Origin of the sequence: Streptomyces sp. NPDC059989, assembly GCF_042736975.1 — a bacterium.
Taxonomy (GTDB): domain Bacteria; phylum Actinomycetota; class Actinomycetes; order Streptomycetales; family Streptomycetaceae; genus Streptomyces.
Genome location: NZ_JBHWUO010000004.1, coordinates 110,823 through 165,319 on the forward strand (window position 1 = coordinate 110,823; position 54,497 = coordinate 165,319).

At 73.4% G+C, this 54,497-nt stretch carries 53 protein-coding genes and 1 tRNA gene (2 of these 54 cut by a window edge); 30 read left to right on the top strand and 24 right to left on the bottom strand.

Going from position 1 to position 54,497, the window contains the following annotated elements; genetic code table 11:
- The 4 genes from ACFWBN_RS05255 to ACFWBN_RS05270 form a co-directional block, all read right to left on the bottom strand.
- A protein-coding gene (locus tag ACFWBN_RS05255) for an OFA family MFS transporter (protein WP_385170817.1) crosses the window boundary here: on the bottom strand, positions 1-60 show its beginning. Its footprint begins 1,323 nt before the window's first position; the window shows 60 of its 1,383 coding nt (coding positions 1-60); its start codon is at positions 58-60; the stop codon falls past the left edge of the window.
- Positions 61-193: 133 nt separating this feature from the next.
- Positions 194-2,338, bottom strand: coding sequence for an acetate--CoA ligase family protein (locus tag ACFWBN_RS05260; protein WP_385170820.1), 2,145 nt, complete (start codon positions 2,336-2,338; stop codon positions 194-196).
- A gap of 1 nt (position 2,339) precedes the next feature.
- Positions 2,340-3,569: a formyl-CoA transferase gene (frc, locus tag ACFWBN_RS05265; RefSeq protein ID WP_385170823.1), complete on the bottom strand. Its 1,230-nt coding sequence runs from the start codon at positions 3,567-3,569 to the stop codon at positions 2,340-2,342.
- Between the two features lie 10 nt (positions 3,570-3,579).
- Positions 3,580-5,253 (bottom strand): thiamine pyrophosphate-binding protein, encoded by a 1,674-nt coding sequence (locus ACFWBN_RS05270; protein WP_385170826.1) that lies wholly within the window; start codon positions 5,251-5,253, stop codon positions 3,580-3,582.
- Between the two features lie 144 nt (positions 5,254-5,397).
- Between ACFWBN_RS05270 and sucC the strand changes: the two genes are divergently transcribed.
- From sucC to ACFWBN_RS05285, 3 genes are all read left to right on the top strand, one after another.
- Complete coding sequence (sucC, locus tag ACFWBN_RS05275; protein WP_385170828.1) at positions 5,398-6,531, top strand: ADP-forming succinate--CoA ligase subunit beta; 1,134 nt, start codon at positions 5,398-5,400, stop codon at positions 6,529-6,531.
- Positions 6,532-6,910: 379 nt separating this feature from the next.
- The gene (gene sucD, locus ACFWBN_RS05280) at positions 6,911-7,801 is read left to right on the top strand and encodes a succinate--CoA ligase subunit alpha (protein WP_385170831.1); all 891 of its coding nucleotides are present in this window, start codon (positions 6,911-6,913) and stop codon (positions 7,799-7,801) included.
- Positions 7,802-7,949: 148 nt separating this feature from the next.
- Positions 7,950-9,491 carry an aldehyde dehydrogenase family protein gene (locus ACFWBN_RS05285; RefSeq protein ID WP_385170833.1) on the top strand — a complete coding sequence of 514 codons (1,542 nt, stop codon included), beginning with the start codon at positions 7,950-7,952 and terminating at the stop codon, positions 9,489-9,491.
- 260 nt (positions 9,492-9,751) lie between these two features.
- On the opposite strand, the gene ACFWBN_RS05290 is transcribed toward ACFWBN_RS05285, so the two are convergent.
- Complete coding sequence (locus tag ACFWBN_RS05290; protein ID WP_385171237.1) at positions 9,752-13,222, bottom strand: M28 family peptidase; 3,471 nt, start codon at positions 13,220-13,222, stop codon at positions 9,752-9,754.
- 180 nt (positions 13,223-13,402) lie between these two features.
- On the opposite strand from ACFWBN_RS05290, the gene ACFWBN_RS05295 reads away from it, so the two are divergent.
- Positions 13,403-14,362, top strand: a complete 960-nt coding sequence (locus ACFWBN_RS05295) for a LysR family transcriptional regulator (RefSeq protein ID WP_385170836.1) — start codon at positions 13,403-13,405, stop codon at positions 14,360-14,362.
- 109 nt (positions 14,363-14,471) lie between these two features.
- Here ACFWBN_RS05295 and ACFWBN_RS05300 read toward each other — a convergent pair whose 3' ends face one another.
- Both ACFWBN_RS05300 and ACFWBN_RS05305 read right to left on the bottom strand, forming a co-directional pair.
- Positions 14,472-15,302: a class I SAM-dependent methyltransferase gene (locus tag ACFWBN_RS05300; protein ID WP_385170839.1), complete on the bottom strand. Its 831-nt coding sequence runs from the start codon at positions 15,300-15,302 to the stop codon at positions 14,472-14,474.
- 100 nt (positions 15,303-15,402) lie between these two features.
- The gene (locus ACFWBN_RS05305) at positions 15,403-15,987 is read right to left on the bottom strand and encodes a GNAT family N-acetyltransferase (protein WP_385170842.1); all 585 of its coding nucleotides are present in this window, start codon (positions 15,985-15,987) and stop codon (positions 15,403-15,405) included.
- Between the two features lie 112 nt (positions 15,988-16,099).
- Here ACFWBN_RS05305 and ACFWBN_RS05310 point away from each other — a divergent pair, with 112 nt between their 5' ends.
- From ACFWBN_RS05310 to ACFWBN_RS05355, 10 genes are read left to right on the top strand one after another with little or no spacing between them, the layout of a single operon-like run.
- The gene (locus ACFWBN_RS05310) at positions 16,100-17,380 is read left to right on the top strand and encodes an ATP-grasp domain-containing protein (protein ID WP_385170845.1); all 1,281 of its coding nucleotides are present in this window, start codon (positions 16,100-16,102) and stop codon (positions 17,378-17,380) included.
- The gene (locus tag ACFWBN_RS05315) at positions 17,377-18,210 is read left to right on the top strand and encodes a Rossmann-like domain-containing protein (protein ID WP_385170847.1); all 834 of its coding nucleotides are present in this window, start codon (positions 17,377-17,379) and stop codon (positions 18,208-18,210) included. The genes ACFWBN_RS05310 and ACFWBN_RS05315 overlap by 4 nt, the downstream gene beginning before the upstream one ends.
- Positions 18,207-19,301 carry a PLP-dependent cysteine synthase family protein gene (locus tag ACFWBN_RS05320; RefSeq protein WP_385170850.1) on the top strand — a complete coding sequence of 365 codons (1,095 nt, stop codon included), beginning with the start codon at positions 18,207-18,209 and terminating at the stop codon, positions 19,299-19,301. The genes ACFWBN_RS05315 and ACFWBN_RS05320 overlap by 4 nt, the downstream gene beginning before the upstream one ends.
- Positions 19,298-20,428: an enolase C-terminal domain-like protein gene (locus ACFWBN_RS05325; protein WP_385170853.1), complete on the top strand. Its 1,131-nt coding sequence runs from the start codon at positions 19,298-19,300 to the stop codon at positions 20,426-20,428. Before ACFWBN_RS05320 ends, ACFWBN_RS05325 begins: the two co-directional genes overlap by 4 nt.
- A complete protein-coding gene (locus ACFWBN_RS05330) occupies positions 20,425-21,717 on the top strand; it encodes an MFS transporter (protein WP_385170856.1) in 1,293 nt (430 codons plus the stop codon). The genes ACFWBN_RS05325 and ACFWBN_RS05330 overlap by 4 nt, the downstream gene beginning before the upstream one ends.
- Complete coding sequence (locus ACFWBN_RS05335; RefSeq protein ID WP_385170859.1) at positions 21,714-22,529, top strand: class I SAM-dependent methyltransferase; 816 nt, start codon at positions 21,714-21,716, stop codon at positions 22,527-22,529. The genes ACFWBN_RS05330 and ACFWBN_RS05335 overlap by 4 nt, the downstream gene beginning before the upstream one ends.
- Positions 22,526-24,094: an ABC transporter substrate-binding protein gene (locus ACFWBN_RS05340; RefSeq protein ID WP_385170862.1), complete on the top strand. Its 1,569-nt coding sequence runs from the start codon at positions 22,526-22,528 to the stop codon at positions 24,092-24,094. Before ACFWBN_RS05335 ends, ACFWBN_RS05340 begins: the two co-directional genes overlap by 4 nt.
- Positions 24,091-25,038 (top strand): ABC transporter permease, encoded by a 948-nt coding sequence (locus ACFWBN_RS05345; protein WP_385170865.1) that lies wholly within the window; start codon positions 24,091-24,093, stop codon positions 25,036-25,038. The genes ACFWBN_RS05340 and ACFWBN_RS05345 overlap by 4 nt, the downstream gene beginning before the upstream one ends.
- On the top strand, positions 25,035-25,850 hold the full coding sequence (locus ACFWBN_RS05350) for an ABC transporter permease (protein WP_385170868.1): 816 nt from the start codon (positions 25,035-25,037) through the stop codon (positions 25,848-25,850). Before ACFWBN_RS05345 ends, ACFWBN_RS05350 begins: the two co-directional genes overlap by 4 nt.
- Positions 25,847-27,298: an ABC transporter ATP-binding protein gene (locus ACFWBN_RS05355; protein ID WP_385170871.1), complete on the top strand. Its 1,452-nt coding sequence runs from the start codon at positions 25,847-25,849 to the stop codon at positions 27,296-27,298. Before ACFWBN_RS05350 ends, ACFWBN_RS05355 begins: the two co-directional genes overlap by 4 nt.
- On the opposite strand, the gene ACFWBN_RS05360 is transcribed toward ACFWBN_RS05355, so the two are convergent.
- The 3 genes from ACFWBN_RS05360 to ACFWBN_RS05370 all read right to left on the bottom strand — a co-directional run bounded on the left by ACFWBN_RS05360 (position 27,282) and on the right by ACFWBN_RS05370 (position 29,670).
- Positions 27,282-27,860: a hypothetical protein gene (locus tag ACFWBN_RS05360; RefSeq protein WP_385170873.1), complete on the bottom strand. Its 579-nt coding sequence runs from the start codon at positions 27,858-27,860 to the stop codon at positions 27,282-27,284. The two genes, ACFWBN_RS05355 and ACFWBN_RS05360, sit on opposite strands and share 17 nt — an antisense overlap.
- 147 nt (positions 27,861-28,007) lie before the next feature.
- A complete protein-coding gene (locus tag ACFWBN_RS05365; protein WP_385170876.1) occupies positions 28,008-28,220 on the bottom strand; it encodes an antitoxin MazE7 in 213 nt (70 codons plus the stop codon).
- A gap of 79 nt (positions 28,221-28,299) precedes the next feature.
- Positions 28,300-29,670, bottom strand: a complete 1,371-nt coding sequence (locus ACFWBN_RS05370; RefSeq protein ID WP_385170878.1) for a tannase/feruloyl esterase family alpha/beta hydrolase — start codon at positions 29,668-29,670, stop codon at positions 28,300-28,302.
- A gap of 256 nt (positions 29,671-29,926) precedes the next feature.
- On the opposite strand from ACFWBN_RS05370, the gene ACFWBN_RS05375 reads away from it, so the two are divergent.
- Together ACFWBN_RS05375 and ACFWBN_RS05380 are read left to right on the top strand one after the other, a co-directional pair.
- A complete protein-coding gene (locus tag ACFWBN_RS05375) occupies positions 29,927-31,162 on the top strand; it encodes a sensor histidine kinase (protein ID WP_385170881.1) in 1,236 nt (411 codons plus the stop codon).
- The gene (locus ACFWBN_RS05380; RefSeq protein WP_385170884.1) at positions 31,159-31,827 is read left to right on the top strand and encodes a response regulator; all 669 of its coding nucleotides are present in this window, start codon (positions 31,159-31,161) and stop codon (positions 31,825-31,827) included. The genes ACFWBN_RS05375 and ACFWBN_RS05380 overlap by 4 nt, the downstream gene beginning before the upstream one ends.
- 33 nt (positions 31,828-31,860) lie before the next feature.
- On the opposite strand, the gene ACFWBN_RS05385 is transcribed toward ACFWBN_RS05380, so the two are convergent.
- The 4 genes from ACFWBN_RS05385 to ACFWBN_RS05400 form a co-directional block, all read right to left on the bottom strand.
- Positions 31,861-33,060 (bottom strand): mannosyltransferase family protein, encoded by a 1,200-nt coding sequence (locus ACFWBN_RS05385; protein ID WP_385170887.1) that lies wholly within the window; start codon positions 33,058-33,060, stop codon positions 31,861-31,863.
- 90 nt (positions 33,061-33,150) lie between these two features.
- Positions 33,151-33,585 carry a hypothetical protein gene (locus ACFWBN_RS05390; protein WP_385170890.1) on the bottom strand — a complete coding sequence of 145 codons (435 nt, stop codon included), beginning with the start codon at positions 33,583-33,585 and terminating at the stop codon, positions 33,151-33,153.
- Complete coding sequence (locus ACFWBN_RS05395; RefSeq protein ID WP_385170893.1) at positions 33,578-34,075, bottom strand: SigE family RNA polymerase sigma factor; 498 nt, start codon at positions 34,073-34,075, stop codon at positions 33,578-33,580. Before ACFWBN_RS05395 ends, ACFWBN_RS05390 begins: the two co-directional genes overlap by 8 nt.
- A gap of 116 nt (positions 34,076-34,191) precedes the next feature.
- Entirely contained in the window at positions 34,192-34,575 is a 384-nt protein-coding gene (locus ACFWBN_RS05400; RefSeq protein WP_385170896.1) for a VOC family protein, read from the bottom strand.
- A gap of 138 nt (positions 34,576-34,713) precedes the next feature.
- Here ACFWBN_RS05400 and ACFWBN_RS05405 point away from each other — a divergent pair, with 138 nt between their 5' ends.
- Genes ACFWBN_RS05405 through ACFWBN_RS05415 form a run of 3 tightly spaced genes read left to right on the top strand, consistent with a single transcriptional unit; the run spans position 34,714 to position 35,916 of the window.
- Entirely contained in the window at positions 34,714-35,088 is a 375-nt protein-coding gene (locus ACFWBN_RS05405; RefSeq protein ID WP_385170898.1) for a glyoxalase superfamily protein, read from the top strand.
- A 4-nt stretch (positions 35,089-35,092) separates the two neighbouring features.
- Complete coding sequence (locus tag ACFWBN_RS05410; RefSeq protein ID WP_385170901.1) at positions 35,093-35,434, top strand: ArsR/SmtB family transcription factor; 342 nt, start codon at positions 35,093-35,095, stop codon at positions 35,432-35,434.
- Positions 35,431-35,916 carry an SRPBCC domain-containing protein gene (locus tag ACFWBN_RS05415; RefSeq protein WP_385170903.1) on the top strand — a complete coding sequence of 162 codons (486 nt, stop codon included), beginning with the start codon at positions 35,431-35,433 and terminating at the stop codon, positions 35,914-35,916. Before ACFWBN_RS05410 ends, ACFWBN_RS05415 begins: the two co-directional genes overlap by 4 nt.
- A 65-nt stretch (positions 35,917-35,981) precedes the next feature.
- On the opposite strand, the gene ACFWBN_RS05420 is transcribed toward ACFWBN_RS05415, so the two are convergent.
- The 3 genes from ACFWBN_RS05420 to ACFWBN_RS05430 all read right to left on the bottom strand — a co-directional run bounded on the left by ACFWBN_RS05420 (position 35,982) and on the right by ACFWBN_RS05430 (position 38,036).
- A tRNA-Met gene (locus ACFWBN_RS05420) sits at positions 35,982-36,055 on the bottom strand.
- Positions 36,056-36,102: 47 nt separating this feature from the next.
- The gene (locus ACFWBN_RS05425) at positions 36,103-36,777 is read right to left on the bottom strand and encodes a response regulator (RefSeq protein ID WP_385170905.1); all 675 of its coding nucleotides are present in this window, start codon (positions 36,775-36,777) and stop codon (positions 36,103-36,105) included.
- Positions 36,774-38,036, bottom strand: a complete 1,263-nt coding sequence (locus ACFWBN_RS05430; RefSeq protein ID WP_385170908.1) for a sensor histidine kinase — start codon at positions 38,034-38,036, stop codon at positions 36,774-36,776. The genes ACFWBN_RS05425 and ACFWBN_RS05430 overlap by 4 nt, the downstream gene beginning before the upstream one ends.
- A gap of 243 nt (positions 38,037-38,279) precedes the next feature.
- Here ACFWBN_RS05430 and ACFWBN_RS05435 point away from each other — a divergent pair, with 243 nt between their 5' ends.
- From ACFWBN_RS05435 to ACFWBN_RS05445, 3 genes are read left to right on the top strand one after another with little or no spacing between them, the layout of a single operon-like run.
- Entirely contained in the window at positions 38,280-39,098 is an 819-nt protein-coding gene (locus tag ACFWBN_RS05435; protein WP_385170911.1) for an ABC transporter ATP-binding protein, read from the top strand.
- Positions 39,095-40,051 (top strand): ABC transporter permease, encoded by a 957-nt coding sequence (locus ACFWBN_RS05440; protein ID WP_385170914.1) that lies wholly within the window; start codon positions 39,095-39,097, stop codon positions 40,049-40,051. The genes ACFWBN_RS05435 and ACFWBN_RS05440 overlap by 4 nt, the downstream gene beginning before the upstream one ends.
- Positions 40,052-40,093: 42 nt before the next feature.
- Positions 40,094-40,624, top strand: a complete 531-nt coding sequence (locus ACFWBN_RS05445; RefSeq protein WP_385170916.1) for a GNAT family N-acetyltransferase — start codon at positions 40,094-40,096, stop codon at positions 40,622-40,624.
- Here the strand turns inward: ACFWBN_RS05445 and ACFWBN_RS05450 are convergent.
- Positions 40,621-41,154, bottom strand: a complete 534-nt coding sequence (locus ACFWBN_RS05450; protein WP_385170919.1) for a DUF4188 domain-containing protein — start codon at positions 41,152-41,154, stop codon at positions 40,621-40,623. The two genes, ACFWBN_RS05445 and ACFWBN_RS05450, sit on opposite strands and share 4 nt — an antisense overlap.
- 94 nt (positions 41,155-41,248) lie before the next feature.
- Here ACFWBN_RS05450 and ACFWBN_RS05455 point away from each other — a divergent pair, with 94 nt between their 5' ends.
- Complete coding sequence (locus ACFWBN_RS05455; protein WP_385170922.1) at positions 41,249-41,899, top strand: MerR family transcriptional regulator; 651 nt, start codon at positions 41,249-41,251, stop codon at positions 41,897-41,899.
- 18 nt (positions 41,900-41,917) lie between these two features.
- Here ACFWBN_RS05455 and ACFWBN_RS05460 read toward each other — a convergent pair whose 3' ends face one another.
- Positions 41,918-42,508, bottom strand: coding sequence for a TetR family transcriptional regulator (locus tag ACFWBN_RS05460; protein ID WP_385170924.1), 591 nt, complete (start codon positions 42,506-42,508; stop codon positions 41,918-41,920).
- Between the two features lie 113 nt (positions 42,509-42,621).
- Here ACFWBN_RS05460 and ACFWBN_RS05465 point away from each other — a divergent pair, with 113 nt between their 5' ends.
- Positions 42,622-42,852, top strand: coding sequence for a hypothetical protein (locus tag ACFWBN_RS05465; protein WP_385170927.1), 231 nt, complete (start codon positions 42,622-42,624; stop codon positions 42,850-42,852).
- Here ACFWBN_RS05465 and ACFWBN_RS05470 read toward each other — a convergent pair.
- Positions 42,844-43,998, bottom strand: a complete 1,155-nt coding sequence (locus ACFWBN_RS05470) for a sulfite oxidase (RefSeq protein ID WP_385170930.1) — start codon at positions 43,996-43,998, stop codon at positions 42,844-42,846. The two genes, ACFWBN_RS05465 and ACFWBN_RS05470, sit on opposite strands and share 9 nt — an antisense overlap.
- Before the next feature lie 20 nt (positions 43,999-44,018).
- Positions 44,019-44,531, bottom strand: coding sequence for a GNAT family N-acetyltransferase (locus tag ACFWBN_RS05475; RefSeq protein WP_385170933.1), 513 nt, complete (start codon positions 44,529-44,531; stop codon positions 44,019-44,021).
- Positions 44,532-44,685: 154 nt separating this feature from the next.
- Here ACFWBN_RS05475 and ACFWBN_RS05480 point away from each other — a divergent pair, with 154 nt between their 5' ends.
- A complete protein-coding gene (locus tag ACFWBN_RS05480; RefSeq protein ID WP_385171240.1) occupies positions 44,686-46,143 on the top strand; it encodes an Ig-like domain-containing protein in 1,458 nt (485 codons plus the stop codon).
- Between the two features lie 48 nt (positions 46,144-46,191).
- Positions 46,192-46,947: a class I SAM-dependent methyltransferase gene (locus ACFWBN_RS05485; RefSeq protein WP_385170936.1), complete on the top strand. Its 756-nt coding sequence runs from the start codon at positions 46,192-46,194 to the stop codon at positions 46,945-46,947.
- Here the strand turns inward: ACFWBN_RS05485 and ACFWBN_RS05490 are convergent.
- Complete coding sequence (locus ACFWBN_RS05490; protein WP_385170939.1) at positions 46,944-47,900, bottom strand: GlxA family transcriptional regulator; 957 nt, start codon at positions 47,898-47,900, stop codon at positions 46,944-46,946. The genes ACFWBN_RS05485 and ACFWBN_RS05490 overlap by 4 nt on opposite strands.
- A gap of 110 nt (positions 47,901-48,010) precedes the next feature.
- Between ACFWBN_RS05490 and ACFWBN_RS05495 the strand changes: the two genes are divergently transcribed.
- From ACFWBN_RS05495 to ACFWBN_RS05510, 4 genes are all read left to right on the top strand, one after another.
- Positions 48,011-48,943, top strand: coding sequence for an NADP-dependent oxidoreductase (locus ACFWBN_RS05495; RefSeq protein WP_385170942.1), 933 nt, complete (start codon positions 48,011-48,013; stop codon positions 48,941-48,943).
- 123 nt (positions 48,944-49,066) lie between these two features.
- Positions 49,067-50,188: a glutamate--cysteine ligase gene (locus ACFWBN_RS05500; RefSeq protein WP_385170945.1), complete on the top strand. Its 1,122-nt coding sequence runs from the start codon at positions 49,067-49,069 to the stop codon at positions 50,186-50,188.
- Positions 50,189-50,223: 35 nt separating this feature from the next.
- Complete coding sequence (locus ACFWBN_RS05505) at positions 50,224-50,541, top strand: hypothetical protein (RefSeq protein ID WP_385170949.1); 318 nt, start codon at positions 50,224-50,226, stop codon at positions 50,539-50,541.
- A 56-nt stretch (positions 50,542-50,597) separates the two neighbouring features.
- A complete protein-coding gene (locus tag ACFWBN_RS05510) occupies positions 50,598-51,170 on the top strand; it encodes a putative glycolipid-binding domain-containing protein (RefSeq protein WP_385170952.1) in 573 nt (190 codons plus the stop codon).
- A 12-nt stretch (positions 51,171-51,182) separates the two neighbouring features.
- Here the strand turns inward: ACFWBN_RS05510 and ACFWBN_RS05515 are convergent, their stop codons facing one another.
- Together ACFWBN_RS05515 and ACFWBN_RS05520 are read right to left on the bottom strand one after the other, a co-directional pair.
- Positions 51,183-52,682: an amidohydrolase family protein gene (locus ACFWBN_RS05515; RefSeq protein ID WP_385170955.1), complete on the bottom strand. Its 1,500-nt coding sequence runs from the start codon at positions 52,680-52,682 to the stop codon at positions 51,183-51,185.
- Between the two features lie 151 nt (positions 52,683-52,833).
- On the bottom strand, positions 52,834-54,497 hold the 3' portion of the coding sequence (locus tag ACFWBN_RS05520; protein WP_385170957.1) for a helix-turn-helix domain-containing protein. It continues 241 nt past the right edge of the window; only the last 1,664 of its 1,905 coding nucleotides appear in the window; its start codon lies beyond the right edge, outside the window — the gene reads right to left on this strand; its stop codon occupies positions 52,834-52,836.

A 54,497-nucleotide genomic window follows, 5' to 3' on the forward strand; every position in this document is an offset into this window, starting at 1 on the left:
GCCCGGGTCCGTCACCTCTCTGTAGGGGACGGTGTGGCCGATCGTGCTCGTCGTCGTCATTGTGCGTCGCACCCCTCGTGTCGAAAGCTCCTGGCCAGCGCCCCCTGTCCAATGCCTCCTCGACCTGGGTCGTGTCGTCGAAGTCCCGCCTGGTCGGCGCGACTTCGACGACACTCCCTGCGGGTGGGTCACGTCATGCGCCACCCCCCAGCAGCCCCGCCGCCCGCGCCCACCGGTACTTCGCCCCGAGCACGTCCACCGGCCGTTCCGTCGTGTACGGGTACGCGACGACCCCGCGCGCGAAGAGGTACGCGCAGGCCTCCTCGACCTCGACGTCACCGGCCAGCGAGGCCACCACGGGCTTCTCGATGCCGCGCTCCCGGAATTCGGCGACCACCCGGGCCACCAGCTCGGCGAAGACCATCGGCGGCGTGACGATCGTGTGCCAGTAGCCCAGGACCAGCGCGTGGATCCGCGGGTCCTCCAGACCCAGCCGGATCGTCGCCTCGTACGTGGACGGCGGCTCGCCCCCGGTGATGTCGACCGGGTTGCCCGCGGCCCCGAAGGGCGGGATGAACGCGCGGAACGCCGCGTCGAGGTCCTCCGGGATCTCCATCAGGCGCAGCCCGTTGTCGGTGATCGCGTCGGAGAGCAGCACCCCGGAGCCGCCGGCCCCGGTGATGACCACGACGTTCTCGCCCTGCGGGGCCGGCAGCACCGGCAGCGCCCGTGCGTACTCCAGCATCTCGTTCAGGCCCGGCGCCCTGATCACACCGGCCTGGCGCAGGATGTCGTCGTAGACGGCGTCGTCGCCGGCCAGCGCCCCCGTGTGGGAGCCCGCGGCCTTGGCCCCGGCGGCCGTGCGGCCCGCCTTCAGCACCACCACCGGCTTCCTCGGGACGGTGGCCCGGGCGGCCTCGACGAAGGCCCGGCCGTCCTTCAGGTCCTCCAGGTGCATCGCGATGCAGTCGGTCCGCGGGTCCTCGCCGAACCAGGTGAGCAGGTCGTCCTCGTCCAGGTCCGACTTGTTGCCGAGCCCGACGATCGCCGAGACCCCGGTGTTCGTGGCGCGGGCGAAGCCCAGGATCGCCATGCCGATGCCGCCCGACTGGGAGGTCAGCGCCACCCCGCCCTTGACGTCGTAGGGGGTGCAGAAGGTGGCGCACAGGTCGTGCCAAGTGGAGTAGTAGCCGTAGATGTTGGGCCCGAGCAGGCGCACCCCGTACCGCTCCGCGATCTCCACCAGCTGTGCCTGCAGCTCGTGTTCGCCGGTCTCGGCGAAGCCGGAGGGGATCAGCACCGCGTTGGGGATGCCCTTGCGGCCCACCTCTTCGAGCGCGGCTGCGACGAACTTCGCGGGGATCGCGAAGACCGCCACATCGGGCTCACCCGGCACGTCCATCACGCTCTTGTACGCCTTACGGCCGAGTATGTCATCGGCCTTGGGGTTCACCGGATGGATCTCACCGGGGAATCCGCCGTCGACCAGGTTCCGCATGACCGAATTGCCGATCTTGCCCTGCTCGTTGGAGGCCCCGATCACCGCGACCGACCGCGGCTGCATCAGCCGCCGCATGGAGGTGAGGATCTCCTCCCGGCCGTACGAGCGCCTCGGCGCGGGCGCGCCTTCGCCCAGCAGGATCCGGATGTCGGCGGCCGGCGCCCCCTGCGGGGTGGCGATGACCGGATTCAGGTCCACCTCGGCGATCTCCGGGAAGTCCGCGACCAGTTGGGAGACCCGGCGGATCTGCTCGGCCAGCGCCCACCGGTCCACGGCCGGGGCGCCGCGCACGCCGCGCAGGATCTCGGCGGCCTTGATCGAGTCGAGCATGCCCGCCGCCTCCTCCGCGGTGACGGGCGCGAGGCGGAAGGTGACGTCCTTGAGGACCTCCACCAGTACCCCGCCGAGGCCGAAGGCCACCACCTTGCCGAAGGTGGGGTCGGTGACGGCCCCGATGATGACCTCCTGGCCCGGCGGCAGCAGCTGCTGCACCTGGACCCCCTCGATCCGGGCGGCCGGATCGTAGGCGCGGGCGTTCTCGACGACGGTGAGGAAGGCCTCGCGGACCGCGGCCGCCCCCTGTACGCCCACGATCACCCCGCCGGCCTCGGTCTTGTGCAGGATGTCCGGGGAGACGATCTTGAGGACCACCCGGCCGCCGAGGCGGTCCGCGCAGGCCACCGCCTCCTCCACGTCCCGGGCCAGCTCCTCGCCCGGGATCGCGATCCCGTAGGCCTCGGCGACCAGCCGGCCCTCGGGAGCGGTCAGCGAGGTCCGGCCGTCGGCCCGTACGGCGTCGATGAGGGCCCGTACTGCTTCCCTGTGGTGAGCGGTCACGTCAGATGACTCCGATCGTCTTGAGCAGGGCCAGTTCCTCGTCGCCGAGGCCGAGTTCGCCGACGTACACCTCGGCGTTGTGCTCCCCGAGCAGCGGCGAGGCCGTGATCTCGGCGGGGGAGTCGGACAGCTTGAGCGGATTGCCGACCGTGGTGAAGGAGCCGCGCTCGGGGTGCTCCACGCGGACGACCATCTCGTTGGCCGCGAGCGAAGGGTCCTCGATGATCTCCTTGGTGGAGAGGATGGGCCCGCAGGGGATGTTGTGGGCGTTCAGCTCCTCCAGCACCCGCCACTTGGGGAGTTGGGCCGTCCACTCCTCGATCAGCTGGAACATCTTGCCGAGCTTGTTCAGCCTGGCCTCCGGCGTGGCCCACTCGGGGTCGGTGGACAGCTCGGGCCGGCCGATCAGGGCGGCCAGGGGCGCCCAGCCGACCGGCTGGACGATCACGTACACGTAGTCGTTGGGGCCGCCCGGCGCGCACTTGACCGCCCAGCCCGGCTGGCCGCCGCCGCTGGCGTTCCCGCTGCGCGGCACCTCGTCCCCGAAGTCCTCGTTGGGGTACTCGGGGAGCGGCCCGTGCGCGAGCCGCTGCTGGTCGCGCAGCTTGACCCGGCACAGGTTGAGGACCGCGTGCTGCATCGCCACGTTCACCCGCTGGCCCCGGCCGGTGTGGGTGCGCTGGAAGAGCGCCGCCAGGATGGCCGCGACCGCGTGCATGCCGGTGCCCGAATCGCCGATCTGCGCGCCCGTCGCCAGCGGCGGCCCGTCCTCGAAGCCCGTGGTGGCCATCGAGCCGCCCATCGCCTGCGCGACCACCTCGTAGGCCTTGAAGTCGGTGTACGGGCCCTCGCCGAAGCCCTTGATGGAGGCGTAGACGATCCGCGGGTTGATCTCGCGGATCCGCTCCCAGGTGAAGCCCATCCGGTCGACCGCGCCCGGGCCGAAGTTCTCGACCATCACGTCGGAGCGGCGGATCAGCTCGGTCAGCAGCTCCTTGCCGCGCGGGGTCTTGGTGTTGAGGGTGATGCTGCGCTTGTTGCAGTTGAGCATCGTGAAGTAGAGCGAGTCGACACCCGGCAGATCGCGCAGCTGCCCCCGGGTGATGTCGCCGCTCGGGGCCTCCACCTTGACCACGTCCGCGCCGAGCCAGGCGAGGATCTGGGTGGCCGAGGGGCCGGACTGGACGTGCGTCATGTCGAGGACGCGCACGCCCTCCAGGGCCTTGCTCATGAGGGGCTCCTCACTTGTACATCGTCTGGTTCATGGTTCCGGGCGCGTACGCGTCGGGATCGACCCATACGTTGATCAGCGAGGGCAGACCCGACTCGCGGGCCCGCCGCAGGGCGGGCGCGATGTCGGCCGGGTCGCGGACCTCCTCGCCGTAACCGCCGAGCATCTGGGCGAACTTGTCGTAGTGGACGTCGCCGAGGGTGTTGCCGACCCGCTCGCGCTCCGGGCCGTACTTCTGGGCCTGGCCGTAACGGATCTGGTTCATCGAGGAGTTGTTGCCGACGATCCCGACGAAGGGCAGGCCGTAGCGGACGAGGGTCTCGAAGTCCCAGCCGGTGAGGGAGAAGGCGCCGTCGCCGAAGAGGGCCACGACCTCCTTGTCGGGTCGTGCCTTCTTCGCGGCGAGGACGAAGGGGATGCCGACGCCGAGGGTGCCGAGCGGGCCCGGGTCCATCCAGTGGCCGGGGGACTTGGGCTGTACGACCTGGCCGGAGAAGGTGACGATGTCGCCGCCGTCGCCGATGTAGATCGAGTCCTCGGTGAGGAAGTCGTTGATCTCGCTGACGAGGCGGTACGGGTGGATCGGCGCGGCGCCGCTGCGCAGCTGGGGCAGCCGCTTGTCGAGGGCGGTCTGCTCGGCGGCGCGCAGCTCCTCCAGCCATGCCTTGCGCTGGACGGCGCCGCCGTTCAGGCGGCCGCTCGCGGCGGCGGTGACGGCGGCGAGCACCACGCCCGGGTCGCCGACGATGCCGAGGTCGATGTCGCGGTTCTTGCCGACGGTGCGGTAGTCGAGGTCGATCTGGACCACGGTGGCGGTGGGGGAGAGGCGCTTGCCGTAGCCCATCCGGAAGTCGAAGGGAGTGCCGACGATGATGATCAGGTCGGCGCCGGCGAAGGCGTAGCGGCGCGAGAGCTGGAAGTGGTGCGGATCGCCGGGCGGCAGGGTGCCGCGGCCGGCCCCGTTCATGTACGCGGGCACGTTCAGGGTGCGGACGAGATCGATGGCGGCGTCGGTGGCCCGGGAGGTCCACACCTGGCTGCCGAGCAGGATCGCGGGCTTCTCGGCGTGCACGAGGAGGTCGGCGAGCCTCTCGACGTCCGCCGGGTCGCCCGCGCTGCGGGTGGAGGCGCGGTAGCGGCCGGCCTCGGGGATCCGGGCCTTGGAGAGCGGGACCCGGGCGTCCAGTACGTCGCGCGGGATCTCCAGGAAGGACGGCCCGGGGGCGCCGTTGTAGCACTCGCGGAACGCCATCGACACCATGTCGGCGGCGCGCGCCGTGTCGGGGACCGTGGCCGCGAACTTGGTGATCGGGGTCATCATGTCGACGTGCGGGAGGTCCTGGAGGGAGCCCATCTTGTGCTGGGTGTGGGCGCCCTGACCACCGATCAGCAGCATCGGTGACTCGGCCCGGAAGGCGTTGGCGACGCCCGTGACGGCGTCGGTGGTGCCGGGACCCGCGGTGACGACGGCGCAGCCGGGCTTGCCGGTGATGCGGGCGTAGCCGTCGGCGGCGTGCGCGGCGACCTGCTCGTGGCGTACGTCGACGACCTCGATGCCCTCGTCCACGCAGCCGTCGTAGATGTCGATGATGTGGCCGCCGCAGAGGGTGTAGATGACCTCCACGCCCTCTGCCTTGAGTGCCTTGGCGACGAGATGACCACCGGAGATGAGTTCCTCGGGCATGGCGAAGTCGCGTCCCTTCGTAGGGGAGTTGGGAGATTGCATACAGTCGACGAATACTGTATGAACCTTGTTATCCACCCATCCGGTGGGCGCTGTCCAGGGGTCGAACGGCAATTTCCGAGTCAGTGTCAGACGGGAGCCGCAATGGATCTGTACGAACACCAGGCGAGGCAACTCTTCGCGGAACACGGGATATCCGTCCCGGACGCCGAGGTCGTGGAGGATCCCAAGGCGGCCCGCGCGGCGGCCGAACGGCTCGGCGGCCGGGTCGTCGTCAAGGCCCAGGTGAAGGTGGGCGGCCGCGGCAAGGCGGGCGGAGTGGTCCTGGCGGCGAACCCGGCCGCGACCGAGATCACCGCCCGGCAGATCCTCGGCATGAACATCAAGGGCCACACCGTGCACGCGCTGATGATCGCCCAACCCGTCGACATCCAGGCCGAGTTCTACGTCTCCTACGTCCTCGACCGGGCGGCCGGGCGGTTCCTCGCCATCGCCTCGGCCGAGGGCGGCATGGCCATCGAGGAGGTCGCCGCGCGTCGGCCGGAGGCGGTGGCGAGGATCCCCGTGGACCCGGCGGAGGGGGTCACCGACGGGAAGGCGGCCGAGATCGCGGCGGCGGCGGGGCTCCCGGCGCGGGCCGCGGCCGTGCTGCGCCGGCTCTGGGAGGTCGTCGTACGGGAGGACGCGCTGCTGGTCGAGGTCAACCCGCTGGTGCGGACGAGTGGGGGAGAGCTCGTCGCCTTGGACGGCAAGGTCACCGTGGACGACAACGCGCGGTTCCGGCAGGCGCGTTGGGGAGGCGGAGACTCCACCGACCCGCAGGCCGCCGATCCGATCGAGGTGGCGGCCCGGGCCAAGGGCCTGAACTACGTCAAGCTCGACGGCGAGGTCGGGGTCATCGGCAACGGGGCGGGCCTGGTCATGTCCACGCTTGACGTGGTCGCCGGGTGCGGGGCCCGCCCGGCCAACTTCCTCGACATCGGGGGTGGTGCGTCTGCGCGGGTGATGGCGGACGGGCTCTCGGTGATTCTCGCCGACCCGGCGGTCCGATCCGTCCTCGTCAACGTCTTCGGCGGGATCACGGCGTGCGATGCGGTGGCCGAGGGCATCGTGCAGGCGCTTGACTCCGTCCGGCTGACGAAGCCGATGGTCGTTCGGCTGGACGGCAACGCGGCCGCGGAAGGGCGGGCCATCCTCGCCTCCCGGGCGCACCCCCTGGTCGAGCAGGCCACCACGATGGACGGCGCCGCCCGCCAGGCCGCGGCCCTGGCCCGCTGATCCCTCCGCTGCGCGGAGCCTCCCCCACCCCACCCCTTCCCGGCAGTACCGATATGCGGCTCCGCCGCGTGGGTGGGCTCCGCCCCCAGCCCCCCGTCCCGGGGCTCCGCCCCGGACCCGGCGGGGGCTCCGCCCCCGTACCCCCGCGCCTCAAACGCCGGCGGGGCTCAATTGCCCTCCGGGCAATCCAGCCCACCGGGAAGGTTGGGTTCGCGCACCTATAGGCCGAGGCCGGCCAAATCCAGCCTCGCCGGCGTTTGAGGCGCGGGGTCCGGGGCGGAGCCCCGATCTTGTAGCCGCACCCGCGCACTCAGGCGGGCCCAATCCAGCCCCGCCGCCGCTTGAGGCAGCCGCACCCATCCACGAGCAGGAGGCACAGATGGCCATCTACCTCACCAAAGACAGCCGCGTCCTCATACAAGGCATGACCGGATCAGAAGGCCTGCGCCACACCCGCCGCATGCTGGCGGCCGGCACGCAGGTCGTCGGCGGCGTCAACCCCCGCAAGGCCGACACCGACGTGGACTTCGGGGACGGCCGGGTCCTCCCCGTCTTCGGCAGCGTCCGCGAAGGCGTCGATGCCACCGGCGCCGACGTCACGGTCGTCTTCGTCCCGCCCCCCTTCGCCAAGGCCGCCGTCGTCGAGGCCGCCGACGCCGGCATCCCGCTCGCCGTCGTCATCACCGAGGGCATCCCCGTCCACGACGCCGTCGTGTTCCAGGCGTACGCCGCCGCCCGCGGCACCCGCGTCATCGGGCCCAACTGCCCCGGCCTGATCAGCCCCGGCCAGTCCAACGCCGGCATCATCCCCTCCGACATAGCCCCCCGCCCCGGCGGGATCGGGCTCGTCTCCAAGTCCGGCACCCTCACCTACCAGCTCATGTACGAGCTCCGCGAGATCGGCTTCACCACCGCCGTCGGCATCGGCGGCGATCCCGTCGTCGGCACCACCCACATCGACTGCCTCTCCGCCTTCGAAGCCGACCCCGACACCGAACTCATCGTCCTGATAGGGGAGATCGGCGGAGACGCCGAGGAGCGCGCGGCCGCGCACATCGCCGCGCACGTCACCAAGCCCGTGGTCGGCTACATCGCCGGCTTCACCGCCCCCGAGGGCAGGACCATGGGCCACGCCGGGGCCATCGTCTCCGGCTCCTCCGGCACCGCCGAGGGCAAGAAGACCGCCCTGGAGGCCGCCGGCGTCGCCGTCGGATCCACCCCGTCCGCCACGGCCCGGCTGGTCCTGGAGCGACTCACCGCACGGACGTGACGTCGGAACTCGGTCATCGCACTCGTGTAGCACCCACGGTCGGACCACGCGGCCCGTAGCCTCGCCGTACGGCCGCCCCCGTGCGACGGCGGCCGTACGCGAGCCACCTCCCTGCCCCCCGCCCACCCTCTGAGCGGAGAAACCACAGATGGCACCCACCCTCACCCTCAAGCCCGGCACGGCCTGGCCGGACGCCTGGCGCCGGGCGCTCGCCGCCGCCCCCGAGGCCTTCCGCGACGACCACGTCCTCAACCTCTGGGGCGGCTCCTGGCAGCCCGACGGCCGCAGCCTGCCCGCGACCAGCCCCGTCGACGGCAGCCCCATCGCCGGCCCGCCGCGCCTGGACTCCACCACCGCGGGTCACGCCGTACGGGCGAGCCTCGACGCGCACCGCGCCTGGCGCCACGTCCCGCTGCCCGAACGCCGCGCCCGCGTCGGCGCCGCCCTCGACTCGCTCACCGAGCACCGCGAACTGCTCTCGCTCCTGCTGGTCTGGGAGATCGGCAAGCCGTGGCGGCTCGCCCGGGCCGATGTGGACCGGGCCGTGGACGGGGTCCGCTGGTACGTGGAGAACATCGAGGCCATGGCCCAAGGGCGCACCCCGCTCGCCGGGCCGGTCTCCAACATCGCCAGCTGGAACTACCCCATGTCCGTGCTGGTCCACGCCATGCTGGTGCAGGCCCTCGCGGGCAACGCCGTCATCGCCAAGACCCCCACCGACGGCGGTCTCGCCTGCCTGACCCTCGCCTGCGCCCTGATCCGGCGCGAGGGCATCCCGGTCACCCTCGTGAGCGGCAGCGGGGCCGAACTCTCCGAGGCGCTCGTCCGCTCCCCGGAGATCGGCTGCGTCTCCTTCGTCGGCGGCCGCGACACCGGCGCGCGGATCGCCACCGCCGTCACCGACCTCGGCAAGCGCCACATCCTGGAGCAGGAGGGCCTCAACACCTGGGGGGTCTGGGAGCACACGGACTGGTCCGCCCTGAAGGCCGCCATCCCCAAACTCTTCGACTACGGCAAGCAGCGCTGTACCGCCTACCCGCGCTTCGTCGTCCAGCGCACCGCCTTCGACGCCTTCCTCGCCGCCTACCTCCCGGCCGTCGCCGCCATCCGTACGGGGCACCCCCTCGCGGTCGCCCACCCGGAAGACCCCCTGCCCGAACTGGACTTCGGCCCCCTCATCAACGCGGCCAAGGCCAAGGAGCTCACCGACCACGCCGCCGAGGCCGTCGAGCGGGGAGCCGTACCGCTGTTCCGCGGCACGCTCGACCCGGCCCGCTTCCTGCCCGGCCAGGACACCTCCGCCTACGTGGCCCCCCTCACCCTGCTCAGCCCGCCGGCCTCCTCCCCGCTCTACCACGCGGAACCCTTCGGACCCGTCGACACGATCGTGCTCGTCGACACCGAGGCAGAGCTGCTCGCCGCGATGAACGCCTCGGGCGGGGCGCTGGTCGCCACCCTGTCCACCGACGATCCGGCCACCTTCGCGCGGCTCGCCCCGCAGATCCGGGCCTTCAAGCTCGGCCACGGCAAGCCCCGCTCGCGCGGCGACCGCGAGGAGCTCTTCGGGGGCTTCGGAGGCTCCTGGCGCGGCGCGTTCGTCGGCGGCGAACTGCTCGTGCACGCCGTCACCGACGGCCCGCCCGGCGAACGCCTGCCGGGCAACTTCCCCGAGTACCAGCTGATGCCGTAGGAGACGCGGCAGTTCGGGTTCCTCCCCCGCGCGGGGGAGGAACCCGGTCCGAGCGGAGGACGTGGCGCCGCCCGGGCCGGATCACCATGGAGCCATGACCCGAACGAGCAGAACCCAGCGGATCTCCGCACTCGCCGCCTGCGCGGGTGCGCTCGCCTACGAACGCGGGCTGCTGGTCCGGCGGTGACATGCCTCCGGCCCGGTCCCCGCACTGCGGGCACCGGGCCGGAGCCCCGGACGGTCAGCGGATCAGGCGGGCATCAGCTCACCTGGACCGTGACGTCGTCCACGACGAAGGAGGTCTGCAGGGACTGGTCCTCCACGCCGTTGAACTTCAGGGTGACGGTCTGGCCCGCGAACTGCGCCAGGTTGTAGGTCTTCTGCACGTAGCCGGAGTTCGCGTTCAGGTTGGAGAAGGTCTCCAGGGTCTGACCGCCCACCGAGACGGTGAACCGGTCGTAGACGACGCTCTCGTTCTCGTCCGTGTCGATGTGCAGGAAGAAGGAGAGCTGGTACGAGGAGCAGCCCGACGGCACGGCGAGGGACTGCGAGGCGCTGTCCGTGTGGGTGGACCCGTACCCGTTCAGCCAGGCCATGTAGCTCCCGCCGTGCGGCACCTGGCCCGACTGGTTGGTGATGACGCCCGCGGTGGCGGTCCACGGGCTGCTGCCGCTCTCGAAGCCGCCGTTGACCACGAGCTGGCGCGGCGTGCAGCCGCCGCTGCCCGTGACGGTCAGCGTGTAGGTGGTGGTGTGGCTGACGGTGCCGGAGCCGGTGACCGTCAGGGTGTAGGTGCCGGGGACGGTGCTCGCGCCCACCTGCACGGAGAGCGTGGAGGAGCTGCCGGACTGGACGGAGGCCGGGCTCAGGGTGGCGGTCACGCCGGCCGGCGCGCCGGAGACGGACAGGGCCACGGTCTGGGCGGCGCCGCTCACGGTGGCGGTGTTGACGGTGGCGGAGGTGGAGCCGCCGGGGGCCGTGGTGCCCGCGGACGGGCTGGTGGCGAGGGAGAAGTCCTGCGCGGGCGTCTCACCGCCGACGGCCTGCTTCCAGACGGCGTAGGCGACGCCGTCCGCGCTGCGGTCCAGGACCGTGGCGTTGATGTTGTTCGCGGTGTCGCAGGCGCTGTGGTAGCAGGAGTCGTAGGCCGCGTTCGCGGTGCCGCCCCACTTCGCGGCCTGCGCGGAGGTCTTGCGTGCGCTGGCGCCGGCCGCGTAGCCGGAGGTGGGGATGCCCGCCTGCTGGAAGGAGTAGTCGTCACTGCGGCCCTGGCCCTCGGTGTTCTCCTCGGGCGCGAGGTTCAGCGAGGTCCAGTACGCCTTCAGCGGGGCGGCGGTCGTGGAGTTGACGTTGTTGATGAAGTAGCCGCCGTTGGGCGAGCCGACCATGTCGAAGTTGTAGTAGCCCTTGATGGCGGCGCGCTGGGCGCTGCTCAGCTGGCCCACGTAGTACTCGGAGCCGTTGAGGCCCTGCTCCTCGTCGGTCCACCAGGCGAAGCGGACGTGCTTGGTCATGGTGGGGTTCTTCTGGGCGAGGACGAGGGCGTTCTCCAGCAGGGTCGCGGAGCCCGAGCCGTTGTCGTTGATGCCGGGGCCGGCCGAGACGCCGTCGAGGTGGGCGCCGAACATGACGGTCTGGTCGGCGGGGCCGCCCGGCCAGTCGGCGATCAGGTTGTTCGACGGGTAGGTGCAGGAGGAGCAGTTCTGTTCGGTGACCGTGTAGCCGGCGGCCTGCAGCTTGCCCTTCACGTACGCCAGCGACTGGGTGTAGCCGGCGCTGCCCGCCCGGCGGTGCCCGCCGTTCTGGGAGGCGATGGTGTTGAACTGGGTCAGGTGCGCCTGGACGTTGGCGACGCTGATGTCCGGCGGGTCGTTGCCGGGCTGGGTCCCGCCGACGTTCAGCGCGTAGTCGACGGTGTGGGCGAGGGTCGTGCCCTGCCCCTTGACGACGACGGTGGCGGCGCCGGGCGCCGCGTTCGCGGTGGCGGTCAGGGTCAGGACCGAGGACTGGCCGGACTGCACGGTGGCCGGGTTGAAGGAGGCGCTCACGCCGGCGGGCAGCCCGGTGGCGGTCAGCGTCACCGACTGGGCGGAGCCGGTCGTGACGGTGGTGCCGACGGTGGTGGTGACCGAAGCGCCCTGCTGGACGGTGCCCGAGGACGGGTTCAGGGCCAGCGAGAAGTCGTTGCCCTGGCTCGGGGTGCAGGTCGGGTCACCGGCCTGCGCGGGCACGGTGATGGCGTCCCAGGCGGCCTTCGTCTTGGTGAAGAGGTCGCAGGTGGCGTCCAGCGACTTCGCGGAACTGAGCGTCGCCGTCCGGTACTTCTTGTACGACATGCTGCTGGTCTTGAGCAGCATCCCCCCGTAGAAGATCTTGCCGGCGTTCTGGACGCCCACACCGGTCACCGTGGACTGGTTGCAGGTGGGGCTGGTGGGCTTGCCGCCGCCCGGGTTGGAGCCCTCGGCGAGCAGGTAGAACCAGTGGTTCAGCGGGCCCGCGGCCTTGTGCACCTCGGTGCCGGGTATCGCGGAGCTGTAGCAGGCCGGGTCGTTGTTGACGGCCGGCGGGTTGTACATGTTGCGGATCGGGCCCCGGCCCTGGAGGTTGATGACCTCGCCGACCGTGTAGTCCGGGGTGTCGTACGGGGCCGGCTCGTTGATGTACGCCTCGGTCAGCGCGCCGAAGATGTCACCGGTGGCCTCGCCGAGCCCGGCCTCCTGGCCGCTGGTGCCGCCGGGGGTGTTGGTGTCGATGGCGTGCCCGTACTCGTGGGCCACCACGTCCACGCCGGCGATCCACTCGTTGGCGCTGTTGTGCCCGATGGTGACCGAGCTGCCGTCCCAGTAGGCGTTGAGGTCGTTCAGCCCGACCTTGCCCGGGAAGCTGCGCCCGTTGCCGCTGACGCCGTTGCGGCCCAGCCACTGGCCGAGCATGTCCCACTGCTTCTGCGCGGCGAACATCAGGTCCACGCAGCCGGTCTCCTTGCTCGTGGGGTTGCCGGTGCCCCAGGAGTCGGAGGACTTCGTGAAGACCGTGCCGTTGCTGTAGTCCGCGCAGCTCAGGCCGGTCCGGTTCGGGTCGCGCAGGGTGTACGTGGAGCCCGAGTTGGTGGTGTCGATGGAGATCGGGCCGGGCCCGTTCCACTTGCTGTTGCCGCTGCCGGCGACCACGTCGTCGTAGCTGTCCAGGAAGGCGCCGCTGCGGGCGTCGACGAAGACGTGGAGCTTGCTGGGCGCGGTGCTGGTCCGGCCGGAGAGCACGGTCTCCCAGGCCAGGACCGGCCTGTCGTCCTTGAGGCGCACGACGAGCCGGCTGCTCTCGACCTTGTCGACCGCCGCCAGCTTCGTCCGGGCGGTGGACTCGGCGTCCTTCGCGCCGACCGAGGGCCGGGTGGCCACCTCGATCCGTACGGAGGAGGCGGACTGCAGGGCGCGTACCCTGCCCTCGCCGTCCGCGAGCACGACCGCGTCGCCGCCGACGACCGGCAGGCCTCGGTAGCTGCGCTCGTACGCGACCGAGTAGAGGTCCTTCAACCAGGGGGTGACCAGGCGCCGTTCGTACCGCTCCTGCGAGGAGTTGACCAGGGAGTCCAGACCGCTGCTGACGGCCTGGTCGGCGGCCGCGACCGCGCGCGCGGCCGGGGTGTCCTTCTGGGACGGTGCGGGCTGCGCCTGCTGCGCCGCCGATGCCGTCCCGGCCAGGGCTCCGGCGAGGCTCGCGGTCAGCGCCATCGCTGCCACGGCCGCCGTCCATCTGGTGGGCTGCAACGTCCACTCCGATCGTGGGGGGTTGGGGGAGTGAGTGTTCGTTCGCGGCCGAGTATGAGCGTGGACATGACGAGAATGGGACATCCCGGCAGGCATAAGGCCCGCGTTATGGTGCGGTGGCGGCGCGCTGCGTACGCTGCCCGGATGCAGCTGGAGTTGAGGCATCTGCAAGCGGTCTGCCGGATAGCGGAGGCGGGCAGCCTGGGGGGCGCGGCGCGGCGGCTCGGAGTGTCCCAGCCCGCTCTCTCCGCCCAGCTGCGCCGCATCGAGCGGGTCACGGGCGGCGAACTCTTCGTCCGGGGCAGGAGCGGGGTGGAGCCCACGGCGCTCGGCCAGTTCGTGCTCGCCAAAGCGCGCCGCGTGCTCAACGAGATGGACGCCCTCGGCGCGGAGGCGCGCGCCATCTCCCCCGGCACCCCGCTCCGGCTGGGCTGCATCCTCCTGGTCCTGCTCGACGGACTGCTCGCCCGGACCGACCTGTCCATGTCCGGCCAGGAGATCGCCGTGGACGTGGAGGACTCGGTCACCGCACTCGCCCGGATGCTCGGCGCCGGACGGTACGACGCCATCGTCTACGGAGAGGTCAACGACCACGAGGTGCCGCTGCCCGAGGGGGCACTCGCGCGCACGCTGGTCTCGAAGGAGCCGTTCTGCATCCGCCTGTCGGCGAAGCACCCCCTCGCGGCGCTGGACCGCATCGACCTCGCCGACCTGGCCGACGAGGCGTGGATGACGCTGGTGGAGGACGACGACGGCGGCCCCGAGGCGCTCGTCGCCGCCTGCGCGAAGGCAGGGTTCAGCCCGTCACTGCGCTACCGGATCACCGACCGCAAGATGCACTACGACCTGATCGCCGCGGGCCGGGCGATCTCGCTGAGCCAGCCGACGGGCCCGCATGCGGAGGGCACGGTGATGCGCCCGCTCGTCGGCGAGCCCATCACCGGCCGGATCCGCCTCGCCTGGAACCGCTCCGCGGTCTCGGCCGGGCAGGCGCAGCTGCTCTACCGCGCCGCGGCCCGCGCCTACCTGGCCAACGTGGACAACAACGCCTTCCACAAGGCCTGGTGGGACGCCCACCCGGAGGCCCACCCGGCGGCGGACTGACGGCGGCGGAACCGGCGGTGGCTCACCCGACGACAGCGGACCCTACGGCCGGGGGCCGACGGTGGCGGACCCCGACGGCCGCGGACCGACGGTGGCGGCGAGCCCTCCCTCAGCCCTGGCGGTGGGCGGTGAGCAGCAGGTACTCCCACTCCACGGCGCCGTCCCGGAGGTTGTCGCGGGCGAGCGCGTCGAGATCGGCGTCCAGCGCGGCGACGCGCTCGGCGTCCCCGCCGAGACTCCGGTAGACCGCGATGGTCGGCCCGTAGCAGGCCTTGAAGAACTCGCGGAACGCCTCGGGCTCCGCGAAGCGGTCCACGTGGACGGTCTGCCGGCGGGCGTCGACATCGGTGACGCGGTCGCCGAACAGCTCGTGGACGTGCTCCTCGTCCCCCCACAGCGGCGGCGGCTGCGCCCCGGGCGGTGGCGGGGGCGCGTACGGCTTCATCGTGGCGAACATCCGGCCGATGAAGCCCTGCGGAGTCCAGTTGGCCAGCCCGACGGTGCCGCCGGAGCGGCAGACGCGCAGCATCTCGTCGGCGGCGGTCTGGTGGTGCGGGGCGAACATGATGCCGACGCACGACATCACGATGTCGAACTCGCCGTCCGCGAAGGGCAGCGCCTCCGCGTCTGCCTCCCGCCAGTCCAGCGTCGCACCCCGTACGGCGGCCAGCTGCCGCCCCACCTCCAGCAGCTCGGGGGTGAGGTCGGACGCCACCACGTCGGCCCCGGCCAGGGCGGCCGGAATGGCCGCGTTGCCGGAGCCCGCCGCGATGTCGAGCACGCGGTCGCCCTGCTTCACCCCGCACTCGCGGGCCAGCACGGCGCCCAGATCCGGGATGACGTCGGAGACGACGGACGGGTAGTCGCCCAGCGCCCACATCGCGCGGTGCTTGGCCTTCAGGGCGCGGTCCGCCTGGACCGCATCGCTCGGCTCGGTCATGACAGCCGCCCTCCGGGGGCCTGAGCAGCCCCGTTCTCCGAGCATAAGTATCTTTCGCCGACCCAGCCTGTCGGCGGCCGCCGGTCCGCCGGCGACAGCCCTAGGGCACCAAGGAGGGCATCGGGATCTCGAAGTGGACCGTCCCGAAGCCGCCGTGCTCCCCGCTCGCCCGGGCGTCGCAGACCTCGGTCGCCAGGCTGCGCCAGAACGCCTCCGCACCCGGGATGTCGACATTGGTGTGCAGGTAGATGCTCTCGTACCCCGGCACGCCGGCCGCGAACGCGCAGGCCTCCCGCACCATGGCGCGGGCCAGGCCGTGCCGCCGGTGGGCGGGGCGCACGTAGACCCGCAGCAGCTGCGCGGTGCGGCCCGACGGGTAGCGCTCGGCCAGCCGAAGCGGGTGCGGCGGATGCGCGGGGCCCCGGGAGTGCACGGCGCAGGTGCCCACCACCTCGCCGTCCCGGACCGCCACCACGAGGGTGTGGCGCGGATCGTCCAGGTAGGTCCCGCGGATGTCGACCACGTCGGAGTGCCACTCGGGCACGTACCCGTAGTCGAACTCCCGGTAGAAGGTGTCGAGCATGACGCTGCGCGCGCCCCGCACGTCCTCCGGCCGGGCGTGCCGTACCTCGTACGCGCCCGGTTCCCGACGCGTCGGCGCCTGATGTCTCTTCGGTTCCCGCATGGCCGCCACCGTAGCGGAAAAACGCGCTGTTGGAAATGAAAACGATTTCAGATAACGTCCTCCCGGTCAGGCCGACCGAGAGAGCCGCCATGGCGGTGTGAGAGGAAGTCCCGTGGGACATCTGCTGGTTGTCGAGAGCTGGGTGGGGTCGATGAGCCGGCTCCTGCCATGGGCGATCCGTGAGGGCGGACACGAGTTCAGCTTCCTCACCCGGGACCTGCACCACTATCTGCGCGCCGCCCCCGCCGACGGCCCGCACCCGCTGCTCGCCGCGCGCAACGTCATCACGGCGGACACCAACGACACCCGCGCCCTGCTGCCCCTCGTCGAGCGGCTGCACGCCGTGCTCGCCTTCGACGGCGTGGTCTCCTCCTGCGACTACTACCTGCCCGCCGTGGCCCGCATCGCCGAGCACCTCGGCCTGCCCGGACCCGCCGCCGAAGCCGTCGAGAACGCCTGCCGCAAGGACCGGACCCGACGGGTGCTGGCCGAGGCCGGGGTCGGCGGCCCGCGCTTCGCCGTCTGCGCGGACACCGCCGGCGCCGCGGCCGCCGCCCGCGAGATCGGCTACCCGCTGGTCGTCAAGCCCGTCGACCTGTGCGCCGGGATGCTGGTCCGCCAGGTCCACGACGAGCGGGAGCTCGAAGCGGCCTGTCGGGCCCTCGCCGACTTCCCCGTCAACGCCCGCGGACAGCACCGCGCCCCCGTACTCCTCCTGGAGGAACTGCTCACCGGCCCAGAGGTCAGCGTCGAGACCGTCTCCCACGCCGGCACCACCCACGTCGTCGGCGTCACCGACAAGAGCATCGGCGGCGCACCCGCCTTCATCGAGACCGGCCACATGTTCCCCGCCGACATCGGCCCGCGGCGCTCGCGCGAGGCCGCCGAGACCGCCGTACGGGCCGTCGAGGCCCTCGGCCTGGACCACGTCGTCTGCCACACCGAGATCAAACTGACCCCCACCGGGCCGCGCGTGATCGAGGTCAACCCCCGCCCGGCCGGCAACCGCATCACCGAGCTGGTCCGCCACGTCACCGGCGTCGACCTCGCGGCCGCCTGCGTGGACGTCGCCCTCGGCCGCACCCCCGACCTGGCCGTGCGCCCCACGGGCGTGCGCAGCGCCGCCATCGCCTTCCTGCTGCCCGACGGCGCCGGCACCCTCACCGGCATCGAAGGCGCGCAGGAGGTCCGCGGCCGCACCGGCGTACTGGAGCTCGACCTCGCCGCACCCGGCCGCACCGTACGCCCCGCGACCAGCAACAACGAGTACCTCGGCCACGTCATGACCGCCGACACCGAGGGCGCCGGCGCCCGCGCCGCCGCCGAGCGGCTGCTCACGGGCCTGCGCCCCTCCTACGCCGGCCGCCCGGAACCCGCGGCGGTGGGAGCATGACCGCCACCACCCTTCACGAGCCGCTCGTGCACACCGTCGACGACCTCTTCGGGCGCGTGCTCGCCTCCGCCTACGGACCCGACCCCGCCGAACAGCGCGTGGCGCTCGCCTTCACCACCGCCCAGGCCGTACGCCACGAGGGCCGCTCCGGCGGCTACCGCAACGAGGTGCTCAGCCTGCGCCTGGCCGCGGCCGTCGGATCCTGCGCCGTGGAACCCGGCGCCCTACCCGCCGGCGCCCTCGACGACTGCGTCGGCGCCACCGTCGCCGACCTGCTCGGCCACCCGCTGCTGCCCGTACGGATCGCCGCCCTCGACGCCTACCTCATGCACGTGCGCCCGCACACCCCCGACCACGGCGCCCGCCCCTACGCGATCCCGGCCGGCAGCTCGCTGCACCGCTCCCGGGCCCGCGCCCGCGCCGTCGTCGACCTGCTCCCGAAGGAGCCGCCGCGCCGGGTCCTCGTCGTCGGCGTCGTCAACTCCCTGCTGGAACAGCTGCGCGAGCGCGGGATCCCGTACGCGCCCTGCGACCTCAAGGGCGGCGCCACCGAATGGGGCGAACCCGTCCGGACCGACGCCCTCGCCGAACTGGAGCGCTGCGACGCCGTCCTCGCCTCCGGCATGACCCTGGGCAACGGCACCTTCCAGCCCCTGCTCGACCACGCCGCCGCGACGGCCAAGCCCCTCGTCATGTTCGCCCAGACCGGAAGCGCCGTACTGCCCCGCTTCCTCGGCGCCGGGGTGTCCGCCGTATCCGCCGAGCCCTACCCTTTCTTCTGGCTCGACGGCGGCCCCGGAATCCTCCACCGCTACGGAGGCGCCCGGTGACCGTGGCCCCCTTCCTGCCCCGTCCGGCGGCCGGCGCCGCCAACCCCGACCTGCTGCCGCTCCTCGGCCGCACCCCCCTCGCCCGCATCCGCGCCGACCTGCCGCACCGCCAGCCCGGCTTCTGGGCGAAGCTGGAATGCCTCGGCGCCGGCGGGATGAAGGCCCGCGCCGCCGTCTCCATGCTGACCGGGGCCCGCGCCCGCGGCGAACTGCTCCCCGGCGCCCCCGTCGTCGAATCCACCTCCGGCACCCTGGGCGTCGGACTGGCCTTCGCCGGCCAGGCCCTCGGCCACCCCGTCGTCCTCGTCGGCGACACCGAACTCGAACCGTCCATGCGGCAACTGCTGCGCACGTACGGGGCCCAGCTCGAGCTCGTCGACCGCCCGGCCGCGGAGGGCGGCTGGCAGGCCGCCCGGATCGCCCGCCTGCACGAGGTGCTGCGCCGGACACCGGGCGCCTACTGGCCCGACCAGTACAACAACCCCGACAACGCGGCCGGCTACCTGCCGCTGGCCGCCGAACTGACCGCCGAGCTGGACCACCTGGACATCCTGGTGTGCAGCGTCGGCACCGGCGGACACAGCGGCGGCCTGGCCGGCCCGCTGCGCCGCCGCTGGCCCCGGCTGAAGGTCATCGGCGTCGACTCCGTCGGCTCCGCCATCTTCGGACAGCCCGCCCGCCCCCGCCTGATGCGCGGGCTCGGCAGCAGCATCCACCCGGCCAACGTCGCCCACGAGGCCTTCGACGAAGTGCACTGGGTGGGCCCCGCCGAGGCCGTCGACGCCTGCCGGCGGCTCGCCCGCTCCGCCTTCGTCTCCGGCGGCTGGAGCACCGGAGCCGTGGCCCTCGTCTCCGCCTGGGCCGCCCGGATGGAACCGGGCGCCGTCGTCGCCACCGTCTTCCCCGACGGGCCGCACCGCTACCTGGGCACCGTCTACGACGACGAGTTCTGCCGCGCCCACGGCCTGGACACCGCCGCCCGCGCCGTCCGCCCCCTGGAGATCCCGCACCCGCACGCGGTCGAGGCCACCGGCTGGGCCCGCTGCAAGGCGGTCCTGGCTCCCACCCGCTCCCGTGGAGGCGCCGCGTGAAGCTCACCTGGCACACCGCCGACCTCCGGCTGGCCGAGCCGCTGCGCATCTCCCGCTCGGTGATGACCCGGCGCGACGCCGTCTGGATCGCCGTCGAGCACGGCGGACTGCGCGGCTGGGGCGAGGTGGTCGCCAGCGACTACCTGGGGCTCCCCACCGCCCGCATCCTGCGGAACCTCGAAGCGGTGCGGCCCGGCACCGAGCGCTTCCCCGACCCCGAGACCGCCTGGGCCGAGACCGGCGGCGGGCACCCGGCCTGGCGGGAACTGCCCGCCGGGGTACTCGCCGCGCTCGAGGCCGCCGTACTGGACCTGGTCGGCAAGCGGGCCGGCGAACCCGCCCACCGGCTGCTCGGCACGCCCGAGGCTCCCGCCGCCGCGACCGCCCGGACCATCGGCATCACCGCGCCCGTACCGGCCGCCGCGCAGGCGGCCCGCCTCGCGGTCGGCGGCTTCACCGTCCTCAAGGTCAAGGCGGGATCCCCCGACCCGGCCGAGGACCTCGCGCGCGTGGAGGCCGTACGCACCGGAGCCCCCGACGCACGCCTGCTGCTCGACCCCAACGGGGCCTGGACCGAACGCCAGGCCCTCGACCTGCTGCCCCGCTTCGCCGCCCTCGGCGTCGACGCCGTCGAACAGCCGATCGCCCCCGGCCGGCCCGACGCGCTCGCCCGCGTCGCGAAGGAATCCCCGATCCCCGTCATCGCCGACGAGGACGCCGTCACCCACGAGGACGCCGAGGCCCTCGCCGGACGGGTCCACGGAGTCAACGTCAAACTCGCCAAGTGCGGAGGCGTACGGGCCGCCCTGCGCATCCACGAGGCCCTGCTCGGCACCGGCACCGACCTGATGCTGGGCTGTCTGACGGCCAGCTCGCTCGGCATCGCACCCGCCGTGCACCTCGCGGACCGGGCCCGCTGGGTCGACCTCGACGGGCACCTGCTGCTCGCCGAGGACCCGTGGACCGGGATCGGCGGCGCCGACGGCACCGTACGCGCCCCGAACCGGGCCGGACTCGGCGTCAGACGCGCCGATGCCGGATGGACCGAGGCCGGACGGACCGAGGCCGGACGGACCGAGGCCGGACGCGCCGACGCCGGACCGGACCACGCGGGCGCCGCACGGTGAAGACCCTCACCGCCGTCCGCGGCTTCCCGCCCGCCGTGCGCCTGCTCCTCGTGAACCAGCTCGGCGTCAACACCGGCTTCTACCTGCTCATCCCGTACCTCGCCACCCACCTCTCCGATGACCTCGGCCTCTCCGCCGCCGTCGTCGGCGTGGTCCTCGGCCTGCGCAACCTCAGTCAGCAGGGGCTGTTCCTGCTCGGCGGCTCGGCCGCCGACCGGCTCGGCGCCCGCGGGGTGATCATCGCGGGCTGCGCGCTGCGGACCGTGGGATTCGGCCTGTTCGCCCTCGGCGACACCCTCCCGCTGCTGCTCGCCGCGTCCATACTCAGCGGGCTCGCGGGGGCCCTCTTCAACCCCGCCGTACGGACCTACGTCGCCCAGGAGGCCGCCGACCGCAAGGCCGAGGCCTTCGCCCTCTTCAACGTCTTCGCCACCACCGGCGCGCTGCTCGGACCCCTGCTCGGCACCCTGCTGCTCCTCGTGGACTTCCGGGCGGCCGCCGTCGCAGCCGCCGCGGTGTTCGCCGTACTGACCCTCGCCCAGCTCCTGGTGCTGCCCGCCCGGAAGATCCCGGCCCCGGACACCGGAGTGCTGGCCGACTGGCGGGAGGCGGCCGGCAGCCGCGGGTTCCTGGCCTTCTCCCTCGCCATGATCGGCATGTACGGCCTGGAGAGCCAGCTGTACCTGCTGCTGCCCCACGCGGCGGTGCGGGCCTCGGGCTGGGAGGGCTCGATCGGCCTGCTGTTCCTCACCGGGACCGCCGCCAACCTCCTCCTCCAGCTCCGCATCACCCGTCGGCTGCGGGCCACGGGCAGCCGGGCCCGCTGGATCGCCACCGGCGCGGCCGTCATGGGGCTGGGCTTCGTGCCCCCGATGCTCGTCGCGGGCGTCCGGACCCCGCACCCGGCGTACCTGCTCCCGGTCCTGGCGGGGGTGCTGCTCCTGCACCTCGGAGTGATGACCGCCCAGCCGTTCGTGATGGAGCTGATACCGGCCTTCGGCCGCCCCGGCCTCACCGGCACCTACTACGGCCTCTTCTACGCGGTCTCCGGCGTCGCGGCCGCCGCCGGCAGCGCGGCGGTCGGCTGGGCCATGGACACCGCCGGGCACACCGGCATGGCCTGGCTGCCCTTCGCCTGCTGCCTCGCCCTCGGGCTCGCCTCGGCGGGCGGCGTCGCGCGGCTGCACCGAAGACGGGCCCTGCCCTTGGCCCCGGGCCCCGATACCGAACGAGCGCCCTGCCCCGATCCCGAGCCCCAGCCCGGCCGCCCGAGAACCGAGAGCCGATGACCACAGGCAACCTGCTGACCGATCACCCCGAGCTGTACGAGGAGCGCTTCCCCGACCCCGACCACCTGGCGGCCCGCTGGGCCGAGGACGTGCTGGCCCGCCACGGCGCCGGCCCCCGAGTCCTCGACGTCGGCTGCGGCACCGGCCGCGACGCCGCCTGGCTGCACCACCGGGCCGGCCGCGAGCTCACCGGCATCGACACCTCCGAGGCGATGCTGGCGCACGCCCGCAGCCGCCACCCCGGACCCGCCTACCACCGCGCCGACATGCGCGACTTCCGGCTCGGTACCACCTTCGACGCGGTGCTCTGCATGGACAGCGCCCTGCTCTACTGCCACACCAACGACGACCTCACCTCCTTCCTCGCCCGCTGCCGCGCCCACCTCACCCCCGGCGGGCTGCTCGTCGCCGAGATGCGCAACGGCGCCTTCTTCCTCGGCAACACCGAGCTGCTCGACGGCCCGCGCACCGCCGCCTTCACCCGGTACGGCACCACCTACACCTCCCGCACCACCCTCCACATCGACCACGCCGCCCAGCTGCTGCGCCGCCGCCGGATCTGGACCGCCGACGACGGCCTGCCCCCGGCCGAGCAGCACTCCGCCTGGCGCCTGCTCTTCCCGCAGGAGATCCGCCACTTCCTGACCACCGCCGGCTTCGAGGTCCTCGCCCTCTACGACCGGCCGGGGCCCCGCACCGAACCGCCCTGGAGCGAAGGGGACACCCCGCATCCGACCGCGGACGCCGACCGGCTGCACCTCGTGGCCCGCCTGAAGCCCCTTCACCACAGCAACGGAGACACCACGCCATGAACCACCCCACCACCGGCCTCGCCCGAAGAAGCCTCCTCATCGCCGGCGGCGCCGGCACGCTCGCCCTCGCCGCCGGCTGCGGCCCCTCCGGCACCACCGCGAGCGACGCCGAGAACGCGGCGAGCGCCACCCCGAAGCCCGGCGGCCGGCTGCGCGCGGCCTTCGCGGGCGGCGGTGCGGGCGAGACCCTCGATCCGCACGCCGCCAACCTGTTCGTCGACGCCGCCCGCTCCAAGGCCCTCTTCGACAAGCTCGCCGACTTCGGCGCCGACCTCGCCCCGGTACCCCGCCTCGCCTCCGGATGGGAGCCCAACGAGACCCTCGACACCTGGCGGGTCACCCTGCGCCGGGCCGCCTTCCACGACGGGCGCCCCGTCACGGCCGAGGACGTCCTCTACAGCTACCGCAGGATCGCCGACCCCAAGGGCACCTTCCGCGCCAAGGCCTCGCTGGAACCCATCGACCTCGACGCGAGCCGCGCCCTTGACCCCTCCACCGTCGAGTTCAGGCTCAAGCGCCCGTACGCCGAATTCCCCAACACCCTGGCCGCCTTCGGCGCCTACATCGTCCCCAAGGACGCCGCCGACTTCAGTCGGCCCGTCGGATCCGGGCCCTTCACCTTCGTCTCCTTCAAGCCCGGCGCGAGCCTCCTGGTCAAGCGCAACCCCGCCTACTGGGAGGGCGCCCCCCACCTCGAAGAGCTCGAATTCGTCATCGCGGGCGAGGAGTCGGCGCGCGTCGGAGCCCTGCTCGGCGGGCAGGTCGAGTACGCCCACGAACTCAACCCGGCCACCGCCCGCGCCCACGAGGGCAAGGGCCGCATCGACGTCGTACGGCTGCCCGGCAGCTCCATGCAGGGCTTCGTCATGAAGACCGACCGCCCGCCCTTCGACGACAAGCGGGTCCGCCAGGCCTTTTTCCTCATCGCCGACCGCAAGGAGCTCGTCGACGGAGCCCTCTCCGGGGCCGGCGAGATCGGCAACGACCTCTTCGGCAAGGGCTGCCGGTACTACGCGGCCGGACTGCCGCAGCGCACCCGGGACCTCGACCGGGCCCGCGCCCTCCTCAAGGAGGCCGGCGCCGAGGGGCTCAAGGTCACCCTCGACACCGCCCCCGCCGCCACCGGCTTCGTCGAGGCCGCCGGCATCTTCAAGGAGCAGGCCGCCAAGGCCGGGGTCACCGTCGAGGTCAAGGTGGGCAACAAGGAGACGTACTGGAAGGACATCCTGTCCTCCGGAACCTTCGCCTCCTACCGCTCGGGCGCCATGCCCATCGAGTCCCACGTCTCCCAGCGGCTGCTCACCGGCTCCACCACCAACGCCACCAAGTGGCAGCACAAGGACTTCGACGACCTCTACCAGCAGGCCCAGGCCACCGCCTCCGAGCCGGAGCGCACCGCCCTCTACGAGCGGATGCAGCGCCGGCTGTACGACGAAGGCGGCTTCCTCATCTGGGGGTTCGCCGACTGGATCGTCGCCACCGCCCCCACGGTGCGCGGCGTGTCCAAGACGGCGCCCGCCAACACCCTGGACTGGGCGCGCTTCGACAAGATCTGGCTCGCGTGACGGGCGGGCTCCCGTGGCTCGGCCGCCGTCTGCTCCTCGGCCTGGGGCAGACGGCGGCCGTCGTCCTGCTGATCTTCGCCCTCACCGAGGCGCTGCCCGGGGACGCCGCCGTCGCCCTCGCCGGCGACCAGCCCGACCCCGCGCGCATCGCCCGCATCCGCGAGGCCATGCGGCTCGACCGGCCCGCCGCCGAACGGCTCCTGGAGTGGGTCACCGGCATGCTCCACGGCGACCTCGGCACCTCCCTGGTCACCGGGCGGCCGGTCACCGGCTACCTCACGGCCGGTCTCGGCCCCACCCTGGTCCTCGCCGCCGCGACCCTGGCCCTCCTGGTCCCGCTCTCCGTCGGCCTGGGCGTGCTCGCCGCCCGCCGCGAGGGCGGCCCCGTGGACCGGGCCGTCAGCGGTCTGACCCTGGCCGTGCACGCCGTACCGGAGTTCGCCCTCGGCCTGCTGCTGGCCACGCTGTTCGCACTGCGCCTGGGCTGGCTGCCGGCCACCGCCGTCGGCACGGACCTCGCCGCGGAGCCCGCCGTCCTGGTCCTGCCCGTCCTGGTCCTCACGGCCCGGCCGGTGTGCACCCTCAGCCGCCTGGTGCGCGCCGGGATGATCGAGGCGATGGCCTCGCCGTACGTGGCCCAGGCCAGGCGGTACGGCCTGTCCGGCTCCCGCATCCGCTGGACCCACGCCCTGCCCAACGCCCTGGCACCCGCCGCCCAGCAGCTGGCGCGCACCTGCGACTGGCTGCTCGGCGGGGTGATCGTGGTGGAGGCGCTCTTCGTGGTGCCCGGCCTGGGCACCGTGCTCATCGAGGCCGTCGCCGCCCGCGACGTACCCGTGGTCCAGGGCATGGCGGTCGTCTTCGGCACCGTCACCGTCCTGGCCAATCTCGGCGCCGACCTCGTCGCCCGCCGCTTCGCCCCCCGCTCGGAGGTGGCCGCGTGAAGTCCCGCCCCCCGAAACGCCCTTGGGTCCGGTACGCGCCGGGCATCGCGCTGGTCGCCGTACCGCTGCTGCTGGCCCTCATCGGACCGCTGTGGGCCGGGCCCGCCGGGCCCAGGTCCCTCTCCTTCTCCGTCCCCTCCGGTCCGGACCACTGGCTCGGCACCGACTTCACCGGCCGCGACGTAGGGCGGCAGGTGCTGCTCGGGGGCCGGTCCGTGGTGCTCGTCGCACTCGGCGCGACCCTGCTGGCCTACCTCGTCGCCCTGCCCGTCGGGCTCGCCGCCGCGCTCACCCGCCGGACCTGGTTGGAGGAGGCGCTGATGAGGCCGCTCGACGTGCTGATCGCCGTCCCCTCCCTGCTCCTGGTGCTGCTCGTGGCGGCCGCCTTCCGGCCCGGCCCCGTTGCGCTGACCGCCCTGGTCGGGCTGGCCGCCGTACCCGACGCGGCCCGTGTCGTGCACGCGGCGGCGGTCGAGGTCTCCGCCCGGCCGGCCGTGGAAGCGCTGCGCATGCAGGGCGAGTCCTGGTGGCGGACGGCCCTCGGCTACGTCGCCCGCTCGATGCGGCGCACCCTCGCGGCGGACGCCGGGATCCGGCTCACCGGGGCCCTGTACCTGGTGGCCACGGCCGCGTTCCTCGGGGTGGGGGTGCAGCCCGACGCCGCCGACTGGGCGGTGATGGTCGACCGCAACCGCAACGGGCTGCTGCTCCAGCCCTGGGCCGCCGTGGTGCCCGCCCTGCTCATCGCGGCGCTGTCCATGGGCGCCAATCTGCTGTTCGACGCCGCCCTGCAAGAGGAGGAAGCACGATGAGCACCGTCGTGGAGGTACGGGACCTGCGGGTGGAGACCGGGGGCCGGGCGATCGTGGACGGGGTGACCCTGCGGGCCCGCGCCGGCCGGATCACGGCCGTCATCGGCCCGTCCGGCAGCGGCAAGACCACGACCGGCCTCGCCCTCCTCGGCGAGTTCCCGCCCGGCGCCCGCGTGGCGGGCACCGTACGCACGGAGCCGGGCGCGGTCGGGTACGTGCCCCAGCACCCGGCCTCCGTACTCAACCCCGGCCGGCGCGTCGGCGCCCTGCTGGGCGACATCGCGGCCCTGCGGGGCGGCGGGCGCCGGGAGGCCCGCGACCGGGTGCACCGGGCCATGGCCCTGGCCCGGATCGCGGAGCCCGAGCAGATCCTGCGCCGCTTCCCCCACCAGCTCTCCGGCGGCCAGCAGCAACGGGTGGTCCTCGCCCAGGCGCTGCTGCTGGGCGCCCGGGCGATCGTCGCCGACGAGCCCACGACCGGGCAGGACGCGCTCACCAAACAGGGCATCGTGACCGAGCTGGCGGCCCTCGCCCGGCGGGGGATCGCCGTCGTCCTGCTGAGCCACGACATCGACGTGGTGCGGCAGCTGGCGGACGAGGTCGTCGTGATGCGCGCGGGCCGGATCGTGGACCGCGGACCGGCGGGCTCCGTACTCGGCGCTCCGGTCCCGGTCCCGGCCGCCCCGCCGGACCGCACCGGCCGCGCGGCGCGGGCCGGCGGTCCGGGACCGGTCCGCATCGAGGCCCGGGCGCTGACCGCCGTACACCGCACCCCGCGCGGCGCCGTCGAGGTGCTGCACGACATCGGGCTCTCGGTCGCGGAGGGGGAGTGCCTGGCGCTGGTCGGCCGCTCCGGCAGCGGCAAGACGACACTGGGCCGGTGCCTGGCGGGGCTGCACGCGGACCACAGGGGCGGGATCCTGCTCGACGGCGAGCCGCTGCCCCGCAGTCTGCGCTCGCGCAGCCGCGCCCAACTGGCCGCCGTGCAGTACGTGTTCCAGGACGCGAAGGCGGCCTTCGACGAACACCGGCCGGTCCTCGACCAGGTGGCCCGTACGGCCGTCCGGCTGCGCGGCGCGGACCGGGACCGCGCCCGCGGGGAAGCGGTCCGGATGATGGAGGGGCTGGGCCTGGACGCGCGGACGGCCGGACACCGGCCCGGGGCGCTCTCCGGCGGGGAACTCCAGCGGGCCGCCCTGGCCCGGGCGCTGCTGGCGGAGCCGCGGGTGCTCGTCTGCGACGAGATCACCTCCGGCCTCGACCCCGCGAACCGCGGCGCCGTGCTGGAGCTGCTGGCCGGGCTCAGGGAGCGTACCGATCTCGCCCTGGTGTTCATCACCCACGACCTGGCGGCCGCGGGCGCGCTGGGCGACCGTATCGGCGTCATGGACGCCGGACGGCTGGTGGAGACAGCGGAGGAGGAGGCCCCGGTCAGCTCCGGCTGTTGAGGAACCCGATGGCGACGGCGCCCCACCACGCGATCTGCGAGACGGTGGCGGACAGGGCGCCCCGCACCAGCAGCCGGCGGGTGGCGGGCCGGCCGTCGAGGGCGGCCAGCCGCCGGTGCAGCACACCGGCCTGGACGCCGTTCAGCGCGAGGAGCAGGACGAGGCCGAGCTTGACGCAGGTGAGCGGCGAGGAGAGGTCGGGGTGGAGGAAGGCGCCGCTGGCGATGAGACCGGCCAGGCCCGCCCAGACCGGCAGGTGCAGGGGCGCGGTGAAGCCGACCACCTCGCTCAGGGTCTTGCGGCCGCTGAGCCAGAGGGCCCCGTAGTAGTCGATGGCGAGCACCGCGCCGAAGCCGACGACGAGGCAGGCGAGGTGGACGAAGAGCGCCACCATGTGGAGCGTGGCGTCGGCCCGCAGATGGACCGCCACCCAGATGCTGGCCGCCCATCCCGCGCACACGGTGAGGGAGGCCAGGGCGGGGGCGCACCACCCCGGGACCAGGAGCAGATCGGACGGCTGTGGCGATCTTCGCCGGATCGAGGTGACATCTGCTGTGGACATGGTGCTCCGATGGCGGGACGTGAGGGTGCGCCCACACCGCACAGTGCGAGCAGAGGTAAGGCTGCCCTAAGTGTCTGGCTCACGTCAATGTGATCTCATCGGCACGCACCGTGGCCCCCGCGACCCCCACCAGGCACGATCGTCGGTCTACGCGAAGTCGCGTGCGAAGCCCTCGCGGAAGCCGGGCCGCGCGACCGCCTTCTCGAAGGCGCGGGCGGCGCGTGCCAGCCCGGCCTCGTTCTCCTGGGCGTCGGCGAGTTCCGCCAGATAGGCGGGCAGGCTCAGGCCACGGGCCGCGGCGAGCACGGTGAGCCGGTCGTGGACATCGGTGTCGACCTCGACTGTGGTGGTGTCAGCCATGTTCCGAGTATGCGCGTCCGCGAGCGGCCCGGGGACCGGTTCGCGGACGCGCAAGGGGATCAGCGGCGCGCCGGAGGTGCTACAGGGAGCACGAGTTGACGGTGTCGCTCCCGGCCGGGGCCTTCGGCACGGTCCGGCTCGGCAGCGGGGCGGCGCCGTGCGCCGTCCACGAGGCGAGGGCGTCGAAGGCCGTCCTCAGGCACGGGGACATCGGCCGGACCAGCTCGGGGAACGCCTTGAACAGGCCGTCGGAGTGGGTTCCGTCGGTGATCCGGTAGTAGCGGTGCAGGGCACCGCGCCCCGAGTCCTCGACCATCTTCGCGTAGACGTCACCGCTCCTGGAGATCGGAAGCAGCGTGTCGAGCGTGCCCTGGAGGGTGATCAGCGGCCGGCCGATCCGGCCGGTCAGGGACAGTCGCTCGACCGTCTTGTGTACGCGCTCCGGTCGGTCGGCGTAGACGTAGTCGGTGTCACAGCCCTTCCGTACGCCCGCCGGGCAGAACGGAATCCCGGCCTCCCGGTCGCCGTCGTACCCCGGGTCGATCTCCTCGCGCACCGTCCGCTGGAGGGAGTCCCACTGGTTGCGGTAGTGCCACTCCCACATCGGCTCGGAGCCGGCCGGATACCCGGCGGCGTACATCTCCTCCCGGGCGCCGGGCTCCCCGGCCACGAACCGCGGGTACGCGCGCAGCGCGGCCGGGGCGGTGTCCAGGATGTTGGGGCTGTCGGGGGTGAACAGCAGGCCGTGCAGCTCGACGCCGCCCGTGTACAGCTCCGGGTGGTTCTCCAGCTGCCACCGCACCAGGTAGCCGCCGGCCGAGGCCCCCGCCATCAGCGTGCTCGACGGCGCGCGGCCGTAGTGCCGCGAGGCGGTCCGCTGCGCGGCCACCGTCAACTGGGTCACCCGGTCGTGCCATTCGGCGATCGCGTCGCCGGGGCGCCGGCCGTCTGTGTAGATCTGCGCGCCGGTGTTGCCCTTGTCGGTGGCCGCGTACGCATAGCCCTGGGCGAGCACATGGTCCGCTATCAGCCGGTCGTTGGCGTACTGCTCGCGCACACCGGGCGGACCGGCGACGACGAGACCTCCGTTCCAGTGGTCGGGGAGCCGGATCACGAACTGACTGTCGTGGTTCCAGCCGTGATTGGTATTGGTGGTCGAGGTGTCGGGGAAGTAGCCGTCGAGCTGAACCCCCTTGACCCCCGACGGGTTGACCGCGCCGGGCGCTTCGAGCCCGGCCCAGTCCGCCGGATCGGTGTGCCCGGAGGCAACCGTTCCGGCCGTGGTCAGATCGGCCAGGCAGGCGCCGGTCACGTACTGGGCCCCGGGGACCCGCGCCGTGCACGGAGTCGACCGCTTCGCCGACTCCGGCATCGCGCTCGCGCTGGTCGAGGCGAGCGTCGCGGCCAACAGCGCCGCCGCGACGGCGGCGACCGGTCGTACGATTCTCATCAGGGACGTTCCTGTCTACTCGGCTGCTCATCCGGTGGACCGCGGGGAGCCGAAGCCCCGCTGTCCGGCCCTCCGAGGCTAGGAAGACCGCGGCACCCGGCCCCAGATGCCGAGCGGCCACTCCACGGCCCGGGCCACCGCCGAACGGCACATGACCTTTGGCCAAGGTCCGTCATGACCTGCTCCGACGGCCGCGGCCCGCCCCTCGTCCGCACGTATCGTTCGACGCAGTCCGCACCCCCACGAGAGGGATTCCATGACCGCGTCGCCGCCCCCGGCCGTCACCGGGCCCGCGCGCCCCCTGCCGTGGGTGCCGCCCCTCGTCCACGCGGTCGTCCTGGCCGGCGGCCTCTACGGGGGAGTCGTGGCAGCAGGACCCGCGGACCTGCCGGCGCTCGGCGGATTCACCGCTTGCCTCGTGCTCCTGGCCGCCCTCGACGCGGCCGAGCGGCGCCGCCACCCGCACCGCACGCCGGTCCGCCCGGCCCTCGTCCTGCTCCTCGCACGCCTCGCGCTCTTCGCCGCCGCCGCGGTACTCGACTCCTCCGGGGTGTCACGGGCGCTCTTCGTGCTCGTGCCCCTCGGCGCGTACGCCGCCTTCGGCCGCCGGGCCGCCGTCGCACTGGGCGTGGCGGGCGTCGCGGTGATCCTGGCGGGCACCACCCTGTGGGTCCCCGAGTGGTACCTGCGACCCGACACCGTCACCGACCTGCTGATGTCGGGCCTCGGCCTGGTCCTGGCCGTCGCGATGGCCACCGTGGCCGTGGGCGAGCAGGAGACGCGGCTGCGGCTCGAGCACGCCCTGGACGAACTGCGCGACTCCCACGCCCAGCTGACCGCGTACGCGGCCCGCGTCGCCCACCTCTCGACGGTGCGTGAACGCAACCGGCTCGCCCGCGAGTTCCACGACGGCCTCGGCCACCACCTCACGGCGATAGCCATCCAGCTGGAGAAGGCCTCCGCCTTCCAGGCCACGGACGCGGCCGTGGCCGGGCGGGCCGTCGCCGACGCCCGCCGGTCCGCGAACCGGGCCCTCGACGAGGTCCGCCAGTCCGTCCGGGCCATGCGCGACGAGGAGGAGCCCTTCTCGCTGTCCACGGCCCTCGCCGACCTGGTGCACCAGGGCGCGGGCGGCCCGCCGTCCGTCACGCTCAACCTCTCCGGCGACGAGCACGGTTACCGGGCCGAAGCGCTCACCGCCCTGTACCGGGCGGCCCAGGAGGGGCTCACCAACGTACGCCGGCACGCGGACGCCACCCGGGTGGAGCTGTCGGCGGCCTACGGGGAGCGCGAAGCCCGGCTGGTGGTCGCGGACGACGGGCGGGGCTTCCCCGCCGGTTCCCCCGCCCACCGGGCCGGATTCGGGCTCCGCGCGATGCACGAACGACTCGCCCTCCTGGGGGGCCGCGTCGAGGTCGACGCGGAACCGGGCCGCGGCACCGTCGTCACCGTGACGGTGCCCCGCGCCGCCGGACCGGAGGTCGCCCGATGACCGAACCCGTGCGCGTGCTGGTCGTGGACGACCAGGAACTCGTCCGCGAGGGCATCGCCTCGCTCCTCGGCATCCAGCCCGGAATCACCGTGATCGGGGCCGCCCCGGACGGCCTCCGAGCCGTCGAGACCGCCGTCGCCGAGCACCCCGACGTGATCCTCATGGATGTCAGGATGCCCGTCATGGACGGGGTCGCCGCCGTCCGCGAACTGGCCCGGCGCGCACCGGACTGCCGCGTGGTCATGCTGACGACCTTCGACGACGACGAGTACGTGGTCCAGGCCCTGGCGGCGGGCGCCATCGGCTACCTCCTCAAGAACCTGCCCTCGGCCGAACTGGCCGCGGCCGTACGCCTGGCGCACGCGGGCGTGGCCCAGCTCGACCCCGTGGTGGCCCGCCGCCTGGCCACCGGCCCCGCCCGCTCCGAGCCCGCGGAGCCGGCCCCTTCCCCTGCGCCCGAGGGCCCCGGCCTCGACGTCCTGACCGAGCGCGAGACCGACGTCCTGCGCCTGATCGCGACGGGATCGACCAACCGCGAGATCGCGGGCCGCCTCTTCCTCAGCGAAGGCACGGTCAAGAACCACGTCTCCCGCCTCCTGTCCCGCCTGGGCCTGCGCGACCGCACGCACGCGGCGATCTACGCCCGCGACCGAGGGCTGCTCTAGTGCTGTGGCCGGCAAACCATTCCGGTCACAGCACTAGCCGGCCCACCGCCCGGTGAGGAAGGTGATCGCGACCGTCGTGGCGAGCGGGGCCGCGACGCAGACGTACACGCTCTGCACGGCGGGGCGCCGCAGGCTCCAGGCGGCCAGCCCGATCCACAGCGGCCACCACAGCAGGGTGGAACGGGGGATGGAGGTGTACCAGTAGGAGGTGCCCAGCGCCCACAGGGTGAGGCCGATGTAGAGGGCCTCGGGCAGGCGGCGGCGTCGTACGAGCAGGACCAGGAGGGCGAGGCCCACCAGCATGGCCAGCAGCTCGGCCTGCCACATCAGCGCGTAGCCGGTGGGCTGGACCTGGCCGAAGGCGGCCTTCCAGGTGTTGGCCCAGGCCTCCCACGGCGCGTGGAACTCCCGGTACCAGCCGCGCTCCTGGGCGTGCTTCCAGGCCATCCAGTCCCCGGTCCGCGTGTGCAGGTACCAGCTGTAGAGGGCCGGGGCGAGGACGGGCAGCAGGAGCCAGGGGGCCGCGCGCCGGGCGGGGCGGCCGCGGGCGGTGAGGACGAAGTGGAGGGCGAGCGCGGCCGCCAGGAACAGGCCCGTGACGCGCACCGAGCAGGCCAGACAGGTCAGGACCGCGGCCGCCGGCCAATGCTGCCGTTGGGCCGCCACCCAGGCCGGCAGGGCCAGCGCGAGGAACAGCGCTTCCGTGTAGCCGGCGGCGAGGAACACGGCGCAGGGCGAGAGCAGGAGGAACAGCACCGCGCGCCGGCCCGCCTCCTGATCGGGCAGCAGCCGGCGGGCGATCCGGGCCAGTGCCAGGACGGCGACCGCGCCCGCGACGAACGAGATCAGCGCTCCGGCCGCGGCCCAGTGGGGGACCACCGCGTGGACGGCCCGCAGGGTGAGCGGGAATCCGGGGAGGAAGGCCTCCCGGTTGTCCCAGCCGGCGGTCCAGGGCCCGGCGCGGCCCGGGAAGTAGCCGTCCTGGGCTATGTGGAGGTAGTGCTGCCAGTCCCACTGCAGCCAGGGTGACAGGAGCGACGAGGGCTGCCGGGCCTGCCCGTCGGCGGGGAACAGCCAGCCGACGCATCCCGCCGTGGCCCAGATGCCGACGCGGGTCAGCAGGTAGAGCCACAGCACCTCGCGGTCCGCGCGGCCGGGGCGCGGGAACACCCGTCGCGCGACCGCAGGCGCGGCGGTCCTCTCGACCGGCCGACTGGGGGCGGAAACGGGCATACGGGATCTCCTGATCGGTCTGAGGGCGTGCGGAACCGCCGGCCGTGGTCAGGCCGGTGTCCGCCGAGGGAGAGGGGGATGAGGGAGGGGCTACCGGGGAGGCCGGGACGTGGAGGTGCCGGTCGGCGTGGGGAAGGTGGTGAATGTGGGGGTGGTCGTGGCGGACGCGCCGGCGCTCGCCGTGGCGGGGGGCGGGCCGGGCGTCGGCGACCCGTCCGTAAGGAGGGTCGGCGCGGGGGACGGTGGGGCGGGAGCGGGGGTGGTGGCCGGGAGGGTCGGGCCCGAGCCGACCGGCAGGAACGTGGCCAGGGCCGCACCGGATCCGGCGATGACGAGGCAGCAGGCGACGGCGATCCCGGCGATCCGGTGCCGACGGGCCCGCTCCCCGCGCCGGGCGATCACGGACACGGGCGGCAGCCCGCTCCCGGACCCTCCGGCGGAGGCCGCTTCCCGGAACAGCGACCGCAGCGGATCGTGGACGTGGACGTGGTCGTGCTCGTGCTCGTGCTCGTGGGAGTCAGGCATCGGGCGCCTCCTCAATGCGCGGGTCCTGCATCCGGCGGGAGAGGGCGGCCCGCCCCCGGGAGAGGTGGGTCTTGACCGTGCCCGTGGACAGGGAGGTCTCGGCGGCGATCTGCTCGACCGTGAGGTCGCACACGTAGTGCAGGGTCATCGTCCGGCGCTGTTTGAGGGGCAGTTGCCGCAGCGCCTCAACGAGGGCCACGGCCTCCGGCCCCGGACCCTCCACGTGATCCGCCGGGGCAGTGCGCTGCCAGGCGTCGGCGGTCCGGCGGCGCACGCGCCACCGGCTCACCGCGAGCCGCCACGCGACCGTACGGATCCACGCCTCCGGCCGGCCGTCGCGGTCCAGCTGACGCCGCCGGCCCCACCCCTTGACGAAGGCCTCCTGCACCACGTCCTGGGCCTCATGGTGATCGCCGAGCATCACGTACAACTGCCCTGTCAGCCGTCCCGCCGCCTGCGCATAGAACTGTTCGAACTCCTCGACGGTCAACAATCACTCCCGGATCCATGTGTCCCTCTCACCCGGCATACGCCCGCCGCGGCGCATCCGGTTGACACGGGACACCCGAAAGCCGTGTGAGTGCCGTCACATGGAAACCATCCGGTTCAGGGCGACTCCTCGATGACGGACAGGACGTTGCCCGCGGGGTCCTTGAACCAGGCGATCGACGGCATGCCTTCCCCCTGCTCCCTGACGATGCCCTTGGCGTCGTGCTCGAAGCCGGGATAGCGCTCGAAGGCCACGCCGAGCGCCGTGAGTTCGTCGACGGTCTTCTCGACATCGGCCACCGGGAAGTTGAGCACGGTGAAGTCCGCCGCCCGGTGGTTGTCCTTGGGGTAGAGCAGGACGCTCGCCCCGCTCCCGAGCTGCAGGAAGAGCATGCCGTGGTCCTCCGAGACCCGCAGGCCGAGCGTCCCGCCGTAGAACTCCCTGGCCTTCCCGATGTCGTCCACCGAGTAGCCGCTGAATGCCTTGGTGTCCTGGAACATGATCACTCCCATCGCCGCAGCAGCCCCCTTCCCATCCTCCTCCCGGCTCACCGGGGGTCGCATGCGCGTGCCCAGCGGCGATAGGTAGGGGATTCCCTACGCTTGACGCGTAGGGAATCCCCTACCTATCGTGGAGGCATGAACATCACGCACGCCTCCTTCGTCACCCTCCCCGTCGCCGACCAGGACCGGGCCCTCGCCTTCTACACCGACGTGCTCGGCTTCGAGGTGCGCACGGACCGCCGGGTCGGTCCCATGCGCTGGCTCCAGGTCGCCCCCGAGGGCGCGCAGACCGTCTTCACGCTCTCCGGCCCGGGGATGGGCGATTTCACGCCCGGCTCCACCCGGGGGATCATGTGCGTCACGGCCGACGTCGACGCCGACTGCGCCAGGCTGGCGGCGGCCGGTGTCGAGGTCGACGGGCCGGACGACGCCCCCTGGGGGCGAATGGCCGCATTCCGCGACCCCGACGGAAACGGCCTGATGCTGCTCACGGAGAAGGAAGGCTTCTAGCCCCATGGTCACGACGGGTGCCGCAGAGGACCGCGTGTTCGCCGCGCTAGCCAACGGCACCCGCCGCGAAGTCCTGCGCCTGCTGCGCGAGCGCGGCCCGCAGCCCGTCCAGACCCTCGCCGACCACTTCGACATGCGCCGCCCCAGCCTCTCGGAGCACCTCAAGGTGCTGCGGGAGGCCGGGCTCGTCTCCGAGGAGCGCGCCGGCCGGCAGCGGATCTACCGCCTGGAGGCCGCGCCGCTCGCCGAGGTGCAGGACTGGCTCCATCCGTACGAGCGGTTCTGGCGCGACCGGTTCAAGGACCTGGGCGAGCTCCTCGACCGCATGCCCGACGATGAGACATGACCACCGACTCCGGCTCCGACCCCGGCCCGCTCCCCGTGCCCGACGACGACCTCACCACCGTCCGGGTCGACCAGTTCCTGCCGCACCCGCCCGCCAAGGTCTGGCGCGCCCTGACCGAGCCCGAGCTGATCGCCCAGTGGCTCATGGCGTCGGACTTCCGCCTGGAGGTCGGCCACCGCTACAGGATGACCACGCTGCCCCGCCCCAACACGGGCTACTCCGGCACCACCGCGGCCGAGGTCCTCGCCTACGAGACCGGGCGCATGCTGTCGGTCCGCTGGCGGGACGCCGACGCCGCCAACACGGCGGACTGGACCATCACCTGGACCCTCGAACCGGAGGGCCGCGGCACCCGGCTCTTCCTCGTGCACGAGGGCTTCGACCCGGACGACCCGGCGCAGATGGCGGCCCGCACCATCATGGGCAAGGGCTGGCGCACCTTCGTCATGGACGCGCTGCGCGCCGTGGTCGAGCGGCTCTGAGGCGGCGGGATCCCGGATATGACGGAAGGGCCCGGATCCTTGAGGATCCGGGCCCTTCCGGTTAGTAGCGGGGACAGGATTTGAACCTGCGACCTCTGGGTTATGAGCCCAGCGAGCTACCGAGCTGCTCCACCCCGCGTCGGTAAACCTCACCCTACGGCACTCCGGGCCCGCCCCCGACCACCCTCACTCCCCGCCGGGCCGCCCCAGCCCCTTCGCGTCGTGCACGATCAGGGCGACCTGGACCCGGTTGGTCACGTTCAGCTTGGCCAGGATGCTCGACACGTGCGCCTTGACGGTGGGCACGCTCATGTACAACCGGGCGGCGATCTCCGCGTTGGTACGGCCCTCCCCGACCGCGAGCGCGACGTCGTACTCCCGCGCCGCCAGCCGCTCCAGCCGGGCCCGCGCCGCCGCACGCGAGTCGGTGGCCGGCTCCGCCGGGGCCGCGACCCGCGCGATGAGCTGCTGGGTCACCGCCGGGGACAGGACGGGCTCCCCGGCCGCCACCCGGCGTACCGCCGCCGCGATCTCCGTCGGGGGAGTGTCCTTGAGCAGGAACCCGGCGGCCCCCGCGCGCAGCGCCCGTACGACGTACTCGTCCGGATTGAAGGTCGTCAGGATGACGATCGCCGGGCTCTTCGGCAGGGCCAGCAGGACCGGGGTCGCCGCCAGCCCGTCCAGCACCGGCATCCGGATGTCGAGGAGGACGACGTCCGGGGCGTGTTCCCGGGCCAGGGCGACGGCCTGCTCGCCATCGGCGGCCTCCGCCACGATGGTGATGTCATCGACGCTGCCGAACATTAGCCGAAGCCCCATCCGCACCAGCGGATCGTCGTCGGCGAGAAGGACCCGGATCATGCCGACCACGGTATCCAGGCCTGTACCAGGTAGTCCCCGGCGGCCGGGCCGTGCCGCAGCTGCCCGCCGGCCAGCGTCGTGCGCTCGGCCAGGCCGATCAGCCCCTGCCCCGAGCCCGGAATGGCGGACCCGGAGGGCACCCGCGGACCGGGCAGCGGGTTGCGGACGATGATGTCGACCCCGCTGTCGGGCTCACCGCTCACCTCGACGCGGACCTCGGCACCCGGGGCGTGCTTGCGCGCGTTGGTCAGTGCCTCCTGGACGATGCGGTACACGGTGCGCCCGGCCAGGACCGGGACCTCGTCGGGGTCGCCCACCCGTACGTCCAGCCGCAGGTCCATTCCGGCGGCCCGGGACTCGCGTGCGAGCCGGGCCAGGTCGGCGAGGACGGGCTGGGGCGCCTCGGCCGGGCCTTCCGTACGGTCCTCGCAGCCGTCCGGGACATGCGACCCGTCCGGGACATGCGACCCGTCCGTCGGGGTGCGCAGGACGCCGATGACCATGCGCAGGTCCTGGAGCGCCTGGTGGGCGTTGTCCCGGATGACGCCCGCCGCCCGGGCCACGTCACCGGGGTCCGGGGACCGGTTGAATTCGAGGGCTCCGGCGTGGACGCTCAGCAGCGACAGCCGGTGCGCCAGTACGTCGTGCATCTCGCGCGCGATGTCCTCGCGGGCCCGCAGCTGCGCCTCCAGCGCCCGCCGGGCCGCCTCCTCCTCCGCGCGCCGCGCCCGCTCGGTCAGCGTCGCGACCAGCATCCGCCGCGAGCGTACGAACAGGCCCCAGCCGACGGCGAGGGCGACCAGGGCCCACGCGATGAACAGGGTGCCCGTGACGGAGAGCCCGTCGCCGGGGGCCGAGCGCAGCAGCCAGGCGACCGGTACCGGGAGCGCCGCGGCCGCCGCGACCCAGGCGGTGGTCCGTACGGGACGCAGCGCCGCCACGGTGAAGAGCGCCACCATCGCCGCGACGGTGACGGCCGAGGAGGTCAGTCCCAGGACCAGGGTGACGGCGGTGACGAGGACGGGGTAGCGCCGGCGCCACCACAGGGTGAGGGCCGCGCACGCCGCGATGAAGGGTCCCGTGCCGTAGAAGCGCAGCCGGAACAGCTCCTCCACGGGGTGCATCGCCCAGGTCCACACGGGCGTGCGCGGGAACATGAGCAGCGGGTTGTGTGCGGCCGCGGCCACCGCGACCGACAGACCGGCGGCGAGGACCACGACGGCGAGGTCGATGGACCGCTCGCGCGAGGTTCGGGGCATGGGCCAAAAGCGTACGCGAGGTAATCAGGGCAAATCGCCCATCCGTACCTTCGTCTGCGGATCCCCTACTTTGGTCACCCGAGGACCGGCCCCGCGCCGCCGAAGGTCGGGCCGGGCGCAGACCTTGCGCCGATGCACCCGGCCGGACGGCCTCCCTAGCGTCGGCGCCATGAACAACGGACACAACGAACCCAAGCCGCCCACGCCGCTGCTCGGCGCGCTGCCGCCGGCCCGGGCCGGCCGATGACCCACGACCCCCGCGTTCCCCACGACCCCCGCGTCCCCGCGCTGCGCGCCGACGGGCTCGGCCGCCGCTACTCCCGCGGCTGGGCCCTGAAGGACTGCACCTTCCAGATCCCCGCCGGCCGCGTCTGCGCGCTGGTCGGACCCAACGGGGCGGGCAAGAGCACCCTGCTGTCCCTGGCCGCCGACCTCCTCACGCCCACCGAGGGCGCGATCCGCGTCTTCGGCGAACCCCCCGCCGCCCCGGCGGCCCGCCGCTCCACCGCCCTGCTCAGCCAGGACAAGCCGCTCTACCGCGGCTTCCGGGTCTCCGAGATCCTGCGCATGGGCCGCGAGATGAACCCCACCTGGGACCAGGCGGCCGCCGAGCGCGTCATCGAGGGCGGGAACATCCCGCTGCGCGCCCGGGTCGGTTCGCTCTCCGGCGGCCAGCGCACCCGGGTCGCCCTCGCCCTGGCCTTCGGCAAACGCCCCCGGCTGCTGATGCTGGACGAGCCCATGGCCGACCTGGACCCGCTGGTGCGCCACGAGATGGGCCGCCTCCTGCTGTCCGAGGCGGCCGCGCACGGCACCACCGTGCTGCTGTCCTCGCACGTCGTCTCCGAACTGGCCGACGCCTGCGACTTCCTGCTGGTCATCGGCTCCGGCCGGGTCCGCCTCGCCGGCGACATCGACGAACTCCGCGCCGCCCACCGCACCGCCGGTGACGGCCCCGCCCCCTCCCTGGAACACCTCCTGATGACCTATCTGCGCGACCCCGACCTGCCGACGGTGATCACCCCGGCCGCCCGTCCCGAGCCGACGGGGGCGGTGGCGTGAAGGGCGTGACCTGGCTGGTGTGGCGCCGGCACCGTACGGCCCGCTGGGCGCTCCTCGCCGGAACCGCCCTGGTCGCCGGGTACTTCGCCTACGGCGCCTACGGCGCGGCCGACGCCGTGGTCCGGCAGCTGGACGGGTGCACGGGGGCCGGCGCCGAGAACTCCCGGCGCTGCATGGACGCGCTGACCGACTTCCAGCAGCAGCACCAGTACCCGCTGCGCCGACCGCTCCAGGTGCTGGTGCTGCTGCCGCTCGTCTTCGGCCTCTTCCTCGGCGCGCCGCTGTTCGCCCAGGAGCTGGAGTCCGGCACGTACCGCACCGCGCTGGCCCAGTCGGTGACGCGCACCCGGTGGTTCCTGGCGAACCTCGCCGTCCCCGCGGCCCTGACGGTCCTCTTCGCGGGCCTGGTCACCGCCGCCGCGACCTGGTGGTGGCACACGGTGGCCGTTCCGCTCGGCAGCCGGTTCCCCTGGTACGGGTTGATGCCGTACGACGCCATCGGCCCGGCCCCGGTGGCCAAGGCGGTGCTGATGCTGTTGGTCGGCATCGCCCTGAGCCTGCTGATCCGGCGGACGGTGGCGGCCATGGGCGCCGCGCTGGCGGTCGGCGGGATCCTGCTGTTCGCACTGGAGCGGATGCGGGCGGCCCTGTGGCCGTCGGTCCTCGTCCGGCAGCAGGGCGCGGACGTCCCGGGGGCGCCGGACGGCGCGTGGGTGCTCGGCGAGGGCCTGCTCTCCGCCGAGGGCCGGCGGATCCCCGACGTGCCGAGGTGCTGGGGGGCCGAGGACTACGGGCAGTGCCTGGCGCGGCACGGGGCCACGGGACGCTGGGCCGAGTACCACCCGCAGGCCCACCTGTGGCCGCTGCAGTGGGTGGAGACGGGCCTGTGCCTGGCCGTGGCCGCCGCCCTCGCGGCGGGCTGCTTCTGGTGGACGCGCCGCCGCCTCACCTGAAATCCGGGTGGCACCGCCCGCCCGGCCCGCAACAATGCGTCCATGAGCATCCGAGCGGTACGACAGGACGAACTGCCCCTGCTCCAGGACATCGAGAGGGCGGCCGGGCGCTGCTTCCGGGACATCGGCATGGCCGAGATCGCCGACGACGAGCCGCTCCCGCTCGACGAGCTCGCCCGTTACCGGGAGGCCGGCCTGGCCTGGGTGGCGGTCGACGGGGCCGACGCCCCGGTCGCGTACCTGATCGCGGACCGCGTCGACGGCAACCTGCACGTCGAGCAGGTGTCGGTGCACCCGGACAGTGCCCGCCGCGCCATCGGCCGGTCCCTGATCGAGCACCTGGCGGAGTACGCCGTACGGGACGGGGTGCCCGCGCTGACCCTCACCACGTTCACCGAGGTCCCGTGGAACGCCCCGTACTACGCCCGCTGCGGATTCCGGCTCCTGGACGAGAACGGGCTCACCCCCGGCCTGCGGGAGATCCGCGAACACGAGGCGCTCCACGGCCTGGACCGGTGGCCCCGGGCCTGTATGCACCGGGCGCTGGGCGAGTCCGTGGCGGGCAGCCGCTAACCGGCGGCTTCCCGCGGGCTCCCGTCGGCGGCCGGGTGGCGGCGGTGGGCGAAGCGGTCGGCCGCGCGGCGGCCGCGGGCCCCGACCGGGAGGACCCCGTTGGCCGCTCCGAGTCCGAAGGCCGGCATGTCGAAGTAGATCGACTCGTGCGAGCCCTCGGGCACGACGTACGTCTCGTGCCACAGCCCCACGTGACCGCGCGCCTTTCCGGCGCGCTCCTTGCGGTTGATGATCGACCACGCCTTGTGGTGGAACATGTCCGGGGCCTTGGCGTAGGCGTAGAGCTTCTCCTTCGACTCCCAGTACTGGACCACGTAGTACGTGCGCGGCGAAGCGGTGAGCAGGACGTGCCCGAGCAGTCCGCGGTCGGGGTCCTTGGCCAGTTCGCGGAGCATGCGGGGCATGGCCAGCAGCACCGGCAGCCAGTGGTGCACCCCCCGGAAGCGGTTGATGCGCATGCCGATCAGCAGGACCACGACGTCACCCTTGACATCCGCGGTGGTGTGGCCCGGTATCGGTTTCGCGAACACGATGCCCCCCTCGTCCTCGTCGATCGCTTGGATAGCGGCGCTGTCCAAGCCTCCGTGGTTGGATAGTGGCACTGTCCAAGGGAAGGTTCAAGGGATGCGGCTGGCGGAGTTGAGCGAGCGGAGCGGCGTCTCCCTCGCGACGATCAAGTACTACCTCCGCGAAGGGCTGTTGCGGCCGGGCCACCGGATCAGCGCGACGACGGCCGACTACGACGAGGGCCACCTGCGCAGGCTCCGGCTGGTGCGCGCGATGATCCAGGTCGGCAAGGTCCCGGTGGCGACGGTCCGGGAGGTGCTCCGGCACGTCGACGACGACTCGCTGGGCCGCACGATCCGCCTCGGCGCCGCCCTCTGGGCGCTGCCCCAGGGGTCCGAACCCGAACCCGAACCCGAGGACGAGGCCACGGTCGCCGCACGCGGTGAGGTGGACCGGCTGCTGGAGATGCTGGGCTGGTCGACGGCCCGCGAGCTGGGCGCGCTCTCGCCCGTCCACCGCTCCCTGGTGGTGGCGGTGGCCACGCTCATCCGGCTCGGCTATCCCTGGGACGCCGCGCTGATGGCCCCGTACGCCGAGCTCATGCACCAAGCGGCCCGGCGGGACCTGGACTTCGTGGAGACCCACCCCTCGGAGGCGGAGAAGGTCGAGACCGCCGTCGCGGCGACCATCCTCTTCCAGCCCGTGCTCAAGGCGCTCCACGGCCTCGCCCAGGAGGAGGAGTCGGCCCGCCGCTACGGGCTGTCGTGATCGCCGACTCCGCGGGGTTCAGGCGCGCGTGAGCCGCCGCGCCGTCGCGACGAGGGCTTCGCGCCGCAGGTCGCGGCCCTCGCCGGCCTCAAGTACGTCGGGTACGAGGATCCGGGCGAGCTGGGGCAGGGTGAACCAGGAGCTGATGAGCGAGATCAGGGAGTGCAGCAGCTGCGCGGGGGGCACCTCGGCCGTGAGGGCGCCCCGGCGCTGGGCCTCGGCGATCGCGGCGATCTTCTCCGCGTAGTGGTCGGTGCGCTCGCATTCGGCGACGACGCGGTCCTGGCACATCAGGCCCTCCCAGGCCAGCAGGCGCAGGAAGTGCGGGTGCGCGCGGTGGTAGTCGTAGGTGCGGCCCGCGTAGTCCCCGAGATCCTCGGCCTGTTCGGGGGTCATGGGGACGGCGGCTCCGAGCTTGGCCAGCTCGGCCTCCAGTACGGCGACGAACAGCTTCTCCTTGCTGCCGAAGTACTGGTAGATCCGCTCCTTGTTGATCCCGGCGCGGATGGCCACCCGCGCCACGCGGGCACCCTCGGGGCCGTGTTCGGCGAACTCCTCGACGGCTGCGTCGAGGAGGAGCTGCTTGGTGCGCGCGGTGTCCCAGGCCATGCGGCCATCGTACGTTATTCCCAACCCGGTGGTTGGAGTTGTGCCGCGGGCTGTGCCAGACTCCAACCAGAAGGTTGGAGATTTCGGATCCAACCGCTCACCAGGGGGTATTCATGTCCGCACACGCCGTCCCGTCCGTCCACCGCCGCGCGCTGATCACCTGGGTCGCCGTGTACCCGACCATCACGATCGTGCTCGCCCTGCTGCGCCCGGTCCTGAAGGACGTACCGCTGGCGCTCCAGACGCTGGTCCTCACCGCGATCGCCATCCCGATCGTCGTCTACGTCCTCGTCCCCGCCCTGATGAAGGCCAACGCCGCGCTCACTGCCCGCCGTTCACGCTGAAGCCTGCGGCGGCGGGGCGGCCGCCCGGCAGCACAGGACGGGGACCCGCTGCACGAGGTTGTTGCCGAAGCCGCCGCGGTTCCACGGCTGTTGCAGGGGCTGGACCCGTCCCGTGGCGTCCGTGGCCCGGACGGCGAGGGTGTGCGCGCCCGGCGCGGCCGTCCAGGCATACGTCCAGGACCGCCAGGCCCACGGGTGTGCACCGGGCGGGGTCAGGACGGCCTCGCTCCAGCCGGCGCCGCCGTCCGCGCTCACCTCGACCCGGGTGACCGGCCCGCGCCCGGACCAGGCGCGCCCCTCCAGCCGTACGGGGCCCGGCCGCACGATGCGGGTGCGCGACATGAAGTCGGGGAAACCGGGAGGGACCATCAGGGCCCGCGGCGCGATCCGCGTCACGGGCTCGCCGGGGTCCTCCGGATCGTCGCCGGACCGCCGGTACCGGTAGGCCACGGACTGCTGGAATCCGGTGAACGGGGCGTCGACCAGGGTGATCTCGCGCAGCCACTTCACATGGGCCATGCCGTACCAGCCGGGGACGACCAGCCGCAGCGGATACCCGTGCTGCGGCGGCAGGGGCAGGCCGTTCATCGCGTAGGCGAGCAGCACCTCGGGCTCGTCCCCGGTGGCCACCGGCAGCGGCAGACTGCGCCGGTAGTCCTGCTCGACCCCGCGCTCCACCCCGTGGTCGGCGCCCGTGAAGACGGCCTCGACGGCGTCCGCGCGCACCCGGGCCTCCGCCAGCACGGTCCGCAGCGGCACGCCCGTCCAGTCGGCGGTGCCCACCGCCTCGGTCAGCCAGGGCTGGCTGACCGGCCGGGGGGACAGCAGGGCCCGGCCGTTGCCCGCGCACTCCATGGTGACCCGCAGGGTGACGGCGGGGAACCGGTCGAGGGCCGCCGGGTCCAGGGTCAGCGGGGTGCGGACGCGGCCGCCGACGGAGAGCGTCCAGCCGTCGGCATCCGCGAGGGGGATGTCGTAGTGCACCAGTACGTAGTGCAGCCCGGGCGGTGTGACCTCGTAGCGCAGGGCCTCCAGCGGCAGCCCGTGGTTGCGGGCCGCGAGCGCCAGCTCCTCCCGGCTCACCCCCTCACCGTCGGCCGCCACCCGCGCCGGGGTGCTGACCTCGCTCAGGGACGACGCCTCCATCCCCCCATCGTCGCCCCCGCCTACGGGCCCGGCACCTCGGCGTCCCGCAGGTCCCGTACGAAGCGCCGGCCCGGCCGGCCGTCCAGTACGAACTCCTCGCCGGGTGTGAAGCCGGTGCGGGCCAGCACGGCCAGCGAGGCGGCGTTGTCGAGGGTGGTGACGGCCCGCAGCTCGGTCAGGCCGTACCCCCGGGCCGCCAGCACGCAGGCCTCGCGCACGGCGGCCGTGGCCAGTCCCCGCCCCGCGGCCCGCTCGGCGATCCGGTACCCGAGTTCGGCCGAGCCGTCTGCGACGTCCACCAGGTTGACCCGGCCGAGGATCTCGCCGCCGTCACCGACCAGGACGTGGAAGAAGTGCAGCCCTGCGGCCTGTTCGGCCAGCAGCTCGGCGTGCCGTGCGTCGAAGTGGGCGAAGTAGTGGTCGCCCCGGTCGGGAACCGACGCGGCGAAGTAGGCCCGGTTCGCCCTTTCGAAGTCGAGCAGGGCCGGGGCGTGATCGAGCTGCAGGCGCTTGAGGAGCTGAAGCTGATGCATGGCCCGATGCTACGCAGCGCGCGCGGTGTCCTCCGAACGAGTTCTCTTGGGGTGTCCGTTCGGCTGCAGAGCCGAGTTCATGATCATCATTTTGGCTCCCGATCGTTTTGATGCTCCCAACGGGCCGTGTGAGATCTGGGAGGGCTGTGTGGCCATGCCACAGGCACAACGAAGGCAACTGACCAAGGCGTGGGGCGTGGTGGCCGCCGTCACGGGGGCCATGCTGGTGGTCGCCGCGGCGCCGGGCCGCGCGCACGACACGGACGCCGCGCAGCGGGAGCCGGGCGGCGGGCCGCGGGAAGCGGCGGTCACCCTGTTGGTGGGCAGGGCGCTCGACGAGGGCGGCCGCGCCGGGGCGGCCGGGCTGTGCGCCGTGCACACCTTCCGGCCCGGGCTGTGCACCGGCTGGCGCGAGCAGCGGGTACGGGCCACCGCCCGGGGGAGCGGAGCCGTACTGCGGGAACCGCCCCTCGGCGACGCGGAGCGCGCCGCCCGCGCGGCCGCGCTCCCCACGGACGCCGACGCGCCGCTGGAGATCGCCCTCGCCGAGCCGGGACGCCTCACCGACGTGACCGTCAGCGACGCGCACGGCCGCCAGCTGGCCGGCGAACTCGGCCCGGACGGCGCGAACTGGCTGAACACCGAGCCGCTGCGGGCGGGCGAGACCTACACCGTGCAGGTCGGCGCCCAGGACGCGGCCGGGACGCCGGTCGGCGTGACCATGGCGTTCAGGACCGCAGCGCCGGCGGCGGCCGGCGGCCGGCTGACGGCCGAGTTCGGGCCCCGGCCCGGGACGTACGGCGCGGGCGAGATCGTCACGGCGGACCTCAGCCGGCCGGTCCCCGCCGCCGACCTCCTGGCCCGCGCCCGGGTGGAGCAGGCCTTGCAGGTGACCTCGGAGCCGCACGTCGAGGGCGCCTGGCACTGGGTCGACGACTCGACCCTGCACTACCGGCCGCGTACGTACTGGCCCGCCCACACGGTGGTGAGCGTGCGCAGCGGACTCGACGGGGTCGAGGTCGGGGAGCAGGGTTACGGAGGCCCCTCCGACGGCACCGAGTTCACCGTCGGGGACCGGATCGAGGCCGTCACCGACTCCGCCGCCCACGAGATGACCGTACGCCGCAACGGACGGATCATCAGGACCATCCCGGTCACCACCGGAAAGGCCGGATTCCGCACCCGCTCCGGCATCAAGGTCGTCCTGCGCAAGGAGCCCAAGGTCCGGATGCGCGGGGACAGCGTCGGCATCAAGCGCGGCACCAGCGAGTTCTACGACCTGCCCGTCCTCTGGGCGACCCGGGTGACGTGGAGCGGCGAGTACATCCACGCCGCACCCTGGTCGGTCGAGGCGCAGGGCGAGGAGAACGTCAGCCATGGGTGCACGGGCATGAGCACCCAGGACGCCGCCTGGTTCTTCGACACCGTGCGCGAAGGGGACATCGTCGAAGTGGTCAACAGCGGCGGTGAGCGGATGGCCCCCTTCGACAACGGATTCGGCGACTGGAACATGGACTGGCGGTCCTGGCGGGCGGGCAGCGCCCTGGCCGCCGCCGACGCGCACCGGGACGCGTCCCCGCCCTCCGCGGCCCGGCTGCACCCGACCACCTGATCGTGTCGCAGCCCTCCGCACGGCCGCGGCGGGTCGATAGTGGGGGCTGTGAGCGACTGGTCAGGACGTGAGGGTGCCCGGGCATTCGCGGCCGTCGAGGCGGCCACGGACTGGCTGCTCGGCTATCCGTTCGTCTTCCGGGCCCTGTCCCGCCGGATCGGCGAGGGCCAGGTGCTGGTGGACTACGGCTGCGGGCCCGGCAAGGTGGCCGACGCCGCGGCCCGGCGGCTCGGCGCACGCGTGTGGGGCGTGGACACCTCGCCCGAGATGCTGGCGCTGGCCCGCGCCTTGGGGTCGGCCGTGGCGGAGTACCACCTGGTCGAGGACGGCCGGGTGACGGACCTGCCGGACGGCTGCGCCGACGCGGTGATGTGCAATCACGTGCTCGCGTCGCTGCCGACCGAGGAGGCCGTGCTGGGGGTGTTCGCGGAGATCCGCCGGCTGCTGCGGCCGGGCGCCCCGTTCGTCCTGCTCACCACCGATCCGGCCTGTGCGGGCAGGGACTACGCCTCGCTGCGGATCGGGGCCCCGGGCGAGGTGTACGGGCCGGGCGACCCGCTGACCGTGCGGCTGCGGCGTACGGACGGGACCTGGCAGGACGTGCGCAACCACGCCTGGCCCGTCGGGATCTTCCCGGGCCTGCTGGAGCGCGCCGGCTTCGGGGACGTCGAGCAGCACCGCCCGACCGTGGACGAGGCGCTCACCGTCTCCGACCCGGACCTCGTGCGCGGCCGCGACTGGACGGCGGAGCGGGCGGAGCCGCCGCTGGTGATCACCACGGCGCTGGCGGCCGCCTCCGCCTAGCCGGCGCGGAAGGCCTTGCGGTAGGCCATCGGCGCGACGCCGATCGAGGCCGCCAGATGCTGGCGGAGCGAGACGGCGGTGCCGAAGCCCGCGTGCGCGGCGACCTGGTCCACCGGCAGGTCGGTGGTCTCCAGCAGCCGCCGCGCGTGCTCGACCCGCTGCTGGGCGAGCCACTGGCCGGGCGGCATGCCGACCTCCTCGCGGAACCGCCGGCAGAACGTCCGTACGCTCATCCGCGCGTGCTCCGCCAGCTCCGCGAGGGAGAGCGGCCCGTCCAGTCGCTCCAGCGCCCACGCGCGGGTCGCGGACGTGGTCGAGGCGGCCGGCCGGGGCATCGGGCGCTCGATGAACTGGGCCTGGCCGCCCTCGCGCCACGGGGGCACCACACAGAGCCGCGCCACCCGGTTGGCGATCTCGCTCCCGTGGTCGCGGCGCACCAGGTGCAGGCACAGGTCGACGCCGGAGGCGACCCCCGCGGCCGTGAGCACCTGGCCGTCGTCGACGAACAGCACGTTCGCATCGACCTGGATCTGAGGGAAAGCCCGCTGGAAGCGCTCGGCCTCGTTCCAGTGCGTGGTGGCGCGGCGGCCGTCGAGCAGGCCCGCGGCGGCCAGGACGTACGAGGCGGTGCAGATCGAGACGATGCGCGCCCCGGCCGGCAGGAGGGCCAGGGCCCGGGCCAACTCCTCGGGCAGCCAGTCGCGTTCCTCGCCGGGGCCGCAGGTGAAGGGCGGGATGACCAGGGTGTCGGCCGTCCGCAGCGCCTCGCTCCCGTGGGCCGGCGTGATGGCGAAATCGGCACTGGTGGTGACCGGCTCCCCGTCCAGGCTGCACGTCGCGACCTCGTACAAGGGCTCGCCGGACGGCCCTTCGGCGGTGCCGAAGATCCTCACCGGGATGCTCAGCTCGAACGGATAGACGCCTTCGAGGGCCAGGACCACGACACGATGCATGGCAAGATCCTTGCAGATGATGGCAATCTTGCCACTCGTTCCGGCGGGATCCGTCCGCGAGCCTTGATCCAAGAGGGCCGCAGGGGCCCGGAACGAACAGGGGGAAGACGATGCGCGCGATCGGCCAGGACGGATTTGGCGGGCCCGAGGTACTGAAGGTCGTCGAGGTGGAGCGTCCGGAGCCCGGGCCCGCGGAGGTGCTCGTACGGGTCCACGCGGCCGGGGTCAACCCGACCGACTCCTGGCACCGCGCCTCGGGCGGACTCGCCGGCGCCGTGATCCGCCTCGGCTGGGACGTCTCCGGCGTGGTCGAGGCGGTCGGCCTCGGGGTGACCACGCTCGCCCCGGGCGACGAGGTGTTCGGCATGCCGCGCCACCCGCTCCCGGCCGGCACCTACGCGGAGTACGTGACGTCTCCCGCCCGGCACCTGGTCCGCAAGCCCGCCGGACTCACCCACGTACAGGCCGCCGCGCTGCCGCTGGCCGCGCTCACCGCCTGGCAGGCGCTCGTGGACACCGCCGGGGTCCGCCCCGGGCAGCGGGTGCTGATCCACGCGGCGGCGGGCGGCGTCGGCCACCTCGCCGTGCAGATCGCCAAGGCCCGGGGCGCCCACGTCATCGGCACCGCCCGCGCCGCCAAACACGACTTCCTGCGCGGCCTCGGCGCCGACGAACTCGTCGACTACACCGAGGCCGACTTCGAGACGGCGATCGAGCCGGTCGACGTCGTCGTCGACGCCATCGGCGGGGACTACGGGCCGCGCTCGCTGCGCACCCTGCGCCCCGGCGGCATCCTGGTCGCCCTCGCCTCGCCGGCCGAGACCTACCTGGCGGACGAGGCGCGCCCGCTCGGGCTGCGCGCCGCCTTCATGGCCGTGGAGGCCGACCACGCGGGGATGAAGGAGATCGCCGCCCTCGCCGAGGCGGGCCTGCTGCGCCCGGAAATCGACACGGCGCTGCCCCTGGAACGGGCGGCCAAGGCCCATGAACTCGCCGACGGCCGCCGCACGACCGGCAAGATCGTCCTCACGGTCACCGACTGACCCGCCCGCTGCTCGGCTGCTCCGGCCACCGCGACCGCGCCGACCCGTGGCAGTAAAATGTGATCCACACGATGACTCGGGACTGGAGGCTGAAATGGCCCGGTCAGCTGGCATCGGATAGCCATGACGGCGACCGCCGTGGACCTCACCATGGGGGTCGAGGAGGAGTTCTTCCTCGTCGACCGCTCCACGCGGGCGCCGGTGGCGCGCGCACCGCAGGTGCTCGACGCGGTCTCGGAGCTGCTCGGCCCGCAGGCGCAGCCCGAGTTCTACGCCTGCCAGATCGAGGTCTGCACGACACCCACCCGCTCGGGTGCGGACCTGCGCGAGCAGCTGGTGGCCCTGCGTGCCACCGCCGCCCGCGCGGCGCGGGAAGCGGGGTGCCTGCTGGTCGCCGCGGGTACGGCCGTGGTGCCGCCCGAGGTCCCGATCCCGGTGACCGACGAGCCGCGCTACCAGCGCATGGCCCGGTACTACGGGGCCCTGGTGGACGGCCGGCTCGGGATGGTGTGCGGCTGCCACGTGCACATCGGCACCCTGGACCGCCCCGGTGCCCTCGCACTCGCCAACCGGGTACGCCCCTACCTCCCCGCCGTCCAGGCGCTCGCGGCGAACTCCCCCTTCGCCGGGGGCCTGGACAGCGGGTGCGCCAGCTGGCGGTCGGTGGAGTTCGGCCGCTGGCCGACGGCGGGGCCCGCACCGCCGCTCGATCCGGCGGGCTACGAGCAGACCGCCGACGCCCTCGTCCGGTCCGGGATCCTGCTCGACCGGAGGATGATCTACTGGTTCGCCCGCCCGTCCGAACACGTACCGACCCTCGAATTCCGCATCGCCGACGTCAACGCGGACGTGGACACCACGGTGCTCCTGGCCCTGCTGATCCGCGGGCTCAGCGCGACCCTGCTGGCGGAGTGCGGCCCCCGCGGCGGCGCGCCGCCGGAGGTACCGGCCGGCCGGCTGTGGTCGGCACACCGCTACGCCGCCCACTACGGACACCGGGGCGAAGCCCTCGACCCCCTCACCGGCGAGACCGTACCCGCCCGCACCCTGACCTCCGCCCTCCTGCGCCGGGCCGGCCCCGGCCTGGAGGCGACCGGCGACCTCGCCGAAGTCCGGCGCCTGATCGCCCCGCTCACCGCCCGCGGGGACGGGGCGGCGCACCAGCGCGAGCTGTACCGCCGTACGGGATGCCTGGACGCGGTGGTCGACGAGCTCGCGGCCACGACGACACGGGACCCGGGCTGAGCGCGGTGCGCGCGCCGCGCTCCTAGGCTCGCAGGATGACCGAGAACGAGATCAAGCTGAAGGCCATCGCCGCGCTCACCGCCCTGCGCGGTGGAGAGGAGCCCCGCTTCGTCTCCGAACTGCTCGGCGAGGTGATCCCCTCGGAGTTCGTCGTTCCGGCCTGGGCGGGCCCCGAGGAGGTCGGCCTGTCGCTGCTGAACCAGCTCTCCGACCCCTTGAGCGCCCTGATCAGCGGCTTCATCCAGGCCTTCGAGGCGGTCGCCGACGCCTACGACGAGACGGAGGCGGAACCGTCGACCGAGCAGATCCTCCAGGACGTGGCCCTCGGCCTCGCCCGAGACGACTCGGAGTGACCGCCGGCTCGACGGCCTCCAAGGGTCCGGGCGGGCCGGCCGGTAGGCTCGCCCGCATGGGCAGCCGCAACCTCGTCCGCACCTGGGACGTCCTCCCGAGCAGGGGCTACTCGACCGCCTGGGTCGTCCTCGCCGAAGGCCGACTCACCGCGCGGGGCCGGGCCGTGGGCCTGGTCCCCGAGCCGTACTGGGTCACGTACACGCTGGAGACCGTGGACGCGTACGTGACCTCGCGCCTGCACGTCACCGTCGACACGGAGACGTCGACCGGCATCCTCGACCTGCGCAACGACGCGGGCCGTTGGACGGTGGACGGCGAGCACCGCCCCGATCTCGACGGTGCCCTCGACTGCGACCTGGGCCTGTGCCCCCTGACGAACACCATGCCCGTGCTCCGGCACGGCCTGCACCGGCAGCCCGGAACCGCACCGCACCCCTTCCTGATGGCCTGGGTCTCCGTCCCCGGCCTCGAAGTGAGCGCCAACGAGCAGACGTACACGCATCTGGCCCGCGCCGAGCACGGTGCGCGCATCCGCTACGAGTCCGGGGACTTCCGCAGCGACGTCGACTTCGACGAGGACGGCCTGGTCCTGGACTATCCGCAACTGGCGACCGCGCTCACCCGTTGAGGCCGGGCACCGTCAGGAGGCGGACCGAAGGCGCCCGGCGGCGTCCTCCGCCTCCCGTACGACACGCTCGGGGTCCACGTCGACGAGGCGGCCGCCGAGCTTGAGGGGCCGGCCGTTCACGAAGACCGCGTGGACGTTCTCGGGGCGGGCGTTGAAGACGAGTTGGCCCACCCAGTCGAAGCGCGGAGCGAAGTTGAGCGCGGCGGGGTCGACCACGATGACGTCGGCGCGCTTGCCGGGGGTCAGCGAGCCGACCGTGTCGGCCATGCCGATCGCCTCGGCGCCGCCCAGCGTGGCGATCCGCAGCACGTCGTGGACCTGCGGGAACACCGAAGCGTCCTGCGACCGCGCCCGCTGGAGGCCGATGGCGGTCTTCATCAGGGCGAAGAAGTCGGAGGTGTCGTTGGTACCGCCGTCCTGGCCGAGCCCGACCTTGACGCCGCGCCGGGCGAGGTCCGGCAGCCGCATGATCCCCGAGGCGAGCCGCATGTTGCTCAGCGGGCAGTGCGAGACCCGTACGTCCTGCGCGGCGACCGCGGCGATCTCGGCGTCGGTCAGGTGGATCGCGTGGTTCATCAGCAGCCGGGGGCCGAACGCGCCGATGTCGGTCAGCACGCCGATCGGGTCGTCCGCGCGCTGTTCGGAGCGTTCGAGGACATGGCTGTTGAGCATGACGCCGAGGTCCCGGGCGAGCTCCCAGTGGAGCCGGTTGAGCCCCTGGATGGCCCGCGCCGCGTGCGTGGCGACCTGCGCCGAGGCGAGCGGCACCGGGTCGAGGAGCTCCCGCTTCACCCGGGGGATCAGCGCGGCCTCCCGCTCGGCCTGGAACATCGCGTAGGTGAAGCGCACCCCGGAGTCGGCCAGGGCGCGCACGTACTGGACCGTCGTGTCGTACGGGAGGGCGTCCACCCAGTCCACGAGCGTGGTGACGCCGGCCTGCACCGCATCCAGGGCGCCCAGGCGGACGAAGCGGTACATGTCCGCCGCCGGGATGCGGGAGAAGGTTGCCCGGTTGCAGTCGGCGAGCCATCCGAAGAGGTCGCGGTCCGAGCAGCCGCCGCGCATGGACGACTGCCACAGATGGGTGTGGACGTCGACGAAGCCCGGCATCACGAGCTTGCCGGAGGCATCGATCACCTGCGCGCCCGGCGGCACCTGAAGGCGCGTGCCGACGGCCGCGACGGCGCCGTCCCGCATGAGGACGTCCGCGTTCGCGACCGTGCCGAGGGGGCCGTCGCCGAGGGCCGGATCCATGGTGAGGACGAGCGCGGCGTTCCTGAGGACGGTGGCCCGCGCGGTCTGCGCCGGGCCCCGCGGCCGCGTCCGTCCGGCGCCGAGGACGAGCGGGGCGGCGGCGGCCATTCCCAGGCCGGCCAGAACGCCCCGACGGCTGGGCGCGCGTACGGGGGTGGGTGTGGATGCGGTGGGGGCCGAGGGGGTGGGTGCGGTGGGGGCCGAGGGGGTGGGTGCGGCGGGCGAGGCGCCGCCGGTACAGGCTCCGAGGGATTCCATGACGTGTTGCCTCCCAACGAACACGGGTCGGTTCGCCCTTCCCTGCCCCGACGGGTCGTCAGATGAAGGCGGGGGAGGATACCCGGATCGTCGGTCAGCCAAAGGGCTTTCCGATAGAGGCGCGTCAACATTTTGTGGAACTGGCGGAATTTCAGCGGTTCGTGGCCAGCCGGTGCAGGCGCAGCGCGAGCTGGAGTTCGAGCACCCGGCCGGGTGAGTTCCAGTCCCGGCCCAGCAGGCGGCCGATCCGCTCCAAGCGCTGGACCACGGTGTTCACGTGGACGTGCAGGACCTCCTTGGTCCTGGTCAGGCTGGACCCTTCGGCGAAGTACGCCTCCAGCGTGCCCGTCAGGTCGGTACCGCGAGCGGTGTCGTAGTCCAGTACGGCACCGAGCGTGCTCCGTACGTACCCGGCCACCCCGGCCTGGTCGCCGAGGAGCACGCCGACGAAGCCGAGGTCGGACAGGGCCCCGCCGCGGCCGCTCTGGCCCAGGGCGCGCAGCGCGGACAGGCAGCGGTGGGCCTCGGCGTGCGCCGCCGGCAGGCCGGCCGGACCCGACACGGGTCCGCCCGCGCCGACGGTGACCTCGGCGGACGCCGCCTGGCCCAGCTCGGCGGCCAGGGCGTGGGCGGTAGCACCCGGATCCTGCGCCGGAGCCACGACCACCACCTGCCCGTGGTGGAGCCCCGCCAGACCGTCGCGCGCCTGGGCGCCACGGGTGGCCGCGGCCAGCAGCCGCTTCCGGTCCGCCGTCCCGCCGTGCGCCACGAACACCCCGTACGGGCGGTCGAGGTCGACGCCCAGCCTGCGGGCGCGCGCCGACAGGCTGCCCGGGTCCCCGGTGGTGGACAGGAGGTCATTCAGCAGCTCGCCACGGACCCGGTCCTCGGTCTCGGCGACCGACCTGCGCAGCAGGAGCAGCAGCGCGGTGACCACCCCGGCGCGCTCGAACAGCAGCCGGTCGGCGTCCGCGAGGTCCGGGCGGCCGGTCAGCACGATGCTGCCGAGCAGTTCAGGACCGGCCAGCACGGCGCACACCCACGTCCCGTCGAGGGACACGGCCCGGCCGCCAGCGCGGGAGGCGGCGACCGCCCCGTCGGGCGGGGACAGCGGCTCGGCCCCCGTACGGGCCAGCTCGGCGCCCTCCGCGTCGTGGATCAGGATGCCGCCGTCCAGGATGTCCGCGAGCCGGCCGGCCACCCCGCCGGCGTCACCGCCGCGCAGCACGAGGTCGGTCAGCTGGTCGTGGGCGTGCTCGGCGCGGCGCAGGGCCTCGCTCTGGGCCCGGATGGTCGCGGTGGCGGAGCCCAGGTCGACGAGCGCGGTCCGCGTTTCCTCCAGCAGCCGGGCGCCGTCGATGGCGATGGCGGCGTGGTCGGCCAGGGAGGAGAGCAGGGCGACCTCGTCGGGCGTGAACTCGCGCGGGGTGCGGTCGGCGGCGTACAGCACGCCGATCACCTGGGCGCCGACGCGCAGCGGTACGCCCAGGATCGCCCGCAGCCCCTCGTCCCGTACGGCGCTGTCGATGGCGCCGGTGTGGTGGAAGCGGTCGTCGGCCTGGTAGTCGCCGGTGGCGTAGGGGCGCGCGGTCTGGGCGACGAGGCCGCCGAGCCCTTCGCCCATGCCGAGCCGCACCCGCTGGAAGGAGGCGGCGACGGATCCGTCGGTGACCCGCATGTAGGTGTCGCCGGCGGCTTCGTCGTTGAGGGAGAGGTAGGTGACGCCGGTGCCGAGCAGCATCTTGGCCCGGTGGACGATCGCCCGCAGTACGGCGTCCAGATCGCGCAGGGCGGCCAGGTCGCTGGCGGTGTCGA

What these genes read in the sequence shown, in the direction of transcription:
- frc (WP_385170823.1), bottom strand. Translation starts at nt 3,569, where the DNA reads ATGAGCAAGGCCCTGGAGGGCGTGCGCGTCCTCGACATGACGCACGTC.
- ACFWBN_RS05270 (WP_385170826.1), bottom strand. Translation starts at nt 5,253, where the DNA reads ATGCCCGAGGAACTCATCTCCGGTGGTCATCTCGTCGCCAAGGCACTC.
- sucC (WP_385170828.1), top strand. Translation starts at nt 5,398, where the DNA reads ATGGATCTGTACGAACACCAGGCGAGGCAACTCTTCGCGGAACACGGG.
- sucD (WP_385170831.1), top strand. Translation starts at nt 6,911, where the DNA reads ATGGCCATCTACCTCACCAAAGACAGCCGCGTCCTCATACAAGGCATG.
- ACFWBN_RS05285 (WP_385170833.1), top strand. Translation starts at nt 7,950, where the DNA reads ATGGCACCCACCCTCACCCTCAAGCCCGGCACGGCCTGGCCGGACGCC.
- ACFWBN_RS05290 (WP_385171237.1), bottom strand. Translation starts at nt 13,222, where the DNA reads ATGGCGCTGACCGCGAGCCTCGCCGGAGCCCTGGCCGGGACGGCATCG.
- ACFWBN_RS05295 (WP_385170836.1), top strand. Translation starts at nt 13,403, where the DNA reads ATGCAGCTGGAGTTGAGGCATCTGCAAGCGGTCTGCCGGATAGCGGAG.
- ACFWBN_RS05300 (WP_385170839.1), bottom strand. Translation starts at nt 15,302, where the DNA reads ATGACCGAGCCGAGCGATGCGGTCCAGGCGGACCGCGCCCTGAAGGCC.
- ACFWBN_RS05305 (WP_385170842.1), bottom strand. Translation starts at nt 15,987, where the DNA reads ATGCGGGAACCGAAGAGACATCAGGCGCCGACGCGTCGGGAACCGGGC.
- ACFWBN_RS05315 (WP_385170847.1), top strand. Translation starts at nt 17,377, where the DNA reads ATGACCGCCACCACCCTTCACGAGCCGCTCGTGCACACCGTCGACGAC.
- ACFWBN_RS05335 (WP_385170859.1), top strand. Translation starts at nt 21,714, where the DNA reads ATGACCACAGGCAACCTGCTGACCGATCACCCCGAGCTGTACGAGGAG.
- ACFWBN_RS05340 (WP_385170862.1), top strand. Translation starts at nt 22,526, where the DNA reads ATGAACCACCCCACCACCGGCCTCGCCCGAAGAAGCCTCCTCATCGCC.
- ACFWBN_RS05355 (WP_385170871.1), top strand. Translation starts at nt 25,847, where the DNA reads ATGAGCACCGTCGTGGAGGTACGGGACCTGCGGGTGGAGACCGGGGGC.
- ACFWBN_RS05360 (WP_385170873.1), bottom strand. Translation starts at nt 27,860, where the DNA reads ATGTCCACAGCAGATGTCACCTCGATCCGGCGAAGATCGCCACAGCCG.
- ACFWBN_RS05365 (WP_385170876.1), bottom strand. Translation starts at nt 28,220, where the DNA reads ATGGCTGACACCACCACAGTCGAGGTCGACACCGATGTCCACGACCGG.
- ACFWBN_RS05370 (WP_385170878.1), bottom strand. Translation starts at nt 29,670, where the DNA reads ATGAGAATCGTACGACCGGTCGCCGCCGTCGCGGCGGCGCTGTTGGCC.
- ACFWBN_RS05375 (WP_385170881.1), top strand. Translation starts at nt 29,927, where the DNA reads ATGACCGCGTCGCCGCCCCCGGCCGTCACCGGGCCCGCGCGCCCCCTG.
- ACFWBN_RS05380 (WP_385170884.1), top strand. Translation starts at nt 31,159, where the DNA reads ATGACCGAACCCGTGCGCGTGCTGGTCGTGGACGACCAGGAACTCGTC.
- ACFWBN_RS05385 (WP_385170887.1), bottom strand. Translation starts at nt 33,060, where the DNA reads ATGCCCGTTTCCGCCCCCAGTCGGCCGGTCGAGAGGACCGCCGCGCCT.
- ACFWBN_RS05390 (WP_385170890.1), bottom strand. Translation starts at nt 33,585, where the DNA reads ATGCCTGACTCCCACGAGCACGAGCACGAGCACGACCACGTCCACGTC.
- ACFWBN_RS05400 (WP_385170896.1), bottom strand. Translation starts at nt 34,575, where the DNA reads ATGTTCCAGGACACCAAGGCATTCAGCGGCTACTCGGTGGACGACATC.
- ACFWBN_RS05405 (WP_385170898.1), top strand. Translation starts at nt 34,714, where the DNA reads ATGAACATCACGCACGCCTCCTTCGTCACCCTCCCCGTCGCCGACCAG.
- ACFWBN_RS05410 (WP_385170901.1), top strand. Translation starts at nt 35,093, where the DNA reads ATGGTCACGACGGGTGCCGCAGAGGACCGCGTGTTCGCCGCGCTAGCC.
- ACFWBN_RS05415 (WP_385170903.1), top strand. Translation starts at nt 35,431, where the DNA reads ATGACCACCGACTCCGGCTCCGACCCCGGCCCGCTCCCCGTGCCCGAC.
- ACFWBN_RS05425 (WP_385170905.1), bottom strand. Translation starts at nt 36,777, where the DNA reads ATGATCCGGGTCCTTCTCGCCGACGACGATCCGCTGGTGCGGATGGGG.
- ACFWBN_RS05430 (WP_385170908.1), bottom strand. Translation starts at nt 38,036, where the DNA reads ATGCCCCGAACCTCGCGCGAGCGGTCCATCGACCTCGCCGTCGTGGTC.
- ACFWBN_RS05435 (WP_385170911.1), top strand. Translation starts at nt 38,280, where the DNA reads ATGACCCACGACCCCCGCGTTCCCCACGACCCCCGCGTCCCCGCGCTG.
- ACFWBN_RS05445 (WP_385170916.1), top strand. Translation starts at nt 40,094, where the DNA reads ATGAGCATCCGAGCGGTACGACAGGACGAACTGCCCCTGCTCCAGGAC.
- ACFWBN_RS05455 (WP_385170922.1), top strand. Translation starts at nt 41,249, where the DNA reads ATGCGGCTGGCGGAGTTGAGCGAGCGGAGCGGCGTCTCCCTCGCGACG.
- ACFWBN_RS05460 (WP_385170924.1), bottom strand. Translation starts at nt 42,508, where the DNA reads ATGGCCTGGGACACCGCGCGCACCAAGCAGCTCCTCCTCGACGCAGCC.
- ACFWBN_RS05465 (WP_385170927.1), top strand. Translation starts at nt 42,622, where the DNA reads ATGTCCGCACACGCCGTCCCGTCCGTCCACCGCCGCGCGCTGATCACC.
- ACFWBN_RS05470 (WP_385170930.1), bottom strand. Translation starts at nt 43,998, where the DNA reads ATGGAGGCGTCGTCCCTGAGCGAGGTCAGCACCCCGGCGCGGGTGGCG.
- ACFWBN_RS05475 (WP_385170933.1), bottom strand. Translation starts at nt 44,531, where the DNA reads ATGCATCAGCTTCAGCTCCTCAAGCGCCTGCAGCTCGATCACGCCCCG.
- ACFWBN_RS05480 (WP_385171240.1), top strand. Translation starts at nt 44,686, where the DNA reads ATGCCACAGGCACAACGAAGGCAACTGACCAAGGCGTGGGGCGTGGTG.
- ACFWBN_RS05490 (WP_385170939.1), bottom strand. Translation starts at nt 47,900, where the DNA reads ATGCATCGTGTCGTGGTCCTGGCCCTCGAAGGCGTCTATCCGTTCGAG.
- ACFWBN_RS05495 (WP_385170942.1), top strand. Translation starts at nt 48,011, where the DNA reads ATGCGCGCGATCGGCCAGGACGGATTTGGCGGGCCCGAGGTACTGAAG.
- ACFWBN_RS05500 (WP_385170945.1), top strand. Translation starts at nt 49,067, where the DNA reads ATGACGGCGACCGCCGTGGACCTCACCATGGGGGTCGAGGAGGAGTTC.
- ACFWBN_RS05505 (WP_385170949.1), top strand. Translation starts at nt 50,224, where the DNA reads ATGACCGAGAACGAGATCAAGCTGAAGGCCATCGCCGCGCTCACCGCC.
- ACFWBN_RS05510 (WP_385170952.1), top strand. Translation starts at nt 50,598, where the DNA reads ATGGGCAGCCGCAACCTCGTCCGCACCTGGGACGTCCTCCCGAGCAGG.
- ACFWBN_RS05515 (WP_385170955.1), bottom strand. Translation starts at nt 52,682, where the DNA reads ATGGAATCCCTCGGAGCCTGTACCGGCGGCGCCTCGCCCGCCGCACCC.